The following is a 57,671-nucleotide window of genomic DNA, read 5'->3' as shown; positions in this document are numbered from 1 at the left end:
AATGGCTTGATAAGATGGACTGCAGGCTGGTTTTATCAAGAAATTGCCGTAATACAAAAGAAATTGCCATTACATCCACACGGCCCATTGGAATTGATGAAAATCGAATTAGGATGAGGCGGGAAAGCGCGGTTGGCGGTACCATAAAACCAAATTTGTTCTTTGCTGAAGACAAGTCGATTCTCAAAGAATATCTTTGCAGACTTATCCGTAAGTATATTTCAGCTGGATTAGCTGGGACAGATATAGTTGTTTTGTCCATGAAGCCTGAGGGAAAGTCCATTCTTACAGAGGATGATTTCCGTCTATCCGGGGGTTATATGCTAACAAAGGATAAAAATAGTAATGGCATATTGTTCACAACCGTTCGCAAATTCAAAGGTCTTGAGGCAATGGCAGTCATATGCATTGACATTGATAGCGAAACTTTTGAAAATGATAGAAAGCGAAATATTTTTTATGTAGGGACCTCTCGGGCTATGTCGTATCTCAACTTGATTACGACTGCCTCGCCAGAAGAACTTGCTGCAACTATTACCGGTAACGACAACTATCTTAAGCGTCCGCAAGCAATTAAAGCTATACGGGATTCGTTAAGAGTAAAAATAGCCTCCGAAAATGACCTTTAAGTCTAATTATATGCACTATTATGATCTCCTTATGTACAACCGGATAATAATTTGGAAAGTCTTGGCTGTTGGGTTCCGGCGAATAAATGCAGTAAAATATTTCGCTCTGCTATGCTAAACGGACACTTGGCTATGTTCGCTTTCTGAGGTTCATCATTGTCCATCATATGAAGCAAATGAAGCCCGCTTACCCCCGGTGACCGGTCCATGAAAGCAGATTACTCCAATGCTGTGTTCTGCTCCCAGCAGCACAGTACAGGAGTATTTATGCTGCGGTGGAGACGGCGGGCCATCTGGGCATCGCTCCTGACCGGGCGGTGAACTACCACTGCGACAGCGTGGGTACCCGCCTCAACTACGAGGTGGTGGGCCAGGCGGTGGCCGCTGTCCGGTGCAGCGCGCCCCTGGACAAGCACTGGAAGGATGCCATCGAGGAGGACTTCCGCAGGCGGCAGAAGAAGGGGCGGTGGTAATCGGCGGTCAAAATAAATGAGGGACAGAGGCCACGCCTCTGTCCCTCATTTCTGTCTCAGAGCAAATCAGCCGGTCATTTCAGCTTGACGCCGTCCCGGAAGGCGTTGCCCACCTTCTCGCCCAGCACCCGGTATGCGTTGTGGATGGGGTCAAAGGTGATGGGCCGCAGCTTGTCCGGGTCGATCTTCCCGTCAGCGCCCAAAACGGACTCGTCGGCGCACACGTTGACGATCTCGCCCACCAGACGGCAGCTCTCCGGGTCGTAGCTCACCAGGCGGCACTCCACCGCCATGGGCAGCTCATCGATGAGGGGCGCGTCCACAAACTCCGACTTGGTGGTGTGCCAGCCGGCCTTTGTCACCTTGTCCGCCACTTTATTGCCGGACTCAATGCCTACATAGTCGCAGGCCACTGTCTGCTCCGCTGTGGCCATGCTCACGGTGAACGCCTTGCGGGCCAGGATGTTGGCGGTGGTCTTATGCTCGGCGCTGATGCACATGCTCAGCTCCTTATCCTCGCTGATGCCGCCCCAGGCCGCGTTCATGGCGTCGGGGGTGCCGTCCTCATTGTAGGTGGCCAGAATAAAGACCGGCTGGGGATAAGTCCAGGGCTTGGCTCCAAAATTCTTGCGCATAGCGATTCCTCCTTATACATTTGTTTCTATTGTATACCTGGTACACCAAAACATAAAATGCCTGTTTCCTATGTGCGGCTATTTGCCGGGGGCATTGGGATCTTTGCATTCAAAGAAAGGAAGTGCGATGCGAAGCCATTCCTCCGGCAGATAGACGGACAGATAGCCGTGCCCGTATCCTTTTGCCTCGTAGATCCGGCAGGTGGGAAGCAGCCGCTGGAACATACGGGCGGAGTTCTTGACGCACTTCATCTCCTTTTCCCCGTACCAATACATGACCTGGGCATGGCTGTTTCTCACGCTTTCTTTCACGCGGTATTGCGCCATATAGGTCCGGTACATGGTGTATAAGGTTTTTCGCGGCGTTCTGGGCATGTCCCGCAGATAGTATTCCTGGATCTCCCGGGGATAGGTCATCTCTTTGGGCAGCAGCTTGGACATAAGCTTCAGCTGAAGGCGGCACGCCCATTCGCTGAACAGCATCCATCCAAACAGCCATACCGAGGCGATGCAGAACCGGGCCATCATGGGCTGCGGGTAACAAAGGCTGCCGTCAACGATGGCTTTTTCGGTAAGATCCGGCTTCCGCGCCAAAAGCTCTATCACGATCTGGCCGCCCAAGGAAACTCCGCACAGGGCGAAGAGGTGTCCGCCGCAATGCTGCTGGATATAGTCCATGAGCTGATCTGCGGTCCGCTCGGTGGAGACATAGGGCGTTTGATATGCCTCGCCATGGCCATCCAGCGTGGGCAGGATCACATGGTAGTGCTGGGCCAGGATGCGGGCCTGCCGCAGGTAGTTCCACCAAGCGTTTCCACCGCCGTGGATCAGCATGATGTGGGGGCGCGTATCATCTCCGAATTCATGAAAGGTCATATTGGATCTCCTCCCGAATGGGTAAAACAGGATGCCTGGGTCATTATACTGCAAGTCTGCGCAAACGGTTAAACTAAATTTTTTGTGGTGATTTGTAGCGCTTTCCAACGCTTTTCGTTCGCTATTGAATATTTTTTGACGCTCTTAAATCCGCTGTTTCCATGTGTTCCGGCCCTGACTGTGGTCAAATATGGGGTCAAAAACGCTTCCTGACCAGGGGCGGCAGGTGGCTGCCAATCCCGGCCCGGAAGCGTTTTTTCGTGAGAGAAGTTACTCGCTTTCCAGCAGTTGCTGGGCGGCATCCATGGCCGCCCGCTTATCCCGAATTCGGGAATCGTCATACGACTTTCTGCGGCACATCCAGCAGGAGCAGTGAATCTTCCCCTTGGACAGCCGTCCGGCGGCGCCGTGTTCCCACGCAAGGACATTCTCTTCTCCTCCAAGCTGGCGGAGGATCGTTTCCTTGCGATGGATGGCACGCATGCGCTGCTTACGATAGTAACTGCGGTCTCTGTTCAATTGTGCTCACTCCTTGACAGTTCAGGCCGTCTGCAAGAGTCGTCAAGGAAACATGCTCTCTTACAGGCAGCCTATCTGCCAAGAAGAAAAATGGTGATAACCCATTATTTTAATCCTTTCTGCGGTTTGGGCTATTGTACCTCTGCCTGGGCCGTTAAGCAAGTCTTTTCTGCGCGGCGGGCGTATCAATTTTTCACACACCTATTCAAAGAATAGGAACTTCCGAAAAGGAAAAAGGCAACAAGAAGCTTCTTGAATTTAGCCGCATTACAATGGAAGATTGATGCATTAAGAAAGTAACTGGGAACCACCATTTTAACAATTCTCAGTAGCGTTTTCTTTAATCCAATTCTCTGGAGTTTTATCTTACAATTGCCTTTTTAATCATTCGAAACAAGTAAAGAGAGAATACGTTCTTTAGTTTGCGGGAGATTTTTCTTCTTTAGTTCACATTCCCATATGCGCACAACGGTCCATCCTCTTTTCTCAAACATCAATGTTATCTCTTTATCATGTTGAATGTTGCGTTCGCGCTTTTTTGCCCAATACTCAGCATGGTCTGCTGGTCGTGTATTTCGACAATCATGCCCATGCCAAAAGCAGCCGTCAACAAAAATGGCAATTCTTTTGTTAAGAAACACAAAATCCGGATGTCCTTTTACATTGTAATTATGCCGCCAACCAGTAATGTGGTTTTCTTTAAAAAGTTTTATTAGGGCAAGTTCTGTACTTTTGGTGTTCTTGCTTTTAACTGAACGCATTATTTCTGATCGCGTCCTTTTATCAAATATATCACTCATAATAGTTATAAATTAGGATTGGCATGATGCCGAGCAATTGTATCAAACTTATATTCAATATACAACGAAACAGCTTTTTTAATCTGACTCCTTACCGAAGCATCAATCTTTAAAAAAGCGTCCGTTCGTTCAAGAAGAAACAAGTATGTCGGAGTTGGGTCATCCGCAATTATTTTGTTTGCTCGCTTTAAGCGGCTAACAATATCACTTACTACTCTATCAGAATAATTCGTCTTGTGGAGCCATGTTTCGAAACCAGAATAATCAGGGATTTCAACAACATATTGAGACATACAAGTTGCAACGAACTCTGCCAATTTGACAGGAACAGCATTTCCAATCATCTGTTCTATGTCAGTTTTACTTCCCGCCCATTTGTATCCAGCAGGAAATGTTTGAATCAAAGCGCGCTCTAATGTAGTTAAAGCTCTCACTGTTTCATCAACAGGATGGGGATCAAGAAGGTGACCAGGATACCCTTTAGGAACAGGACGGTTCACGCCTCGCATTGTCGGCGCAGGTTCATCTATGCTATATATTGCTCTGCGATTATAATTTCTGGGATGCCTATAATAATACTCAAATCCAAGTACATTACTCCCAAAATAATCTCTGATGGTTGTTTCCTTCTTGGTTTGGTGATTGTCTAACCATTCAGTTGCAAAACCATCGTTTCCTCCAAGGATACCTAAAACAAAAAATCTTTTTCTCTTTTGGGGAACACCACAATGAGATGCATCAAGTGTCGTTTCGGTAATTCCATACCCAGCATTCTTAAAAACACTCTTAGCGTAAGCATATGCGACAGAGTCTTTCGCTCTATCAACGTTTTCCATTACAAAGTAGCGAGGTTTTACAGCAGAAATAATTTCCGCAAAATTACCGGTTAGACCAGCCCGCTCAGTTTCTATGCGCTTGCCTGCATGACTAAAATCTTGACAAGGAGGCCCTCCTATTATCATATCAGGAGCTAAAGCATTGATCAAATTTACTGCTGTATCCACATCCGACAGATCTTGTTTATATATTGGGTGCTTAAAATTAAGTTTATAAGTTTCAAGTGCAATATCCCAAAATTCAAATGCACCCACAATTCTAAAACCGGCATTTTGAAAGCCAAGTGAAAGTCCTCCACACCCGGCAAACAAATCAACGACTCGCATATAGACAACCACTTTCTGTCATGTTATTATTTTATAAAGGATTTTAGCATACTTGTGCGACGGCGTCAAGAGATGACGTCATTATTTGAATTATTAGTGTAGTGGAGGTGCGTAGAATGCCTACTGGTTTGTATGGAATTGAGCACTCAAATAGGGATTCAAACGATCATTGGGGCAAGAATTGCTTTAATTCCAGTTTTCCCGCTGCTATGGCAAGCTATATGATGGAACATGATTTTCCCGCCATTTATATCAAACTGGAAGATGTTGATGGGGAATTGAAAACTGTTTCCGCAGAAATTTCTATAAGGGATGTATTTAACTGTGGCGTAAAGTCTGCTTCAGAGTTATCTTTCAATTTTGAAACTGTTTTTGAACCATACCAACAATATTCTTTTGATGCAATTGATGGTATTGACTTGGTTATTAAAGATTTGAATGGCAATTATTTGTCTCCGCTTGAAGTAAAGTTAACAGTACTTCCGACCGATTCTACAAGCCGGCAGACTGAAGATAAGTGGGGATGCGAATTAGTCGTAAGATCAGCGACCACATCTTATTGTGCATTGGGTATGTACGATACGGTTAAAAATGACGCAAGGGATGTGAGAGAGATTTTTGAAGATGCTTGTGCTGCGATTCAGATGTGGGACAATGATTATGAGATGACTCATAAGATGCCACGCATCAGCCAAAGCATAGATACATTTGAACGTAAATATCTCGATAAGCAGAAACCGTTGTTAATGCAAACGATTTGGAAAACGCAGGGTAAATCTCCCCTTCTGGCGGAGCAAGCTTTTGATATTGTCGTTTGGAGTGATTATGCATTCTCGCGATTGTTCGTTGATGCATCTTACGAAGTAGCGGCAACTATGAGTCGCCCAATGAGAGCCTCAGCCCGCCTTGCACGTTGTTTATGGGAATTGAGTAAGTCTGGTAAAATACGAGTGGTGGATATCTATCGTCAGATGGCGTTTGGGAACCAAACAGACAAGGAATTCGCTATCGGAGGTTCAAAGTGGCGTCAATACGTTACTGCAGAACGTATAACAAGACCGTTTCTTCATAAAAGTGTCGTGAATGAGATTATCCAACCAGGCTATATTGAGAAACTGAGTCCAGAACGTAGATTTGATCAAACATTGTATTTTACTGCAAGAGAGACATAGTCACATATGTAGGTTGTAATTATTTATACTAAAAGAGGGTGAAAAAATGTGTGCAAAACTGCTTGGCATTGAACACTCTAATCACTCAAATGAAGATTTGTGGAGTAAGAATGTATTTAACTCTACCTTCCCAGTTGCATTTGCTAATTATTTGTGGAAATGTGATTCGCCTCAGAAAGTCAAGTATGTAACTACCGATGCAAACTTTAATATCGTTATCGATGAAATAGGAGTCGATGAACTATTTAACTGTAACGGACTAACTGCAGAAGAGTTATATTTTTCATTTGAGGATGTATATACGCCGTATGAGAAATTTCTTGAGGGTGGATTCGGCAGCACAAAGCGGCTACGACGAGCGAAAAAAATTGACTTGGTAGTGAAACAGTTTGAAGAAGACAAGGCACCGGAAGATTATAAAAGTCTGCGTGCACTTGAAATTAAAATGACAGTTGTTCCGGATAATTCGACAATTAACACACCAGACAATCCTGGTAGTGAAATTGTAATTCGTCCTACAACTACTTTGTATGCTGCGCTGGGATTACTTGATCAATGTAAATTTTCGAGAGAATTTGCAAACATCAAAGAAACGCTTCATGATGTTTGGATTACTTTGAGCAATGAAAATGGTTGGGAACATAACGCAACGCTAACTGGGAATTCGCGACAAATGAAAGCCGCGATTGCACAGATTTGCAAAAAGTACCACAAAAAGCAAATCCCATTGTTACTGCAGCCTATTTGGAAGACAAATGCGCAAGATCATGAATTGGACAAAGAGCATGCACTTGACCTGATTGCTTGGAGCAATTTGGCATATGTTAAGCTGTTTTTAACCAAGGTTCCTGATACACAGACTGATGATCCTACGGCTTGTCGCGCGGCACGATGCTTATCAAAATTCATTCAATACTTATATATAGGGAGTGGCAGTAGTGATATTGATAGACGTATTAATTTGGGAGCCATTAAAGTCCCAGAGGGATATCAGACAGACAAAGAATTATCGGTAAATGGTGCTGGGACAAGAGAATTTATTACGGCACGTAAGAAACGTGGTGGTAAGAATGATACCTACTATAAGCCACGATTTCCACGCAAAATCCTACATTCTATCATCTTAAATGGCGGGGAAAAAAGGTTAAAACCAGAGCGTCGGTTTGATCAAAGTATATATATTATGGAAAAAACAGGGCTATATAATTCCGGTAATTTTTAATATGAGTAAACATATTTCCAGTTTTAATAAGTGAGTACTCCGGATGAAATCATTATCATTTAATGACTTAAAAATGATACGCTATATCAAAGAATACAAGGGACTGGCGGCGGCCAGTCCCTTTCTCTGTTTTGAAACAGGCCGCTGTCAGAGCAGCACCTTTGAGTTCTTCAGCCAATCCTCGAACTCCTCCGGGGTGATGACCTCCCGGTCGCATTTCTTTTTCATCTCTCTGGCCTGTTCGCTCCAGGCGTAGAACTGCTCGTCGGTGATACGGCCAGCCTTGATCCAGGCAAAGCGCTTCTTGTACTCCTTGCGGTAGGCCTTGAACACCGGATCGTCGGACTGCTTCTTGGTCCACTGCTGGAAGGCCCCGGCCTCCCGGCAGGTCTGCTGACCGGAGGCCACCGGGCGCTCACAGTATTCCGCGCTGACCCGGCCGGTCTGGGGGAACCAGCGTCCGCAGTTCTTACACCGCCGGACGGTGATTCCACGCTCCACACAGCTACGCAGGGAGTAGTCGATCATGTCCGAGATGTGGAGGGGATACAGGACCGGAGAGCACCGGCCCGGCTCCACCGGCTCAAAGCTGAGGGGGATAGGCCGGAAGGAGAACAGAGACGGGTCCTTGGGGGCATCGTAGAGATAGTGGGCCGATGCCTGCTGCTGGGGATCACGCCCCGCCTTGTCCACATCCAAAACGAGATCAAAGAAACGCTGTACCTGCTGCTGATATAGCGGAAGCTGTTTCGGAAGGTCCTGCAGTTCCTCCAGCATCTCCTGATCCTCCCTGCTTCCCCGGTCCTGGTTGATCCCCATGCGTCCAAATCGCTCAAACCAGCGCACATGCAGAAGATGCAGGTAGATGTGCTGGCTCCCAAGGTCACCCAAATCCATTAAAGTACGAACCCCAGCATCTCTATCATCCCTGTCAATCAGAAGGGACCAGTTTTCATAAGCCTGTCGTAACAGATGCTCCAGCTCTTTACAGTCTATCTCCAGAAAAGAGAGGAGGCTCTCCAGGAATGGGAGTTCCTTGTAGGTCGAGGGAACGCCCTGGACCCCGTAGCTATCGAATTGGAAAACCTCTTTTTTCTCAGAGAAGTACATCTTGGCATACCACATGTCGGCACCCTCCAAAATAGACAATCGTAAAAAATTTATAAAATAGTCTTGACAAGGGGGTAGGTTCACATGCTACAATACTCTCACAGGGGACTGTCAAAACAATCTTACAATAGTCTAACACCGGAAAATCCGATTGTCAACGGGAAACTGGTCCCAAACATTCGGAATGGCACCTTGAAAACCGAATATCCATCACCAGAGACGATACTCCCCAGAGAAGTAACGCCAGGACGTTGTCACAGAGCACCGACAATTGAGCGTACCAAGGGGAAGAAAACGCTGTATTGGTCAAACAAGGCCGCAGGGCAGGAACCGGTATGGTGCATGGCCAGACAGATCTAAAAAGACAGTTCCTGCAAAAAAGGCCGCCGAACTGCTGCAACAGTTCAGCGGCCTGCCGCGTTTCGGAAAACACAGCCTAATCTGTGTTTCAGTTTAACAGAGAGACCTCCGAAACGCAAGAAATATTTTCTCTGAATTTGAAACACCGGAGGTACTAAACATTGAAACTGTCTGTCTACAAATCCTACGACGACCTGCCCCTGTTCCTCAACGCCAAGATGGTGGCGCAGGTGCTGGGCGTGTCCATCTCCACCGCCTACGAGCTACTCAACGATCCCGGTTTCCCCACGCTGCGGGTGGGGAGCCGTATGGTAGTTCCAAAAGAAAAGTTCATCCAGTGGGCGGAGGGACAGTCGGGAGGTGTGAAATGAGAAAACAGCACTGGCCCAAGCGGGACCCTATCAAGAACTACTTCCCCCTCCCCAACGAGATCTTCTCCCTGGGACTGTCCGCCGGGGCAATTGCAGTCTACGGATTTCTCCTCCACCGGGAGGACCGGAGGACCTACCAGTGCGTGGCCAGCTACCGGACCATCGGAGAGGCGGTGGGGATGAGCGTCAACACGGTGCGCAAGTATGTGACCGAGCTGGAGGATCGCGGTCTAATCCGGACGGAGCGCACCACCGTCACCACCCGGGACGGCCGCACCCTCAACGGCTGTCTGCGTTACTACATCCTGCCCATCCAGATGTCCATCGAACAGTTCTATGAACGGCAGTTCCGCGCAGCTGACCTGGCTTTGGAACGACAGAGAGCGGAGCAGCACATGGCGGCGCTGGAGAGAAAGGAGTGTGCATCCGGATGCTGATGCAGCTGATCGACTGTATGATCAATCAGGACCCGTCTCTGTCAGCACGGCGCACCATAGACATGCGGCGGTACATTGTCAACCAGTGGAACCGTACACATGAGGAGTCTATCGACGAAGACGGGGTGGCCCTGTTCCTCTGCGATGAGAGCCGTGGAACCCTGACAGATGAACAAAGAATCTTTGCGAGGGAGTGCCGTGAGGAGATCAAGGCCTGCCATCGAAATGCGGTGTTCCAGATGTTTCAGTGCGGCGAGATGATGCGCCGGCATCTGGTGTCCGGCCCAGAGGAATACTTCGGGATCTTTTTGCCGCAGTACGCCGTCCCCTGCAGCAAGCAACTCTCCCCGTGTAACGGCCTGTGAGCCGTTATGTGCCCCCAAAGAGGGCTTTCAGGGCGGATTTGGCCCGATTTCGGGCAAGGCTTCAGGACAGGGCAAAATGGGGCCCCCGGCGAAACCCAGCGGAGCGGGTTCGCTGGGGAGAGGCGGAGCAGCGGAATGAGCGAGTTTTCACCCCTGCGGGGGCGGAAACGAGGGATATGGAGCTTGCGACGACGAGGAGCAGGAGAAAGCCCTGGCGCTTTTGTTGCGCCTGGGCGGTCACTTCCGCCCGCAGTGCGGGCGGTTTCAGGGGTTGGAGTTGGCGCTGTTCCGACCAACCCGATTTGAGATTGGCGCTGTTTTTTCTCAAAAGCCGCCTGAATCCCCGCTGTGACAGGCTTTCGGGCGGCGCTGATGCAATAAGGAGAGGATTTTGAATTTGAAAAAGGAAAATAAGAAACATTCCGTCTGGCTCAGTGAATCCGCCTGGACCGAGGTGGAATCGCGCTACCGGCGAGATAACTGCTCTACCAGAAATGAATTTATCGAAAAGGCCATCCGGTTCTACTCCGGTTACCTGGACACGGAATCTGCCGATGCTTACCTGCCCCGGGTCCTGGCCGATGTGCTGGAGGGCAAGCTGGGAGCTCTGGGCAAACGGATGGGTCACCTGCTGTTCAAGCTGTCGGTGGACCAAAACCTCATGGGGAATATCCTGGCCGCTGATATAGAGATTGACCCGGATCAGCTGCGAAAAGCCCGGGTACGGTGCGTCAAAGAGGTGAAGGAAACCAACGGTGAGATTAGTTTCGAAGACGCTGTCCGCTATCAACAGGAGGCTGAGTGATGCCGGGGTTGATCCAGAAGTCAGGCTACATCAAGCCGGGAAACGGCGGCGGACACTACGCCGAGTACATCGCCACCCGGGAGGGTGTGGAGCTCATCGAGGCTCCGCACCACGCACACGACGGCGGCGGCTACCTGGAATATATGGCCCAGCGTCCCCGCTCTCACGGCCTGTTCTCCGCCGGCGGTTCCGCTGATCTGGAGAAAACCATGGAGGAGATCAACGGGCACACCGGGCCGGTGTGGACCTTCGTCTACTCCCTGAAACGGGAGGACGCTCACCGGCTGGGCTATGAGAACAGCAAGAGCTGGCGCAGGTTATTGCTGGCTCATCAAGCAGAATTGGCGACAGCGATGAAAATACCGCCAAGCAGTTTTCGTTGGTGTGCCGCCTTCCACGATGAGAAACACCATCCCCACATCCACATGATGGTCTGGTCGGCGGACCCCAAGCAGGGGTATCTCACGGAAAAAGGGATCGAGAACATGCGCTCCCAGCTGTCCAATGAGATCTTTCGAGACGAGTTGTTGTCCCTGTATCAGCAGAAAGACCTGTCCTATCAACAGGTTCGGAACCAGGCGGCGGAGACCATGGGACGGCTCATCCGGGAGATGGAAACAGGTCTGTGCCACAGCCCGACCATTGCAGAGCAGATGGAGACGCTGGCCAAAATGCTGGAGGAGCACCAGGGCAAGAAGGTCTACGGCTATTTGAAAAAACCGGTAAAGGCGCGAGTGGATGCCATCGTGGATGAACTGGCCAAGGTACCGGAGGTGGCGGAGTGCTATGAACAGTGGAATCAACTCCGGGATGAACTGGAGCGTTACTACAAGGATTCGCCCAGAGAACACCTGCCCCTCTCCCAGCAGAAGGAGTTCAAAGCCATCAAGAACATGGTCATCCGGGAGGCGGAGCGGCTCCGGTTGGGCACGGTTACCTTCGAGGATGTCCGCGTGAGAGATGAAGCGGATGAGGACCAGGATGCGGTGTACTTCGCCTGGGACTCCGACTGGCAGATGACCGAGGCCTACCAGAGTGCCAAGGAGGTGCTGGAGGAGTACGAAAACCCAGAGAGCGAAAAAGCGGAGCAGGTACAGGTGCTGGAACAGTTCTGGCAGAGAGGGTTCTCCCTGGTCGCCTATCAGCTGGGCAAGTGCTGGCGGGACGGGCGGGGCGTTCTCCCCGATGACCATCAGGCGGAACTGTGGTTCCGGCGGGCGGCTGACGCGGGATATGACTTCGCCCAATACGCGCTGGGAAAACTCCTGCAAAGTCAGAAGAGAACGGATGAGGCGGTATCCTGGTATGGAAAAGCGGCGGCGCAGGGGAACTCCTGGGCTGCCTACCGCCTGGGAAAGCTGTATCTGGAGGGGGAAGATGTCCCGAAAGACGTGCCAAAAGCGGTGGCCTATCTCACCGACTCCGCCGAACACGGGAACCAGTATGCCCAGTACACTCTGGGAAAACTGTACTTCACCGGCCAGGATGTCAAACAGGATCGGGGGCGGGCCTGGGAATATTTCTGCCAATCGGCAGAACAGGGAAACGAGTACGCCGCCTTCTTTCTGGAACACTTCGACCGGGTGCGCAGGCCCAATGTATTCCTGTCGGCCACCCGGCTGCTCCACCACCTGGGCCAGATTTTTCGTGACAACTCGGTGCCGCCTGCCGCTCCGGTGGGACAGCGGGTGGACCGAAAGCTGCGGCGGAAAATCCAGGAAAAGAAAATCGCCATGGGCCACAAGCCGGACGACCATGAGGAGGCTCCCCGGCAGGACATGGGCGGCATGACCATGGGGTGGTAGGTATATCAGAAACTGCGCCGCAGAGTCAAAGATAAAAGCCCCCCGCAGATGATAACTTTCTGAAAATAGTTGCGGTTGGGGGTGGCTATTTTGATGCAGTTCGGGTATTGTGTGTTGCTGAAAAGGAGGCGGCACACATGAACGACTACATGAAGGCCCTGCACCAGCGGTTCTGTCAGGAGCCGGAGGGCACTGAGGAAGAGCGGGAAATGGACTAGGCGGAGCAGGCCCTGAAAGCCACACTGGACCGGGAGCAGTGGAAGCTCCTGCTGGCCCTGGTGAACGCCCAGTCCCTGTGGCAGGAGCGCACCTCCCTGGAGGGCTTCACCGCCGGTCTCCGTCTGGGGCTGAGCATCGCCGGGGAACTGGAGCCCTACTCCTTCGACACCGACCAAGAGGAACAGGCCAGGCGGAAGATAGAGGCAGAAGGATCTATCTGAGAAACCACAACATCATAAACAGAGAAAGCAGGTGAATCAATATGGGAAAGCGACGACCGTCCGGCGACGGCATGGTGAGAAAAAGAGAGGACGGCCGCTGGGAGGGCCGCATCGTGGTGGGCCACAAGCAAAACGGCGAGCCCATCTTCCGGTATGTCCTGGCCAAAACCCAGAAGGAACTGCTGGAGAAGCTCCACCGAGATCTGGAGGCCTTTCAGGATGTGGAGCTCACCGAGGACAGCCGCATGACCCTTGGCGAGTGGCTGGACCGGTGGATGGAGGACTACGGCGCTGCCACCCTGCGGCCCAACACCCTGCGCAGCTACGAGCAGTTCATCCGGTGCTACATCAAACCCTATCTGGGGGACAAGATCGTCTCCCGGGTGACCCGCATGGACATCCAGAAGCTGTACCGAAAGCTGAAACACGAGGGCCGCGTCCGTGAGCACCCGGAACACGGCCATGAATTGTCGGACACCATGGTGCTCCGCATCCACGCCATGCTCCACCGCTGCCTGAAGGATGCGGAGGCCGCCCATGTGATCGCCCGGAACCCCACCGACGGGGCCGTGGTGCCCAAGGCCAGCTATCGACCCAAGCAGATCCTCACGAAGGAGCAGATGGACACATTCTTGGCAGCGGTGGACCGCAACGAGATCTGGCGGGACTTCTTCTACACGGAACTGACCACCGGCCTGCGCCGGGGCGAGATCTGCGGCCTCATGTGGCAGGACTTCGACGAGAAGGCCGGGACGCTGAAGGTCCTCCGGTCGGTGAATGTCCCCAAGGCTGGGGAGCTGGAGATTGGCGAGACGAAGACCAGCCAGGGCCGGCGGACCATCCGTCTGCCGCCCAGCACCGTCCAGCGGCTGAAGGAGCGGAAGAAGCACGCCGTCAGCCAGTGGATCTTCCCGGAACCGCTGGCTCCGGAGAAGCCGGTGCGCCCCAGCGCCGCCTACTACTGGATGAAGCGGATCTTAAGAGAGGCCGACCTGCCTGCGATCCGATTCCACGATTTAAGGCACACGTTTGCTACCCACGCCCTCACCAGCGGCGTGGACGCCAAGACCCTGTCCGGCATTCTGGGCCACACCAACGCCAGCTTCACCCTAGACACCTACACCCACGTGACGCCGGACATGCAGCAGGAGGCCAGCCACATCGTAGGCGGCTTTCTGGAAGATCTTCTGGGGAGGGACCTGAAACCGTGGCAGAAAAACAGACCGGAAGGAGGTAGATGCCATGGGTAAGCGGCGGAAAAAGGGCGAGGGCTCCGTCCGCCAGCGCAAGGACGGCCGCTGGGAGGGCCGGGTGGTCGTCGGCTACGATGAGAAGGGCCTGCCCAAGACGAAGAATGTTTTGGCCAAGACGAAACGGGAGTGCCAGGAGAAGCTGAAGCAGCTCCGGGAGACGGTGACCGGCTCCAAAACGGAGAAGGTCCGGCCGGAGATGCTCTTCGGGGAGTGGCTGGACTTCTGGTATCAGAACTATGTGAAACCCCAGATCCGTCCCACCACCCAGGCCAACTACGAGGCGAAAATCTATCAGCACATCATCCCGGAGTTGGGAAAGATCTCCCTGAACCAGCTGGCCCAGAAGGATCTCCAGCAGTTCTATGCCCGGATGAAAACGGGCGGGCGGCTCATCCGCACGGAGCAGTTCGGCAGGGGGCTGTCCGACTCCATGGTGCGAGGTCTTCACGCTGCCTGCAGGTCCGCTCTGGAGAAGGCAGTGCAGGAGGAGCTGATCCGCACCAACCCGGCGGTAGGCTGCAAGCTGCCGCCCAAGCGGGGCCGGGAGATGCAGGTGCTGGGCCGGGAGGAGCTCCAGCGGTTTCTTATTCAGGCCCAGGCGGAGGGATACTTTGAGCTGTTCCTTCTGGACTTATGTACCGGCCTGCGGCGGGGCGAACTGCTGGCCCTCCAGTGGGACGACCTGGACTTCAAGACCGGGGCCCTGACCGTGAACAAGCAGGTCTACGAGGTGAAGGGACAGCTCCAGGTGAGTGTCCCGAAAACCCGCGCCTCCATCCGCAGACTGGTCCTGCCGCCCGGCGTGGTGGAGGTGCTGCGGCAGTATCAAGAGACGGTGGACTCCCGGTGGATGTTCCCCTCGCCGGTCAAAGAGGACATGCCCATGACGCCGGGCGCGGTGCGACGGCGGCTCCAGATCATTCTGGAGCGGGCCGGGTGTAAGAGAATCAGATTTCACGATCTGCGGCACACTTTCGCCACCCTGTCCCTGGAGAGCGGCATGGATGTGAAGACTCTCTCCGCCATGCTGGGCCATGTGTCAGCGGCCACCACCCTGGACATCTACACCCACGTCACCGGGGATATGCAGAGCGAGGCGGCGGCCAAGATCGACCGGGGGCTGGGCAACGAGGTGCGGGAGGAATCTGCTCAGATAGAGCAGGACTTGGCTGCGAACTTCCAGCCAGTGCTGAGAAAGACCCGGAAGCCCGGCACTGGGTGTATTACCCAGATCAATGACCACCTGTTTGAAGGGCGCTACTCCCCCACCTGGCCGGATGGCACCAAGCATTCCAAATGCGTCTACGCTCACACTCGGGAGGAATGCGAGGCGAAGCTGAAGGTGCTGATCCAGCAGATGAACACAGAGCGGCAGGCCTTGCGGGACCATGCACGGGGCATTACTCCGCCGGATAAGCTTACCAAAACCCAGAAGAAGATCTGGACGTACATGAAGTTTCGCCCCGATGTGACCAGCTACCGGGCCATCGCCAGAGGCGCCGGGGTGACCCGACATACGGCGGCGAAATGGTATGAGAAGATCCGTGGGATGCTGGGCCGGGCGGCGTGAAACACGGGAAGAGGATCGTATCATAACGTGATACGATCCTCTTCCCGTTGATACACACTTTCAAATCATAACATATTGGTCTGCGATGTCTACATATCTGTGATATACAAATTCGCTGTTGCAGCCCTTCACCAATCCTCCGCAGACATCACCACTTCTCCGTCAGCAGAAAATCCGCCAGAAGCACGATGCGGATACCGTTCTCGTTGCCCACATCCAGGCCGTTGGTGGTGACCACATACTTGGGATAGTGGTCCGGGATTTCCATAAGGTTGCCCACCTCCCGGTCCGAGTTCTCCGGTAGCTGGACGCAGACCTGGACATAGATCTTCTCGTCCCGGCGGATGCCGATGAAGTCAATCTCCTTGGCGGCGTTTTTCCCGACGTAGACCTCATAGCCCCGGCGCTTCAGCTCCAGGAACACGATGTTCTCCAGAGCCCCGTCCAGCATCTTCCGGTCATAACCCAGAAGGCAGTATTTCAGCGTGACATCGACCAGATAGTACTTCTCCTGAGTGGCCAGGACTGCCTTCCCCTGAATGTCATAGCGATGGCAGGGATAGATGATAAAGACCTGCTCCAGCCAGCGCAGGTAGTTGTAGATGGATTCCGCGGAGACGGTGCGATGCTCGCTGCGCAAAAACTTGGTGATGGAGCTGGCCGAGAAAGTCTTGCCCATGTTCTCCATCAGGTACTTCACCACCCGGTCAAACAGGTCCGGCTTATTGATCCGATTGCGTTTGAGAACATCCCGGGCAAGGATCGTGTGGTAGATGCCGTTGACGATCTGGTAGGCGCTCTGGGCGTCATAGCTGCCTAATGCGATGATAGGGAACCCGCCAAACCGGATGTAGTCCTCCAGCAGCTCCTTGGCCGGCCGGGAATCTCCTGCGTTGAAGTCCAGAAACTCCCGGAAGGACAGGGGGTAGACGGGGATGGACACATACCGGCCGGTGAGGTAGGTGGAGATCTCGCTGGACATCAGCTTGGAGTTGGAGCCGGTGATATAGATGTCCGCATCCGCCCCCTCCAGCAGGCTGTTGACCGCCTTCTCCCAGCCCTTCACCTCCTGGATCTCATCCAGTAGCAGATAACAGCGGCCCTTCCCATGGATCTGCGCTTTCAGCTCATCGTACATGTCCTTGGCAGAGATGTCCGCCGGAATGTCCATCTCTGTATAGCGTTTTTGGATGATATGGTCCTCCGGTATCCCCCGCCGGCGAAATTCATCAGCCAGCATCTCAAAGATGGTGGACTTCCCGCAGCGGCGCACGCCGGCCAAAATCTTCACCAGCGGCTGGTCCATAAACGGTCTGACAGCCTCAATGTAGGCAGGTCTTATGATCATAGGCTCGCCCCCTTTTTTATGATAGTATACCCGAATTAGCTGTAATATTCAAACACTTTTTCGTGTTAGACATGAAAAAGTGTTTTCTTTTGAGCTTGTTTGAGGTGGACGATGAGCCCAGGAGCATTCGTCCCAGATGATCGACTTCCGGCCAGTGCTGAGAAAGGCCCGGAAACCCGGAACCGGGTGCATCCCCCAGATCAATGACCACCTGTTTGAAGGCCGCTACTCCCCAGTAAGGCCGGGCGGTACGTGGCACAGCAAACAAGACCCGGAAGGAGTGCGAGAAGAAACTGAAAGCCCTCATCTAGGAGATGCAGGCGGAGCGGCAGGCGCTTCAGAACCAGGTGCGGGCATCACTCCGCTGGACAAGCTCACCAAACCTCAGGAGAAGATCTGGATGTACATGAAGGTCCCCCCGACGTGACCAACTACTGGGCCATCGTCCGCGGTGCCGGGGTGACCCGGCACACGGCGGCGAAATGGTATGAGATGATGCGGGGGATGCTGGGGCGAACACCGACCTAAAGAAGAAGGGCTGGTATATCCGTTATACCAGCCCTTTCGTTTCTGATTTAGGTCGTTTTTTCTGCTTGGCACACTTGGGACAGCCATGTCCTTTTGTTCGGCTGGCAATGACAGCTTCCCATTCGTGTCCGCACCGTGGGCACTTCCACCATGCCCTTTTCCCACTTCCGGGAAGCAACTGACGCGGATTCAAACCTACGTTTTTTTGAAAATTCCACTCCTCCATCAACCCTGGACACAAAGTTGCCAAGTCATTTACACCGCTTTTGGGGACCCTACCACTGCAACATGGGCATCCCACACCTCTCTTGCGATTATTAGGGCTTGCCTCCCACTCATAACCACATTGCGGACAAAGCCACCAAACCGTCTTAAAGTGTCCTGCCGAGATATCATCGGGGGATAATACTCCGTTTTTTGTCGGATGCCACTCTTTTGCTAAATCAGGCATTGTCTCAGCAAGAGAACCCACCCGTTTTGCAACTTGTTTTGTATATGTAGTTCCCCGTCGACTCTTGGAACATTCCGCACAGCCATATCTTCCTGGGCGTGTCATACTGTTAATGCTACATTGCCACTCATGTCCGCAGTCTGGACATTTCCACCACACGACTTGGTTGGAACTCACTGTAAACATACTGGGGACTAAATTCTTGTTCTTGGTAAAATCCCAGCACCTGACAACATCTGGACGAAGTTCCTCCAACGAGTTCTTGATTTCATTCAGATAGTTGAGAATGTCCGCTCTGTCTCTTTCCAAATCAACTGTGATAGCACTATGAAGATAGCGAGGATTTTTTCTTGTCCACATATTTGAATTCCGGTCAATGGAATCCAATATCGCCTGAATAACACCTTCCAACTCAGAATATGTCCGTACTTTGGGAATGTAATAGACTGCATCCGCAACATCATTCCATTCTTGGTCCGTGTTTTCTTTAACACGAATAAGGGTAATGTGATGCTTCTGGCAGATGGTGTACTTTTTCTTTTCTCGTTTCAACTGTGTTGCGGAGTTATGCCAGGCTGCACCATCAAACTCAATTCCTAATCGTATGGATGGAATATAAACATCCAATTCCATGGAATGTTCAAATATCTCTTTATATCTGTTGACTGCATCAGGATATAGTTTTTTAACGTAATAGAGGATTGCCTGCTCAGGGAATGAAGTCTGGTTCTTGGCATTGCAAATTGGGCATTGTGTATCATCGCTGTTTCTATCGTGAATCGTCGCCTGATATTCATGTCCCACCGGACACATCCACCACACTCTTTTCCCGCTTCCAGCGGTAACATCAAATGGAGTTAAATCAGCGTTTTTCGTGGGATGCCATTCTTTCGCCAAGCGAGGATTTACAGTTGCAAGATTATTGAATCCTCTAAGTGCTTTATGTCCGGAACAGTACGGGCAAGAGTATCCTCGGTTGGTTCGTTTGATAATGAACTGCTCGTAGGCATGTCCTTTTTCACACCGCCACCATACTTTTTTCCGACTACCGGCAGTTACATCACACGGCGTTAAATCAATGTTTTTATCATAGTTCCATTCTTTTGCCAAGTCTGGATTTGTCGTTGCCAAATCGTTTATACCTTTGAGTGCTCGATGCCCAGAACAATAGGGACAGCCATATCCTCTTTTTGTCCTCAGATTGACCACCATTAAATAGGAGTGCCCTTTGGGACACAGCCACCAAACTTCCTTGCTCGATCCAGATGTGATGTCTTCCGGATTTAAGTTCCTATTTTTTGTGGGGTGCCACTCTTTTGCCAACACGGGATTCACAGTAGCCAAATCATTCTCACCTTTTATCAATTTGACCATGATTACCTCCCTCTCGACAAGATAGTGGTTTGAATGTGTATTTTAGTAGAGCATAGGCCGCAAAGATAAAATAGATTTTCCTTTTACATTGCTGCATAGGCAGAGAATATTTTCATATAAGAGGGCTCTGTGTGCCATCATCAAAGGCGCAACGGCCAGTTAGCACCTGATGGCCAAGTGGTATGAGACAATGCGGAGATAGTGACTCCGGTTAATCTCCATAGCGCCACGCCTTACTGAAAACTTTTCGGATGTATCATGCTACTTTTCAATAGAAATCATACAACTGTTTGCGTATTCTGGCTAATAATTTGTGTGGAAGGTTTCTGTGCCCTAATAAGATACGGTTGTCCGTCTGAGGCCTTCTGATCTTGACGTTCTGGGCGATACCGCTACGGGATCACACCGTTTCTGAAAAACAGCTTTTACTCCTGTTGTCGTGCAATAAAGTTCGAGATGGCCTCCACCGTCTGGGCCTGCTGTTCCTCTGCTGAGATCGTGGCGGGCAGATCCCCTTTCTGGGGGCCGTAATTGCCGAACTGGGCGTGGTTGCCGCCCTCAATTTCCACCACATTCTCTTTATAGTCGATCTTGGCCTCCACGCTCTGGTTCAGGGAGCCGTAGATGGTGAGGGTGTCCTCCGGCGGATAGTCGCCGTAAAGGTAGGCCCCCAGTAGGATTAGACCGTCCACCTCGTCCGGGTGCTCCGAAGCGAACTGGGAGGCCATGGCCCCGCCCATGGAGTGACCGGCGATGTACCAGTGCCGAATGTCCGGGAACTGGGCCATCACATCCTCTGCCGCGTTCACGTCGAAGATAGCCAAATGGAAGGGCATCTCCACCAGGATGCAGGTGAGGCCGGTCTGCCGGAGCTGGTCCAGCAGGGGCAGGTAGGCGGCGGTTTCCACCTTGGCCCCGGGATAGAAGATGACGGCGGTGTCCGTAGGATAAGAGGGGGAGAGGGCCGTCAGATCATCCCGGACCTCAATATTATCCCCGGCGGAGAGCACCTCCAGGGCCACGTCCTCCGCCCGGTAGTAGTCGGACACATACCAGAAAAAGCCCCCCGCCGCCAGGACCAGCACCGCCAGCAAAATGCCGGCGGCGCTCTTCCACCGTTTGCGGCGGTGTTTCGTCACTGCTTGTTCCATTACGTCTCCCACTCCTTTAGTAGTTCGGTCATCCGCTCCAGCCCGGTCCCCAGGCCATCAAAGCCCGCACACCGGCTGGGGCGGGTGTTGACAGCGTGATCCAGCAGGGGCTGGGCCTGCCGGTCTGTGTCCAGGCACAGGTCCGATGTCAGCACATCTTCCCAGGCCCGGTTGAGAAAGGCCACCTCCCGGCGACCGTGGGTGCGGGTCACATCCATCGCTCCTGCCCGGCTCAGGTAATCTGCCACAAGCTCCTGAGAAAAGTCGGCGGCGGTGAGGCTGTCCAGAAGTCCCTCCCGGAACAGCGTCGGCAGATCCGCCCACTGGAGAGACACCACATCATAGCGGACGAAGGCGTACCGGCTGTGGCAGTGGACGGCCAGAAGGCTCCTGTTCCCCCGCAGGGTGATGACATGGAGGTCCCAGCAGAACCTCCGGTCCGGCTCGGTACCATAGGGAGGAGGCTTCTGTTTCAAAAACCGCTGGAGGGGAACCAGCTCCACCATGCCGCCTCGTGAGGGATGGTGACCTTCTCCACCCGCAGGGTCCCGTTTTCCACCTCCGCCATCATCATGGTGATCTCCTGATGGAACCGCCGGGGGCCACAGGAGCCGGGGTTCAGCCAGAGAAGGCCGTCCTTCTCCTCCTGGAAATACTTGTGAGAGTGGCCGAACACCACCGCGTTGATCCCGGGGAGGTCTGCCGGGACTTCTTTTTTGTTGTGCACCATGTAAAAGGACACCCCGCCCAGGGTGACGGTGAGGTGGTGGGGAATGTGCTCCGCCCACTCCTTGTCGTTGTTGCCCCGGACGATGTACAGCGGTGCGTACTGCCGAAGCTGGTCCACAATTTCCTGCTGGTTGATGTCCCCGGCGTGGAGGATGGCGTCGGCGGTCTTCAGGTATTCCACCACTTCCAGCCGCAGCAAACCGTGGGTATCAGAGAGAATGGCAATGTTCACAGGCTACGCCCCCTTATTTAAATGATGATGCCCTCGCAGTGGTCGATCTCATGCTGGATGATCTGGGCCGTCCAGCCAGTGAAGGTTTTTAACCGATCCTGGAACTTCTCATTCTGCCAGCGCACCTTGATGGTCTTCCAGCGCCGGGCCGGGCGGGTGCCAGTGAGGGAGAGACAGCCCTCCTCCGCCTGATAGGGCCCGGACTTTTTGACGATCTCCGGGTTGAACATGACCATATAGGTCCCCTCGTTGTCAAAGACGATGATGCGTTTGTTCACGCCGATCATGTTGGCCGCCATGCCCACACAGCCGTCTTTGTGGTGCTCCAGGGTCTCCAGCAGATCGGCCGCCACTTGCAGGTCCTCCGGCGTGGCGGGCTCCGCCTTCCGGGCCAGAAATGCTTCGTCTTTGCAAATGTCTCGAATCATAATTCGTTCTCCTTGTGTGCCTGAATGGCAGCAGCGATGGTCTCCGCCGCGATACGGGAGCCCAGCTCACTGGGATGGATGCCGTCGGCGGCATAAAGGTCCTGGGGATCGGACCACTTGTAAAACCGCTGGCCCACGTCAGCAATCAGGGCATTATTTTCCTGTGCCGCTTTGTGATAGGCCTCGGACAATGCCCGGGCCCTCTCGTCGTAATCCCAGCCTTTGTCGGTCAGCTTGGTTCCGCCCTTCTGGTAGGCCCAGGTGGCGAACAGAATGGGCACCGCTCCGTTTGCCCGGATCTGCCGGCAAAGCCGCTCCACGCTGGAGAAGAAGCTCTTGGGGGCGGTGATAGGGCCGTGGCTCATCTCCTGGAGCACCACGTAGTCCCATTTCTCCTTTTGGAGCGCCGCTTGGGTCTGACTGCCCAGCCTGGTATGGGGGTCCATCTGCTCTGACAGCCGCGCTCCGCCCCGGGTATGGTGGATCACCTCCGCCCCGGTCAGTTCAGCCAACATCTTCGGCATATTGTTGGTAGAGGTAAAGCTGTTGCCCAGCATGAGGATCCGCATGGCACTGCTCCTTACTCGTTTATTTCACTGCTTTCCACTGCCATTATACGCGGCCCAGTTGGGAGGAACAAGACCACAATGCGCGGCCAGGCCTATCAGATTTTGCGATGCAAGATTCAAAGATAAGGCTGCGGCAGCATGAACTGATTGTGAATGGGTGGTCATGCCCCACGTTCCAAAAATTGTGTAGTTTGCTTTTGCCTCTTTTCGAAACGAATCGTGGTGGAGATGGACAAGAAGCTATATCTACAACAAAAATTCAAAACAAATCCGAAAAAGTGCTTTGACCACATTTGAGGCTTTATTTATGCAAAACGCCAAACAAACTATTGCTCAAAAAGTTATAAAAACCGCCTCAAAACATCGGTTTTGAGGCGGTTTTTGGTCCGAGTGGGGAGACTCGAACTCCCGGCATCTTGCTCCCAAAGCAAGCGCGCTACCAACTGCGCTACACCCGGATATTCAGTTTTTCTGCATGATACCATGCGGAGAGGAAAAAAGCAAGTTTTTCGTGTCTGTGGGCGGCGCTGTGGTCAAGCCCGATTTTGCGGGAATTTTTCAACCGGGGAATTTTCGCCACAAGCTACTGTCCCAAGGACTTCCGGGATTTCGCTTTCAGGGGAATGGATAGGTCGTCTATCCTCCCAAATCAAGCGCAATACTACCTTCACTATATCCAGATATTCGATGTTTCATTTTACATTTGATACATACCAACAAACCGGCATATTGTTTGCTCACAGACTGACAATCAGCTAACAAAATATAGTATAGTATATTTTGAAAAAGATTGCAAGTATTCCTATCAATATGATAAGATATTTTTGTAACAAACCTGAGAGGTGACATCCCTATGAGAATGAGAAAAAAGCCCAATCTAATTCCCCGAATGGAGCGGTGTGCCCGTTTTTTAATTCGCGAACCGTCCTCCTACCGGGGACATTGGAGACAGTTAAAGCCGGACGCCAAGGAAATTAGGCTAGAGATCGGCTGTGGAAAGGGGCGGTTTTCTGCGGAGACCGCTCAACGGAACCCAGATGTCTTATATATCGCTTTGGAGCGGGTGCCTGACGCCATGGTCATTGCTATGGAGCGAAGCATGGAAAAGGGACTGGATAATATTTTTTTTATTGATGGTGACGCAGCCAAGCTCCGGGATTATTTTGCGCCAGGAGAGGTGGATCTGCTGTATATCAATTTTTGCGATCCATGGCCAGGGTTGAAACACGCCCGCCGCAGATTGACCCACGAGCAATTCCTGGTTCTGTATCGTGGGATCCTTAGAGAGGGGGGGCAGATCCACTTCAAGAGCGACAACCGGGATCTGTTTGAGTGGTCCCTTTTCCAATTTCCAAAGGCTGGATTCATACTATCTGAAGTTACTCGTGATCTCCACGGACAGGGTATCAACGGGGTAATGACGGATTATGAAGAAAAATTCTATCAAATGGGGACGCCTATCAACCGCTGCGTAGGAACGAAGGAAGCGATGAATCCGGAGCCGGAATATAAGCCCATCGTAGGACCTGACCAGAGCCGCAGGACAAAGACGGATGCGGAGACGGGATAGAAGGAGAGCGGTATCATGCGCTTTTACCGCCTAATGGGAAGCGACTTTCAGATTTTGGACGGAGAGAAAATCACGCATGTGCCCCTGCCGGGACCACTGGCGCCCGGCGTGTATGCCCACTTAGTGGGCGGAGAGCGCTATGCGGCCATAGGGAATTCCCGAGCCACTGCCGAAGGGCTGAGATATGTGCCTGAGGAGGCCCACGGCCTTTGGCTTTATGACCAGCAGGAAGGACAGCTACTCACGGTTCCCATCAAGGTTACAAAAGAGGACTGCTTTACCGCGGATTCGATTATGGGACCGGGGAATACGCTGTATTTTAGCGACGGGAATAGCTTTTGGCGTTGGAGATTGGGGGAGCGGCAGGGGGAGAAGCTGGTTCGCTTTCAACAGGCCAAAGGGGCCCCTATGGGACTGGGGATCAGTCCGGAGGGTCGGTACCTGTCTTACTATAAATACCGCTCCGGAAACAAGGTGCTGCACCTATATGATCTGGATACCGGAGAGGTTCGGGATACGAAATGCTCCATCTTTCATTACCATTGGCTGGATGAAACAAGCGTGGTATATACCAAGTCAAGTGGGGTGAAGGCACTGGATATAAAAACCGGCAGATGCACCACGATACTTCGAGGTTACAGAGATATCCTGCGGTGGGGAAGCGCCCCGGATATCCTGGCTCCCTTTGAGCGGGAGAAGGAGGTGTGGGAAGAGATGGACCTGCTGGGGATCAGCGGGGGGCGTCTGTGGTTTAGTCTGAGGCTGTGCTGCCCTCGGGAGGCAGCTTTAAGGTCTGGTTCTGAAAGAGAGCCCTTCCACCACGGGATATGGTCCTCGGCTGTGAATGGGAGCCAGCCTAGATTCCACTTTGAGTGCCCACAGATATCCAGCAGCTCCAGCGGGCCGGTGTGGACCGGAGACTGTTTGACCTGGTCGGACAGCGCTGGCGCTTATCTATATGATGGCCGCCAGCTGCGGGAATTTTTCGGCTGGAAGCCCCTGGTGGGGTATCCTGATTTCTGACATAAAAACGCCGCCTGGGAAAAACGAGGCGGCGTTTTTGAGCGTTTATGCTGTCGGAGGTGTCGGTTCTAGTCGAGAGTCCCGGCTATATAGGATCTTCAAAAAGATGGGGGTGATGATAGCAGACACCAAGATCAAGATGATAACACTGGTGAAGAACATGGAATTGAGAAGGCCCAGCAGTAGCCCCTTTTGGGCCACAATCAAGGCCACTTCGCCCCGGTTCATCATACCGACACCGATCTTGAGGGAGTCTCTGCCGGAGAAGTGGCATAGACGGGCCATTCCGCCGCAGCCGACCACTTTAGACAGCAGACCGACCACAAGGAAGGCGAGGGTAAACAGAAGGAGCTTAGGATTCATCTCGCCCACATCGGTACTTAAGCCGATGGAAGCAAAGAACAGGGGGCCAAAAATGATATACGAGTTAATGTCCATCTTGCGCTCGATATAGGGGGCGTCTTGCAGATTGGATAACACCAATCCGGCTACATAGGCGCCGGTGATATCGGCAATTCCAAAATACTCCTCGGCAATATAGGACATTGCCAAGCAGAAGGACAGAGCAAGGATGGGTAACCGCCTGGTCTGTGGGTGACGAGCATCCATTCGATCAAAGAACTGATAGATTAGATAACCTACCACGGCAGAGAAAAGGAAGAACATCAAAGTTCCCCAGGCTACCATGAACAAAGAGGAATCGGGATCTTTCAGGCCGCTGATGAGGGTCAAGACGATAATGCCGAGTACATCGTCAATGATAGCGGCTGACAGGATAGTGGTGCCGACCTGCTCTTTTAGATGGCCAAGCTCCCGCAGAGCCTGCACGGTAATAGATACAGAGGTTGCGGTCAGGATACAGCCAATGAACAGCGCTTCATAGAACAGATTTCTCTCTGAGTTGTCCCCGCCATAAAACAGCAGGAAAAGGCCCGTACCCGCAACTAGGGGGAGCAGAACGCCGGAAGTGGCGATAGCAAGGGCCTTGGGGCCGCTGCGCAGAAGTTCTTGGGTGTCAGACTCCAGACCGGCCGAGAACATGAGGAGCACAACGCCGATCTCGGCCATTTGGGTCAAGAAATCGGAGGGCTGGACCAGACCAAAGACACAGGGCCCAACCAAAAGACCAGCTACGATCTCACCTACCACACTGGGGACTTTCAGCCTTCGCGCGCACAGGCCGCAAAATTTGCCAGCCACCAGAATGATGGCGATATCTTTGAAAATTGTATAAGAGTCCATAAAATACCTCCTGTGCAAAGAGGCGGGCCACAACTATCATATCCGACGGACCGTCTTTACCGCCGTAAGGCCGTTACCTGTTTTGCAGACAAATCATAGGCTTAACTTTCGAAAAAGTCAAGGGAGCAAGCGTTCAGATTTCGTTCATTTTTTAATTTAAAAATTTTGATTATCCCGAAAAACCCTTGAAATACAAGCACATTCGCAGGATTTCAGATTGATTTTACTACCAATTTACTACTTTTAACGGATTGCGCCTTGATATGCCGGAACATCTTGCGAGCATGAAACAACCCAATACAAACGCGACGCACTGGCGGCGCGGCACGTCGGCAATCACACAATTTCATATAGCACCGCACTGGCGGCGTTACCTTATCCCAACCGGGAAACAAGGAACGCCGCTATTTTTTTACCCTCATGTTACGCAGTAGGGGCAAAAAGAGTCTTGCTACACAAGGCTTTGCGGGTACGGTTTTCACAGGGTAAGGGATTGATACCTAAACCCTTAAAATCGCTGTTCTACCGCGTAACAAATATGCAGCAAAGGAGTTGATGAAGCTATGGCAGTTTTCCGCGTGGAGAGAAACACAGGATATACGGTTATGAGCAACCACCATTTACGCAACAAAGAACTTTCCCTAAAGGCAAAAGGGCTGTTATCGCAAATGCTGTCCTTGCCGGAGGATTGGGACTATACCCTTGCGGGACTGTCCTATATCAACCGGGAAAAAATCGACGCTATCCGCGAAGCTGTCCGGGAGCTTGAAAGAGCCGGATATATTCAGCGTTCAAGGGAGCGCGACGAGAAAGGACGCTTGCGGGGAACTGATTACATCATCTATGAGCAGCCGCCTAACTTGGATTTACCTACATTGGAAAATCCAACATTGGGAAATCCAACATTGGAAAATCCTACGCAGGAAAAACCTACGTTGGAAAATCCAATGCAATTAAATAAAGATATACAAAAGACTGACTTACCAAAAAAAGAAAAATCAAATACGGATTTATCAAGTAACCATTCCATTCCTATCCTTTCCCCTAACCCCTCTCCTTTGAGGGAAGAAACGGCAGAGCCGGAACGGAAAGGAACGGAAGCGGCAGACGCATACAGCGTGTATGAGGAAATCATCAAGGACAATATCGAGTATGAGCATTTTATCAAGCATACCAACATTGACAGGGAACGCTTGGACGAGATTGTGTCCCTTATCCTTGAAACTGTCTGCACCAAACGAAAGACAATTCGTATCGCCGGGGACGATTATCCGGCAGAGCTTGTCAAAGCAAAGTTTATGAAGCTGAACAGCAGCCACATTGAATTTGTCTTTGACTGCATGAAAGAGAACACCACGAAAATCCGTAACATCAAGCAATATCTGAAAGCGGTACTTTTCAACGCGCCCAACACCATTGACAGCTATTACACCGCCCTTGTCAACCACGATATGTACGGCGGCTATTAAAAAACAGGAGGATTTTAATATGACACAGAAAACAGGAGCTTTGATTTTTGATGAAACGGCAGACCGTTACGACATTCGCTTTGACCTTAACGACTACTACGGAGGATTGCATTGTGGGGATTGCCTTGAAGTGTTTGTACGCGGCAAATGGAAGCCGACCCGCATGGAGTACGGGGACAACTGGTATCTTGTCGGTGTGAGGGCTTCGGATTTGAACGGGCTGCGGGTGCGTATCTAAAGGCGGCATGAAAAATGTACGCCTTATTTTTATGCCCCGAAGCGGCACACCACCCTAACCAAACTATGAAAGGAGGGATTTCATGCAAGATGAAGTCAATGAAAAAGTCGTGTCTTTAGCAATCAAAACATCTAAGCTGACCGCCGAAGTGCTGCAAAAGGCTATGAAAGCCCTGCTTGCCAAAGGCAAAGGGCAGCTAACCAAAGCCCCGCATGGGAAAATCACTATGCGGCAGCTTATGAAGCAGGGAGAAAAGGTTTCCAACATTGAGATTACCGACCAAAATATCAAAGCCTTTGACCCTATCGCAAGGAAAAGCGGGCTTGATTACAACGTCAAGAAGATTGAGAACGGCAAGCCGCCGACCTATCTTGTGTCTTTTAAGGGCAAGGATATTGACGTTATGACCGAAGCGTTCCGGGAATTTACCGCAAAGAAATTAGGCAGGGATAAAAAGCCCTCTATCCGCAAGCTGCTTTCCACTCTGAAAGACAAGGCGGCAGCTCTGAACGCACAGAAGGACAAAGTGAAGAAAAAGGACAGGGAGGCATCGCTATGAAGCCGGAACTTAAAAAGCTGCTTATCCTAAATGCCCCCTATCTGCTCTTTGTCTATCTCTTTGACAAAATCGGACAAGCGGTACGCCTTGCGCCGGGGGCTGACCTTTCCGGCAAGGTGCTTTCCCTTGCAGACGGCTTTTCCGCTGCCTTTGCAACCCCGCTTCCGAGCCTTGCCCCTATGGATTTGCTTATCGGTATTGTGGGGGCTGTCCTTATCCGGCTTATGGTGTACTTCAAAGGCAAGAACGCGAAGAAATACCGAAAAGGTATCGAATACGGTTCAGCCCGTTGGGGCAACGCCGAAGATATAAAGCCCTATACCGACCCGGTATTTCAAAATAACGTGCTTCTGACACAGACGGAACGGCTTACCATGAACAGCCGCCCGAAGCAGCCGAAGTATGCAAGGAATAAAAATATCCTTGTTATCGGGGGAAGCGGCAGCGGCAAGACGAGATTTTTTGTGAAGCCCAACTTAATGCAAATGCACTCAAGCTACGTTGTAACTGACCCGAAAGGTACGGTTTTAGTCGAGTGTGGGAAGCTCTTACAGCGCGGCGGGTATCGGATAAAGGTGCTGAACACGATAAATTTTAAGAAATCCATGCGTTATAATCCCTTTGCCTATATCCGCAGCGAAAAAGACATTTTGAAACTGGTAAATACCTTGATTGCCAACACCAAAGGGGACGGGGAAAAAGCCGGGGAGGATTTTTGGGTAAAATCGGAACGGCTCTTTTACTGCGCCCTTATCGGCTACATTTGGTACGAAGCCCCGGAGGAAGAAAAGAACTTCACGACGCTGCTTGAAATGATAAATGCCAGTGAAGCCCGCGAGGACGACCCGGAATTTCAGTCCCCCGTTGACCTCATGTTTGAACGGTTGGAGGAAAAAGACCCGGAACACTTTGCCGTCCGGCAGTACAAGAAATTCCTGTTATCTGCGGGAAAGACACGAAGCTCTATTCTCATTTCCTGCGGTGCGCGGCTTGCCCCTTTTGACATTAAGGAGCTGCGCGACCTTATGGAAACCGACGAAATGGAGCTTGACACCATAGGCGACCGCAAGACCGCCCTGTTTGTTATCATCAGCGACACCGACGATACTTTTAACTTTGTCGTGAGTATTCTTTACACGCAGCTTTTCAATCTGCTTTGCGACAAGGCAGATGATGAATACGGCGGCAGGCTGCCCGTCCATGTGCGCTGTCTGTTAGACGAGTTTGCAAATATCGGGCAGATACCGAAGTTTGAAAAGCTCATAGCCACCATACGAAGCCGGGAAATCTCCGCGTCGATTATCTTACAGTCGCAAAGCCAGTTAAAGGCAATCTATAAGGACAACGCCGATACCATAGTCGGCAACTGCGACACCACCCTTTTCTTGGGCGGCAAGGAGAAAACCACCCTCAAAGAAATGTCGGAAATCTTGGGGAAAGAAACCATTGACAGCTTCAACACTTCCGAGAACCGGGGGCGCGAGGTATCGCATGGGCTGAACTATCAGAAGTTAGGCAAGCAGCTTATGACGGAAGATGAAATAGCGGTTATGGACGGCGGGAAATGTATTTTACAGCTACGAGGGGTGCGCCCGTTCTTCTCTGATAAGTACGACATTACAAAGCACCCCAACTATAAATATCTTTCCGACTATGACAAGAAAAATACTTTTGATATGGAAAAGCATTTAAGGCGCAGACCCGCCCTTGTGAAGCCGGACGAAGTATTTGACTACTACGAAATCAGCGAAAGCGATTTGCAGGAGGACACCGACCATGAATAGACGTATCAGAAAGAAAAAGGACAAGAAAATCACAGAAGCCATAAACGGGCTTGTTTCGATTGCTGAACGACGGGAACAGCAGCGGCAGGCTGCTATCCGGCAGTTTGTGAAACGGTGTGAAGCCCTGTATGAGCAGCAGCGAAAAGAAAGGAGGAATTGACGCAGTAACAAAGAAAAAGACAACTTGCATGATACGCGCCCCTACAAAAATTCCTATCGCCCACACTGACAACTGAATACCGCCGCGCAGCAGACATTTAGGCAGCGCGGGGACTTATGACCGCGGCAGTTTGAAAACTGACCGCCGTTTTTTATGCCCTTTTACGGGCAAGCCGCATTTGCGGCAGAAAGGAGTTTTATGGAATTTTTCAACAGCGCAATCGGCGTATTACAGACTTTGGTTATCGCTCTTGGAGCAGGACTTGGCATTTGGGGCGTTATCAATCTCTTGGAGGGCTACGGAAATGATAATCCGGGCGCAAAATCACAGGGCATTAAGCAGCTCATGGCGGGCGGCGGCGTTGCCCTTATCGGCACTATCCTTGTACCTCTGCTTTCCGGCTTGTTCGGTTAAGCGCGGGTAGCTGCCTATGCAGAGCATACTTGACGCGATTAACGAATGGATAAAGGAAATCCTTATCGGAGCGATAAACGGTAATCTGTCAACTATGTTCGGGGACGTAAACGAAAAAGTCGGGACTATCGCAAACGAGGTAGGACAGACCCCGCAGGGTTGGAACGCAAATATTTTCAGCATGATACAGACCCTTTCTGAAAATGTAATCGTTCCGATTGCGGGGCTTGTCATTACCTATGTCCTATGCTACGAGCTAATCAGCATGGTAACGGAAAAGAACAATATGCACGACATAGAAACATTCATGTTCTTTAAGTGGATATTCAAAGCCTTTGTCGCGGTGTTTATCGTAACCAACACGTTCAACATCACAATGGCGGTCTTTGATATGGCGCAGCATATCGTTTCCGGCGCAGCGGGGGTTATCGGCGGCGATACGAATATCGACGTTGCCGAAGCCCTTGCCGCCATGCAGGAGGGGCTTGAAGATATGGAAATCCCCGAACTGCTCTTACTTGTGCTTGAAACAAGCCTTGTAAGCCTTTGCATGAAAATCATGTCCGTACTGATAACCGTTATCCTCTACGGCAGAATGATAGAGATTTACCTTTACTGTTCGGTATCGCCTATTCCATTTGCGACCATGACCAACAGAGAATGGGGACAGATTGGAAACAACTACCTAAAAGGGCTGTTCGCTCTTGGTTTTCAAGGCTTCCTCATTATGATATGTGTCGGTATTTACGCCGTACTGGTAAACGATATGATAATCGCAGACAATCTGCACAGCGCGGTATTTTCCCTTGCCGCCTATACGGTTATCCTCTGTTTTTCCCTGTTCAAATCCGGCACACTGGCAAAATCCATATTCAACGCCCACTAAGGGCAGAAAGGAGGTATTTTCTTGGCGTATGTACCTGTACCCAAAGACCTTTCCAAAGTCAAAACAAAAGTCGCTTTCAATCTGACAAAGCGGCAAATCGTTTGTTTTGCGGCGGCTCTCTTAATCGGACTGCCGCTGTTTTTTTTGCTCAAAGGCAGCGCAGGGACAAACCTTGCGGCTATGGCGATGATTGTCGTCATGCTCCCCTGTTTCCTGCTTGCCATGTATGAAAAACATGGGCAGCCCCTTGAAGTGGTGGTAAGAAATGTCGTTCAGACAAAGTTTACCCGCCCAAAGGAGCGACCTTACAGAACCGAAAACCTATACGCTGTCTTGGAAAAGCAGCGAAAACTTGAAAAGGAGGTATCAGCGATTGTCAAAAGGACAAACAAAAAAGACGCGGGAAGCCGCAGGAAACAGGCGTAAGCTGACCCGCGCCGAAAAGAAACAGATTGCCGAAGCTATCCGAAAGGCAAAGGGGGACGGCAAAGCCCGCACCGCACAGCAGACCATTCCTTACCTTGCCATGTACCCGGACGGTATCTGCAAGGTTACGGAAAAGAGATATTCAAAGTGCGTCGTGTTCGAGGACATCAATTATCAGCTTGCACAGGCAGACGATAAGACCGCCATTTTTGAAAACTGGTGCGATTTCCTCAACTACTTTGACGCGAGCGTGAGCGTGCAGCTTTCTTTCATCAATCAAGGGACGCAGCGGGAACAGGCAGAAAAAGCTATCACTATCCCGGCACAGGAGGACGCTTTTAACTCTATCCGCACCGAGTATTCGGATATGCTGAAAAATCAGCTTAGTAAAGGCAACAACGGGCTTGTGAAGCACAAATACATTACCTTTACCGTTGAAGCCGATAACAAGGCGGCTGCAAAATCAAGACTTTCCCGTATCGAAACCGACGTGTTTAACAATTTCAAGGTGCTTGGCGTAACCGCCCGCCCCTTATCCGGCTATGAACGCTTAAAGGTGCTGCATGGGGTATTCCACCCGGAGGGCGAGCCGTTCTCCTTTTCCTTTGACTGGCTTACCCCGTCGGGGCTGTCTACAAAGGATTTTATCGCCCCGTCCTCTTTCCGTTTTGGCGAGGGCAGATATTTCCGCATGGGGAAGAAAATCGGCGCGGCGAGCTTCCTTGAAATCCTTGCGCCGGAGCTTAACGACCGTATGCTTGCCGACATACTGGACTTGGAAACAGGGGTAATCGTCAATTTACATATCCGCAGTATCGACCAGTCGGAAGCAATCAAGACCATTAAGCGCAAAATCACAGACCTTGACAAGATGAAGATTGAGGAACAGAAAAAAGCGGTTAGAAGCGGCTATGACATGGATATAAGTGCGACTCGTTCCTGAACAAAGCCTTCGTGGTTGAAGGACAAAATCAGGCACTAACAAAAGAACGAAAATTTCAGATGTTAGGAGAACTAACAATCCAAGAGGTGGAATGATGGGGTAACGCCCTGAAACGCCCCCTTAATACTCCGACTGGCGGGTGTAAGTGAAAACTGACCTGTCAGAAGCTCGGTGAAGTCGGCTGAGAGTAGCCGTATGGATTGCTGGATACTTACCAGCCCCACGAAAGCTGTCCAGAGATGGACGGTGCTACCTATAGGCCGGAGGTCTACAAAATACCCAAGGTCAGAATGTTTGAAATATGACTGACGAAAACCGCGAATGTAAGGGTCTATACCATGACGGCATAGAAATGTGCTGGTAGCGTTCATCGCTAATCAGTGTGGTGGAGTAAAAATTGATGTTATGAAACACCATAGCACGTTACAGGCGTGTTCAAGCTGACAGGCTTAAAGCGGAGACCTAAAGGTATATGTAAAGATAGGATTGTTGGAACGAGGAAAGGCAGTAGGCTTCTACCATTAGGAAGTAAGCAGACGAATCATATAAGCTGCTGTACTACTGCTGAAAAGCAGAGGTCGAACTGATGATGTTTTCTGCGAAAAAGAGGAAAACGGAGGAATGGCCTCAAGTCAGTCAAACAGGCAACTTAGCACTTAGTCGCAATTAGGATTGCGAGTATGACAAAAAGAAGTCACTCGCCGTAAAGGAGAGTGATGCCTGATGCCAAATGAGAAGAAACCAAAAACCAAATGCGTGGAGTATCTCCGCCATGCTGAATACTACGATATGCAAAGTACCTTTGATGAACTGTATGCCAGAAGTCAGGCAGGAGAAATTTTCGAGAACCTGATGGATGTGATACTTTCAAGAGAAAATATCCTGCTGGCCTATCGGAACATCAAATCCAATACCGGGAGTATTACGCCGGGAACAGACAAGCTGAAGATTTCTGATATTGGTAAACTTACCGCTGATGAAGTCACAGCAAGGGTACGCAAAATCGTCAAGGGAGCTAAAAACGGCTACACCCCAAGAAGCGTAAGACGCAAAGACATCCCAAAACCAAACGGGAATACCAGGCCACTGGGAATCCCTTGTATCTGGGATAGATTGGTACAGCAATGTATCAAGCAGGTCATGGAACCTATCTGCGAAGCCAGGTTCAGCAACAATAGCTATGGATTCCGTCCAAATCGGTCGGTTGAAAATGCGATAGCGGCAATCTACAGGCTTATGCAAAAGTCAGGACTTCACTATGTAGTAGAGTTTGACATAAAAGGTTTCTTTGACAATGTAGACCATTCAAAACTGATAAAACAGTTATGGTCACTGAATATCCGGGATAAAGAACTGCTCTATGTAATCCGTAGGATTCTCAAAGCTCCAATCCTCATGCCGGACGGCAACACAGAACACCCAACAAAGGGAACGCCGCAAGGCGGAATTATTTCCCCACTATTGGCAAATGTGGTGCTGAATGAACTTGACCATTGGATAGAAAGCCAATGGCAGTGCAACCCGGTAACGGAAAACTACGCTTACAGAGAAAATGCGGCAGGCTGTCCGATACAAAGCCATGCGTACCGGGCAATGCGGAATACACGGCTGAAAGAAATGTATATCGTGAGATATGCAGACGATTTTCGGATTCTCTGTAGAACAAGGGAACAGGCAGACCGGACGCTGATTGCGGTCACGCAATGGCTGAAAGAACGCCTGCGCCTTGATGTTTCACCGGAGAAAACGAGAGTTGTTGACGTCAGACGGAGCTATTCTGAATTTCTCGGATTCAAAATCCGACTACGCAAAAAGGGGAAAAAGTACGTCGTTCAATCGCACATGTGCGATAAAGCATACAAAAAGGTTAAAGCCAGCCTGACTAAACAAGTCGGAAATATCAAATTTCCCAGAAAAGGACGTGGAGAAGCCGGGGAAGTACGGCTGTTCAACTCCATGGTTATGGGAATCCAGAATTACTACCAGTTAGCCACTGACATCAGCATAGACTGCGGTGATATTGGCAGAACTGTTAATACAGTTCTCAAAAACAGGCTGAAATCTGGAAAGACACACCGGCTGAAAAAGGAAGGCCGTGACCTGACAAAAACGGAAATCCAAAGATATGGGAAATCGGAGCAACTAAGATATATAGTACAATCCAAAGAACCGATTTATCCAATAAGCTATGTTCAATGTAAAAATCCAATGAGTCAGCGGCGAAAAGTGTGCGCTTACACAGCGGCAGGAAGAAGTGAAATCCATGACGATTTGCGGATAAACACTTTCTTACTGCTACAGCTAATGAGAGCGCCTACATACAGCCGCAGTACAGAGTATGCGGATAACCGTATCTCACTGTTCTCCGCTCAATGGGGAAAATGTGCGGTAACGGGAAAGAAATTTCAGTGTATATCAGAAATTCACTGCCATCACAAGAAGCCAAAAGGAATTGGAGGCAGAGATAAGTATGAAAATCTGGTATTGGTGCTTGCACCAGTACATGAACTGATACACGCAGTTGATGAGGACACTATTCGTTCTTATCTCACCGCTCTTAAATTGGATACTTCACAGCTCACAAAGCTGAACAAACTGCGAACATTGGCAAAAAGGAAACCCATTGATTTGGAGAAGCCAAATCTTACGAATAATTCTCATAATGGTATGACTAAGGAGACTAAGAAATCTGTTTGATTGATGGAACGCCGGATGCGGTGAAAGTCGCATGTCCGGTGTGAAGCGGGGGAAAAGCTGGAGATAACTTCAAAGGCTTACCTATCGCTATTTCCGTCCGACCTTGCCACCTACGGCGGGGAAGCAAAAAACCTACTCCGCGATTTGCAGAGCCGCAACGAAAGAATGTTTCTGCTTACGCTGCTTGTCTTAAACCTTGCAGATACCAAGCAGAAATTGGATAACGAAGTGTTCGGGGCGGCGGCAATCGCACAGAAATACAACTGCATTTTGACCCGCCTTGACTACCGGCAGGAACAGGGGCTTATGTCCTCTATCCCGTTGGGGGAAAACCTTATCCATATCCAGCGCGGCTTGACGACCAGCAGCACCGCCGTTTTCGTTCCCTTTACGGTGCAAGAGCTGTTCCAAAGCGGCGAAGCATTGTATTACGGCTTAAATGCCCTTTCCAACAACATGATTTTGTGCGACCGAAAGAAGCTGAAAAACCCCAACGGCTTGATACTCGGCACACCGGGCAGCGGCAAAAGTTTTTCTGCAAAACGTGAAATCACAAACGCTTTTCTTATCACGTCCGACGACATTATCATTTGCGACCCCGAAGCCGAATATTACCCCCTTGTCGGACGTTTGAAAGGACAGGTTATCAAGGTTTCGCAGAACAGCACGCAGTACATTAACCCTATGGATATTAACCTCAATTACAGCGAGGGCGACACGCCCATAGCCTTAAAGAGCGATTTTATCCTTTCCTTTTGTGAGTTGATTATGGGAGGTAAAAACGGGCTGGAAGCTGTCGAAAAGACCTTGATTGACCGCGCTGTTATCAGCGTGTACCGCAACTACCTTGCCGACCCGAAGCCCGAAAATATGCCGATTTTGGGCGACCTCTACGACGAGATCAAGAAGCAGCCGGAAAAGGAAGCGCAGCGTATCGCGGCGGCATTGGAACTCTATGTAAACGGCAGCTTGAACATTTTTAACCACAGGACAAACGTTGACATTCATAACCGCCTTGTCTGCTTTGATATTAAGGAACTCGGTACGCAGCTTAAAAAAGTCGGTATGCTTATCGTCCAAGACCAAGTATGGAACAGAGTAACGGTAAACCGCAGCGAGGGCAAGGCGACGCGGTATTACATCGACGAGTTTCATTTGCTGCTCAAAGAGGAACAGACCGCAGCATACAGCGTCGAGATTTGGAAGCGTTTTAGGAAGTGGGGCGGTATTCCGACAGGTATCACCCAAAACGTGAAAGATTTGTTGTCGTCCCGCGAGGTGGAGAACATCTTTGAAAACAGTGATTTTGTGTATATGCTCAACCAAGCCCAGGGCGACCGGGAAATCCTTGCCAAGCAGCTTAACATTTCACAGCAGCAAATGACCTATGTAACCCATTCCGAAGCGGGCGAGGGACTTATCTTCTATGGCAACGTGATTTTGCCCTTTATTGACCGTTTCCCAAAAGATACGGAACTCTACCGCGTGATGACGACCAAGCCCGGCGAGGTGTCAGCATGAAGATAGAAACGGATAAAATCTATTGCGGCGACAGCTTGCAGGTGCTTCAAACCTTGCCGGATAACTGTATGGATTGTTGCGTAACGTCCCCGCCCTACTATGCTTTGCGCGATTACGGCACAGACGGGCAGATCGGACGGGAAGCAACGCCGGAGGAATATGTTTCCCGCATTACAGCGGTTTTCCATGAGGTAAAGCGGGTGCTTACGCCGGAGGGTACTTGTTGGCTGAATATCGCGGACACTTATTGCGGCACAGGCAGCAAAGCCGACCACCAAGACCCGAAATATCCCAAAGGCAGGAACGGGCAGCAAGTGGCGGTAAACCACCGCGCCCCCGGCTGCAAGCCGAAAGACCTAATCGGTATTCCGTGGCTTGTAGCCCTTGCCTTGCGGGGCGACGGTTGGTATTTGCGCAGTTCTATCATTTGGCACAAGGGAAACGCCATGCCGGAAAGCACGCGGGACAGACCGACGCGCTGCTATGAATATGTGTTTCTGCTTACCAAGTCGAAGAAATATTACTACGATTGGCAAGCAGTAGCCGAGCCGATAGCCCCCACAACGGCGGTACGGCTGAAAAGCGGAGTTGGGAAAGGCAACAAATATGCCGCTACCGTTCCGGGGCAAAACCAGCCGCAGAAAATCAACCGTCCCCGCAGGAAAGGCGCATACACCGACGAAATGATTTCCCCCGTCCGCAGCCGCCGCAACGTTTGGCAGATCAACACAGCTTCCTATCGCGGCGGGCATTTTGCAGCGTTCCCGCCCAAACTTGCGGAAACGTGCATTTTGGCGGGCTGTCCTGTCGGCGGGATTGTGCTTGACCCGTTTTTAGGCAGCGGCACGACCGCAGCGGCGGCAAAAAGCCTTTCCCGCCGCTATGTGGGTATAGAGATCAACCCCGAATACTGCACCCTTGCAAAACAGCGTATTGGAGGTGATGAACATTGAGCAAGGAATTAAAAGCCCCCGACAAGGTAACGCAGAAAATGACCCGCGACGGGGCGGTTGCGGAAAACCTTACGACGGGCGAAACAACGAGTATCAGCGAAAGACCGCCGGAGGAAAACTATTCAGCCCCCGTAGCGGGAGCAGCGGAAAAAGCCACCCAACGTATTGGCACAGAGGTTAGCCGCCACTTTGAAAAGGGCGCGGAGAAAAAGACCCTTGACGCAGCACAGCTTAAAACCCATACGTCCCGCTTGCAGTTTTCCGAAGCGGAACGGGCAACGCCGGACCTGCAAAAGGCAATCAAAAAATCCGATACGGCGGCTGACCGTTTAGACAAAGCGCGGGCAGCTATCCCCAAACAGACCAAAATCACAAAAGAGCGCGTTTTTGACGAAGCCAAAGGCAAAGCAAAGACGCGCCTTGCTTTTGAAAAAACGGATAAGCCCCCAAACGGCAAGTTGCGTCATAACCCGTTATCCCGTCCGGCGCAGGAATTGGACGCCGCCGTACATGGAAAAATCTATGAGGTGGAGAAAGAAAACGTCGGTGTGGAAAGCGGACACAGGATAGAACTTGTGGGCGAGAAAGCGGGCGGCATGACGACGCGGGCAGTAAAACGCGGCATACGCAGCCATAAGCTGAAACCTTACCGGGCGGCGGCAGCAGCCGAGAAAAAGGCAGCAAAGGCAAACGCCGATTTCCTCTACCAAAAGGCGCTGCATGATAACCCCGCCCTTGCGCACTCCAACCCGATTTCCCGTTTTTGGCAAAAACAGCGCATTAAAAAGCAGTATGCAAAGGCGTTGAAAACGGGCGGCAAGGTGAAAAAGACCGCCGAAGCCACCGCAAAGGCGGCGAAGAAAACGGCGCAGGAAACCAAACGGGCGACGTTCTTTGTCGTCCGGCATTGGAAAGGCTGCTTGATTGTGGGCGGGATTGCCTTTATCGTGCTTCTGTTTTTCGGCGGCTTGTCCTCTTGTTCCCTGTTCGGCGGCAACAGCGGCAGCGGCTTGATTGCGTCGTCCTATCTCTCCGAGGACGCGGATATTACAGGCGCAGAAAGCGCGTATGTCGCTATGGAAGCCGAGTTACAGGATATGCTGGATAACATCGAAAGCGAATACCCCGGCTATGACGAATACCGGGTAACGGCTGACGAGATCGAGCATGACCCGTATGTGCTAATCTCTATCCTCTCCGCTTGGCATGAGGGCGTGTTTACTCTCGATGAAGCGCAAAGCACCCTTGAAATGCTCTTTGATAAACAGTATATCTTGACGGTTACGGAGGAAGTCGAGGTACGCTACCGCACCGAAACGCGGACGGACAGCGAGGGCAACGAATACGACGTTGAAGTAGCCTATAACTATTACATTCTCAATGTGGATTTGGAAAACTTCAACCTCTCCCATGTTCCCGTTTACATTATGGGCGAGGAACAGCTATCCATGTACGCTATGTATATGTCGTCGCTTGGGAACAGACCCGACCTTTTCCCGCAATCCGGCTATATTTCAAAATACTATGAAAACCCGCCAGCGGATTATGAAATCCCGCCCGCCTATCTGGAAGATGAACAGTTTGCGCGGCTCATTGAGGAAGCGGAAAAGTATGTCGGTTTTCCTTATGTGTGGGGCGGCAGCAGCCCGGAAACCTCTTTTGATTGCAGCGGTTTTGTTAGCTATGTGCTGACGAACAGCGGCTTATACAATACGGGCAGACTTGGGGCGCAGGGGCTTTACAACATTTCAACCCGCGTTTCCAACCCGCAGCCGGGGGATTTGGTTTTCTTTACGGGTACATATGACACACCGGGGGTATCTCATGTGGGTATCTACGTTGGCGAGGACGGGGACGGAAGCCCCGTCATGCTGCATTGTGGCGACCCGATACAATACGCAAAACTTGATACAAGCTATTGGCAATCCCATTTTTACGCCTATGGGCGGCTACATTACAACTGACTTTGAAAGGAGTTTATTTCTATGGCAAACACGAAACTTGACCGTATCGAACGGGATATTGAGAAAACGAGGGCGAAAATCCTTGAATACCAAAAAAGGCTGAAAGACCTTGAAGCGCAGAAAATCGAGGAAGAAAACGCGCAGATCGTTCAAATGGTGAAAGCGGTACACCTCGACGGGGCGCAGCTTGCCGCGTTCCTCTCCGCTTACGCCAGCGGCGAAATTGCCTTGCCGCAGCCGGACGCAGACTATACCGACGAACAGGAGGAAACCGAAGATGAAGCATAAAAAACTGTTTCGCAGCGTTACAGCTTTGCTTGCCGCCCTTGTACTCATGGGCGGCTTTTCTGTTACCGCTTTTGCGGGCGGCGGTGATGTGAGCGACGAGCCGCCTACCCCCGTAACCGAAACCGAGCCGGAAGAAACGACGGGCGGCTATGAGCCGCAGCCCTTAACGCCGGAGGGCAACATGAGCCTTGTGGACGACATAACGGGCGAAGCGTCCGGCGATAAACAATTTATTACCGTCGTTACGAAAAACGGAAACTATTTTTACATCATCATTGACCGCGCCGAGGACGGAGAAAACACCGTCCATTTCCTCAATCAAGTTGATGAAAAAGACCTTTTGCAGCTTATGGAGGACGAACAGACCGAAACCCCCGCTTGTAGCTGTACTGAAAAATGCGTTGCCGGAAGCGTCAACACCGATTGCCCCGTTTGCAGCGTCAACATGAGCGAGTGCGCGGGCAAGGAAGCCGAGCCGGAGCCGGAAGAAACCGAGCAGCCGGAGCCGGAGGAAGATAAAGGCGGCGGCATGGGCGGTGCTATTCTGCTTGTCGTGCTGCTTGTTGCCGCAGCGGGCGGCGGCGCGTTCTACTACTTTAAGATTTTGAAGTCCAAAAAGGACGCGGCGAAAGGCAGCAACAACCTTGACGACCTTGATTTTGACGAGGACGACGAGGAAACGGAAGAAGTCGAAACCGAACAGACCGAGCAGGAGGACGAAAATCTATGAAATTGGTAATTGCAGAAAAACCGAGCGTCGGGGCGGCGATTGCCGCCGTTATTGGCGCAAATGAAAAGTGCAGCGGATATTATGAGGGCGGCGGCTACCTTGTGTCGTGGTGTGTCGGGCATTTGATTAGCCTTGCAGACGCGGCGACCTACAACGAGCAGTACCGTAAATGGAAGTACGACGATCTCCCCATTGTCCCGCAGGAGTGGCGGTTTATCGTTGCCAGCGGCAAGGAGCAGCAGTTTTCTATTCTCAAAGACCTTATGCACCGCAGCGACGTTACCGAGATTGTCAATGCGTGCGACAGCGGGCGCGAGGGAGAACTCATTTTCCGTTTTGTCTATGACCAGGCGAATTGCAAAAAGCCCTTTTCCCGCCTTTGGATTAGCAGCATGGAAGAAAGCGCAATCCGCGAGGGCTTTTCAAACCTCAAAGACGGGCGCGGTTATGACAACCTGTATCAATCCGCGCTTTGCAGAGCAAAGGCCGATTGGCTCATTGGCATTAACGCGACCCGCCTTTTCTCTATCCTCTACCATAAAACATTGAATGTCGGCAGAGTGCAAACGCCCACCCTTGCAATGCTGGTAAACCGCGACTATGCAATCAGCAGCTTTAAGAAAGAGAAATATCATGTCGTCCGGCTGGACGTTGGCGGCGTTGCCGCCCTTTCCGAAAGGCAGGACGACGAAGCGGCGGCGCGGCAGATGAAAGCGGCTTGCGAGAAATCGCAGGCCGTTTGCACTTCTCTTAAAAAAGAGAAAAAGACCGCAGCCCCGCCGAAACTGTTTGACCTTACTTCTTTGCAGCGGGAAGCAAACCGCCTATTTGGATTTACGGCGAAACAGACCCTTGACTATGCGCAAGCCCTCTATGAAAAACGGCTTTTGACCTATCCCCGCACCGACAGTAAATATATCACTTCCGATATGGAGGGCAGCACAAAGGAACTCATTACCGGGCTTTGTTCGCTGCTTCCCTTTATGCGGGACGTGAAGCTGCAAGCAGACCTTACAAGGGTTTGCGACAACAGCAAAGTAACCGACCACCACGCTATTTTGCCGACAGCCGAGTTTTTGAAAACGGGCTTTTCTTCCCTTACCGACAGCGAAACAAAACTTATGACCCTTGTATGCGCGAAGCTGCTTTGCGCCGCAGCCGCGCCCTATGAATATGAAGCGGTTACGGCGGTTATCTCTTGCGGCGGTTATACCTTTACCGCAAAGGGAAAGACGACGCTTTGCGAGGGGTGGCGTGAGATTGAAAAGCTGTCCCGCGCCGCGTCCGAGGAACAGGACGAGGACGCAGAGCCGGAAACCGTTTTGCCGCCGCTTGCCGAGGGGCAGACCTTTGACAATCCGGCAGCGGAGATCTCCGAGTGTTACACGCAGCCCCCGAAAGCATATACCGAAGATACGCTTCTGTCCGCTATGGAGAACGCGGGCAAGGAAGAAACGCCGGAGGACGCAGAGCGCAAAGGGTTAGGCACTACCGCAACGCGGGCGGGTATCATTGAAAAACTCATTAGTGCGGGCTTTGCCGAGCGCAAGGGCAAAAAGCTAATCCCCACAAAGGACGGGTATAACCTTGCCGCTATCCTGCCCGAAGTCCTTACGTCCCCGCAGCTTACGGCAGAATGGGAAACCCGCCTTACCGGGATTGCCAAAGGCAGCGACAGCCCGGACGATTTCATGCGCAGCATTGAGGAAATGACAGCGGGGCTTGTCAAAACCTATTCCGCGATTTCCGAAGATAAAGCGAAGCTGTTTACCCCGCAGCGGGAAGCAATCGGCACTTGCCCCCGTTGCGGCGCGACGGTTTACGAGGGCAAGAAAAACTACTACTGTTCCGACAGGGCTTGCAGCTTTGTCATGTGGAAAAATGACTTGTTCTTTCAGCAGCGCAAAAAGACTTTCACAAAGGCGATTGCCGCCGCCCTTTTGAAAGACGGAAAGGTAAAAATCAAGGGTATGTACTCCACCAAAACGGGAAAGACCTTTGACGGGGTTGTGCTGCTTGCCGACACAGGCGGCAAGTATGTAAACTTCCGCGTCGAGCAGAACCGAAAATGATTAGGCTTGATGAAAAGCAGTATCGAGCCGTTAAGAAAATGACCCGCGCCGCGTGCGCCAACAACGATTGCGGGAACTGTCTGCTATTGGACGACGGGGAAACTTGCGTGTGTGTGCAGAGTATCAGCTATTCGCTGTTATGCCGTTATTTCCGCGAAGCGGTTTTACCCGCAGACAGGCAGCTTTGCGAACAGATCACCCGCAGCGGGGAAACCGATTTGAAGCGTTGCGCGGTATGCGGCAGCACGTTTGCGGCGGGCAGCAATCGGGCGAAATACTGTCCCGATTGTGCGGCAAAGATACGCCGCAGGCAGAAAGCGGAAAGTGAGAGAAACAGGCGTTTACGGATAAAAACAACTACATAGCAAGCACAGCAAACGAGTACCCGTTTGCGAGAAATGCCCGCGCTGCTCTTGGAACGGCGCGGGCATTTTGCTTGTTGGGATAGTCCCAAACCCTTATATGACCGAGAAAGGACGTGATGAAACAATATGCCGTACACCTCATACGACCATGACAAATTAGAAGCCGCCGAAACCATGCGGATAGAACGCCGGATATATTTTGAAGCAAAGGACGGAGATATTGCCCCTTATGCTTCCTTGCCGATTGCGCAGCTACTTTCCATGCGCAGCGAAAGCGCGGCGGCAGAACAGGCGATTTTTGACAGCTTAAAGGAGCAAGCCGCCGCATGGGAAGAACAGGCGGGGAAAACGCTTTTGCTGGATAAAGCACTTGAATATGTGAGAACGCCGCACGTCCAGCACACCGCTAATGAGTGGCAGAAAAATGAATATGACCGATATACCCGCAGCAACCGGGTATATCAGATGAATTACTACATTTACGAGAATACCCGCTATGACAAAGAAGCGCAGAAATCTATCCCGTATTCATGGACGCTTACATGGAGCGTGCGCACCAACAGCCCAAGCAGAACCCAAGCGAAGATTGCCGGACAAGATAGAAAGGTTTTCACCGATAAGGCGGCTATGGAAAAGTATCTGAATGGGCGTATCAAAGCGTATGACCGCTTGTTTACGGAAATCTCCCCGCCTATCCCGCAGGAGTACGCCGACTATTTCAAAGTAAACGGTATGCTCATGCCGGACTACACCATAGAGGGCGAAGAACCCCCGCAGCAGCAACAGGCGGCAGCTATCCCCGAAAATACCGGGCAGGAAAAGGAGCGTGAACACATGAGCGAACAGTTTTCTATTATGATAGGCAACCGCAGCCGCTTTGAAGCGGGCGACCCAAGCGGCTATTGGCTGGATATGCCTGCCACAAAGGAGCAGTTACACGAAGCTATGCGGAACGTAGGCATTACCGCAGACAACCCGCAGGATTTTTCCATTCGCGGCTATTCCGACGACCCGGAGAAACATATTGCTTTGCCTTATGAAATGGTATGCGCCGCCGACGTGGACGAACTCAATTTTCTTGCGGCGCAGCTCGAACAGCTTGACCCCGCCGAGGTTGGCAAGCTGAACGCAGCTTTGCAGCAGAAAAACGGGCTTGCAAATATCGGACAGGTAATTGACTTCACCTACAACGTGGATTTTTACGTCCATATCCCCGAAGTACATACCTACCGCGATTTGGGCGACTATTACTTATATCAATCCGGCATGGTACAAATGCCCGAAGAATGGAAAGGCGGCATTGACCTTACTACTTTCGGCAGGAACGCCGCCGCGCAGGAAAAAGGCGCGTTTACCGAATACGGCTATATCGTGGAAAGCGGCGACGAGTGGGAACGGCAGTTTGAGGGGCGCGAAGTGCCGGAGGAATACCGCATTATGAGTTACCCGCAGCGGTCGCGCGGCGAACAGGACAAAGCCTATATGGACGCAGCCGAAACGCAGCAAGCAGCCGTACAGGCCGCAGAGCCGCAGCAGCCCCGCCCCGTCGTCCCCATTATCCTTACTTCCGAAAAGCCCGCCGAAAAGGTAAAGGAGATCACCGCCCGTTTGGAACAGGGCGTACAAGCGATTTTTGACAGCGACCGCTACAAAGAGTTTCTAACCGCTATGTCGAAGTTCCATGATTATAGTTTGAATAACACTATCCTAATTGCTATGCAGGGCGGCAATTTAGTAATGGGCTTCCGTCAATGGGAAAAGGAGTTTGACCGCCATGTAAAGAAAGGCGAGAAAGGCATTAAAATCTTTGCCCCCGCACCCTACAAGGTGAAAAAGCTGGTTGATAAAATCGACCCCGAAACGAGAAAGCCCATGCTTGACCGCGAGGGAAAAGTGGTAAAGGAAGAAACGGAAATCACCGTCCCCGCCTTTAAGGTTATAACCGTCTTTGATATTTCGCAGACCGAGGGCAAGGAGTTTCCCGACCTTTCCGTTAAACCGCTGCTTGCCGATGTGGAGCAGTACGAGGATTTTTTCGCCGCCCTTGAAAAAGCGTCCCCCGTCCCGATTACTTTTGAACAGATTACAAACGGCGCAAACGGGTATTTCAGTCTAACCGACAAGCGCATTGCAATCAAAGAGGGCGTGAGTGAATTACAGGCGGTAAAGACCGCCATTCACGAAATCGCCCATGCGAAGCTGCACGACGTGGACTTGAACGCCCCGCCGGAAGAACAAAACCGCGTTGACCGCCATACCCGCGAGGTAGAAGCGGAAAGCGTCGCTTACACCGTCTGCCAGCACTTTGGGCTTGATACGTCCGATTATTCTTTCGGCTATGTGGCGGGTTGGAGCAGCGGCAAGGAAATGACCGAGTTAAAAGCGTCCCTTGAAACGATACAGGCCACCGCAAAGGAACTCATTACCGAGATTGAGGGGCATTTTACCGAGTTGCAGCAGCAACGGCAAGCCGAGCAGGAACAGCAAACCCCCGTATTTGACAAGCTGCCGCCCGAACAGCAGCAAGCCTTGTCCGACACCGTAAAAAACACCTTGCAAATGCTGGTTGACGCAGATAAGCGGATTTATGGCGACGTTACAGGCAAGACCCTTGAAGCAATCGCGGCGCAAGGATATTCCTACAAGGACGGGCAGCTTGAAAAGCAGCAGCCGGAAGCGACCCCCGAAAGCCTTTTGACGGGTGAAACCGTTAGAACGCCGAGGGGCAATTTTCATATTACCGATATGAGCCGGGAACAGATCGAAGCGTCGGGCTTTGGTTTTCACCATGCGTCGGAGGACGGGAAGTATCTCATTATGGGGAACGGCACACAGGCTTACGCCATAGCCGCCGAGCAGCCGCAGCGGGATAATCCCTTAAAGCACGTCGAGGACACCATAGAGCAGAACGACAACAATTTTGACGGGATTATCAATAACACGCCGCAAACGCCCACCGTCGCAGATTTGGAGCAGCGGGCAAAGGCGGGCGAAGCAATTTCCGTTACCGACCTTGCGAAAGCGGTAAAAGCCGAGAAACGGGAGCAGCCGCAGAAAAAGCCCTCTATTCTGAAAAAGCTGGACGAGTATAAGAAACAGGCGGCGCAGCAGCCGAAAGATAAACAGAAAGAGCATAAAAAGGATTTGGAGGTTTGATAGCATGAATATCTGCTTTACCATAGAGGAAGAAAACATTGTTGCGATCTACGCCGAGGACAGCCGAGAAACAACGCTTGAAAATATCCTTGCCGCCATGCCCTACATGGACGAGGATATGCGTCAGCTTGCCGCCGCAACGGTAAACAAGCTGCAAGCCATGACGGACAGCGAGTTTTCTGAACGGGAGTTTATCTTGACCGACGAGGAATAGTCCATAGAAAACAGGGGCGCGGTTGCCGATTTCCGGCGCCGCGCCCCTGTTCTTTTTTGTCCTTGCGTGGACAATTAGAAAGCCGTTTTTGCGGGTTTGAATATAAAGTATCGTCTACGCCGTTTCCCCGCGCTGGAAGCCGCAGAAATACAGGCGTTTTCAGCCCTTAACATTCCACTTGTTACCCTTGCTTTTCTAAATTAACCGAGCAACAATTTTGAATTTGCATGGGTGATAGTAAAACCCATTTTCTTTAATCCATGTCTTTTCATATTTCTTGGTAGAATGAAACAGTTGGATATGGTATAATAAAAAAGCACATTGTGCTTTTTAGAACTCTAAATTCAATAAATGAGGTGCAAAGGAATGAGGAAACTTCTATGTGCCATTTCGATGGCAGCTTTATTGGTAAGTATGACGGCCTGCAATTCATCGCAGGATAATTTTACGCCTGATTATGAATCGGCGATAGGGGCAATTTTTATAAACAATGAGCAAGAGTTGCCGGAAAATACAAAGGTCTATGCGGATTTTGCAGATAATAGCTACTCATTTGATTTGGACGCTGCTTGCGTATATTATTTCTCTGCCAGTGCAGATGTTGCTTATGCTGGAGATCAGAACTTTACCAGTATGACGTTTGGGGCAAACTTGGACAATGATTCCGTGGGTGCTGAAGGCGCGATAGCATATCTTCCGCAAGAGGAATCCGAAAACTCTGTTACAGCTTACTATCTGTATCATGATGAAGAAGGGGTATATTTTGATACAGAAACTTATTTTGACCGCATGGAAATCACTGATCAATGTGCCATGACAGGAATTGATTATTCCTGCCAAGTTACATTTGAAATTCAACAACCGACAACATCTTTTTCCATGATATATTATGATGAAAACCATTCGGAAATCTCCAAAACAGATTACACCCCAGAGGAAGTTACTGACTATCAAACCTTTGAATTAGGGAGTGAAGTTGGTTCGGTGGAAATCATTTGTTATGACGCTAATGGTTCAGAATTAGAAACAATGACAATTACTCCGGATAATCCCAGTACGGTGATTTGTTTTGATGATGGAGGGCAGATTCTTGCCAGCCGGTATCTCCGCTTTACTTGGGAAAAGTAATCTTGAGTTATCAAGCAGTACCAGTAAGGACAGCCGAGTAAATCGACTGTCCTTTTTATTTATGTTTGGTTTATCGCTCCTGCTCCCGCGCCTTGCTTTGGGACGGGTAAAGAATACTATCGACGTTCTTTTTGACAATGCCGTACTCCTGCATTTGCTTTTTCGCTTGGCGGTAATCCTCATACAATTTGCTTTTCCTGTCGTTTAAGCTGCTATACTCCTTGCGCAGCGCGGCGAGATCGGGCAGCTTCTTTATCTGCATTTCCCGGAGTGCCTTTGCCGCAGCTTCAAACAGGATAATTTCGCTTTCATGCCCCCGCAGATACTTTTCCTTGTCCCGCGACTTCTTGTATTCCTCGTAAATCGGTTTTAACTGTCGGTATGTGGTGGTGTGCTTGATAAGCAGCGACAAATCAGACATACGCTGTTCTACCTCTTTAACCGCCCTTGCCGCCGCGTCATGGGCGGTCATAATATCCGCAATTTTGCTTTCAAGGTCGCTGTAATACTCAATCTTGTTTTCGGTTAGGAAGTTCATGCTTTTAGCAGCCTGTTTCAGATTATGGATTTTCGCCCACCGTTCATAGCCCGCCGACTGTTGGGCTTTGATACTGTTTTCAAGATCGACGACAAGCCGGATTTTCTTATCTTCCCGCAGCGTTTTTGTTTTGGCAACATACACGCCCTTGATACGCTCCTTTATCGCTTCTTCCGTATAGGCCGCGCCGAGCGTCTTTGTGCGGGTAAACCGTTCCTGTCCGGCAGCGCGAAAGGAAATGTATTTGCCCTGTTTGATTTCATACCCCATTTCCTGCAAGCGGCGCAGCAGTTCGTCAAAATCTTTCACTTGGGGAATGAGAGTATCTATCGCCGTTTTCAGCTTTGCTTTGTAGCTTGTCCCTTGCTTTTCGGCGGTGTATTCTGCATAGCTTTTTCCCTTGTCCTGTCCCGGTACGACGACGGATAGCCCATGCTCTTTACATATCCTGTCGCTGGTGCGCCGGATAAAGTGATAGCTTTGCTTGTTGGAATGGTACTTTTTGTAGTCAACGAAGCTAACCGCGTTGAAAATCAAGTGATTATGCAGATGGTCTTTATCGACGTGAGTTGTCAAAACAAACTCATACTTGCCGCCTAATACCGCCCCGGCAAGTTCCATGCCGATTTTGTGCGCTTCTTCCGGTGTGGTTTCTCCCACCGCAAAGGATTGTATCAAGTGCCGCCCTAAATGTGTGCCGCGATCTCCGGCAGCTTCCCGCGTCCATGCAAACTCAATATCGGCGGTTTCCAGCCCGCAGCCGAAAGAGGACGCAAGCAGCTTCCCGTCTGTCTTTTCGGGATTTAAGATATAGTCTATCGCAGCCTTTAAGGTTGATTTAATAGGGTGCGTCTTTGTAACCGCCATATCTCGTCCACCGCCTTTTTAATGTCCTCTATATCCTGCCTGTAAACCGTCCCCGTCGCATTGGCGCGTTTTGCAATTTGGTTGATGTTCCGGCTCACCGCTTGCAGTTCCCGGATATATGCTTTTGTGTCGCTTCGGTCAACGACAAGAATATACCCGTCTATCGCCATTTTACGGAAGTATGCCCCATACTGCTTTATGGGAAGCTGCTTCATCTTCTCGTCGATCAGCCGCTTTTCTTCTTCCGTAACGTAAAACTTCATCTGTATATTTCTCTTTCGGTTTTCCATTTCCGCACCGCCTTTCGGTATAAGGGTTTGGGATTATCCCAACAAGCATTTTCCGCAAACGGGTACTCGTTTGCTGTGCTTGCTATCTACTCCATACCCCCACCGAAAGGCGGTATTTGTTGCGCGTTCCTTTGATTTTGGACGCAAAAAAAGATTGCAGCCGCCATGCGCTGCAATCTCCCGATTTCTCATATTGTGAGGTTAATCCTCTGCTTTTTCGACTTCCGTTATCTCCCTTGCTGTTGCGGTTACAATCCGTATGCCTTTATCGCTCATACCGTCCAGCAGCGCGTCAAGCTGCCGCCGCCCGGTGGATTTCTCCGCATTGCTGTTCGGGAAGAAAAATTGATCTACCGAAATATGATACCGGGTTACAAGGTCATAGAATACCTGTAAACTCGGCTGTTGTCCCTTGTTCTCGATATTCGCAAGGTAGCGCGGGGAAATATATAACTCGTCGCTTACCTTTTTGCGGCTCTCGCCGTATTCATTTCTCGCGGCTTTTATAGCTGCCCCGAAAGCCTTAAAGTCGTACAATGGTACGGGTCTTTTTGCCATTTTCATTCACCCTGTTACATTTTACAGTTCACCTTTCTTTTTGGATATGTCCACACAATTCATATCATTAGGTTAAATACTTCCTGTTGTGTATTGACAGTAGACTGATTTTCTGATAAAATAAAATTTATGTAAAAGGAGGCGGCGTTTATGTTGCATAGCATGCGTATTAGATAAGCATTGAAAAAAAGGATTTTCCCATTTTCAACATGGGCTTTTTTGTCATGCTTATTTTGCGGATGCTATACAAAAAACTAACGACGTATAGATATAGTATAGACATAGTGCAAGCTATGCCTTAGTTTTGTTGTACTGCTCTGTGCATTATAAATGCAGGTCAATGCTCATGTTGAGGATTGACCTGCATTTTTTTGTGTAAAAAGGACGAGTGAAATATAATGCTTAAAAAATATTGGATAAAATGTCCGATTTGTAACGGAAAGACGAGAGTTCAAGTATTTCATAATACTGTATTAAAAGATTTTCCTCTTTTCTGCCCTAAATGCAAATTGACGCATATCATTGATGTAGAAAAATTAGAGATTGTAATCAAAAATACAGAAAAACAAACTTTTATTATTTAGAAGAAAGGATATAAAAATGAAACGTTTACCTAAATATACGCCTGCGGAAGTACGGAATGATCCATACGGATTTACTTACAAAGAAATGTCGGAAGTTATTGGCGAGAATGAAGCAAAAGCCTTATATGAAGAATTATATAAGCAATTACCACGCAAAAAAAATCTATCAATGTTGGTAAAAAATATTTGCAAAAGCAGTGATACTGAAAAGTATGTTTACGAACTGAAAGACAACAAATACATTGAAACGGTTTTTATCAAGCGGCGAGATGGTGGAACTGTTTGCGTGAGCACACAAGTCGGTTGTCCTGTTGGTTGTATTTTTTGTGAGTCCGGGCGAAATGGCTTTGTTCGTAATCTAACATCGTCAGAAATCGTACAACAGATTATATTGTTGCGTCGAAAAGTAAACCGTATCGTTTTTATGGGTATGGGAGAGCCTTTATTCAATTATGACAACTTGATAAAAGCAATCCATATTCTCCGAGATAGATATGGGCTCAACTTTCCAACCGACGGCATTACCATATCAACAGTTGGTCCGGTCGATCAATTAAAAAAATTGCGCGAGGAACATCTTAAAATTCAGTTGACAATATCTTTACACGCAGCAACACAATCTGCAAGAAATCGTATTATTCCTCACATGCGCATATATGCTATTGAAGATGTTGTTAAGCAAGCCTTATCCTATTCTGAAAGGCATAATCGCAAAATTGTCTTTGCGTATTTGCTTTTACCGGGTATAAATGACCGGCCCTCAGATGTAAGACAACTTGCAAAATGGTTTCGGGGCAAAAAAGTTATGATTAACGTGTTACAATACAACCCAACAAGCAATTCAAGAATTAAAGCACCACAGAAACGGGAAATAGTTGCATTCAAACATCAATTAGAGCAAGCAGGACTTGAAGTTACTATGAGAGTTTCTCATGGCAGAGAGATTAACGCGGCTTGTGGACAGTTAGCTAACACATATAATAAATTCAAAAAAAAATGATTAAAAGTGCCAGACGCATAGACGCAGAGCCGATAACGCATTAGGTCAAAAAACCTATGTGTTATCGGCTTTTTTATTTAATATTGCGCAAAAGCCGCTGTTCCCTATTATAGAATGGATTGCGGGTAGTGTATTAAAGTCGCCCTTTTTTAAGGATACGGCGGTATCGGGGAGGTATCGCCGTGTCCATTTTTATTTACTGTAACCCGCCTAATGCTTTGCGGTCAAAAAAAGCTATGCTCCGCAAGCGGGATATTCCGGCTATGAATGTGAACTGTCAATACATTTAGCTACTGCTTACATTTCCTTTGCGCCCGTCCGCGTCTTGCGGACGGGCGCATTTTGCTTTTTTCAACTTTTTTCTGAAAAGCGCACTCAAGAGCCATCTCCCGAACGGGTACGGAGCGAAAGGGGCAGAGAGGACAAGCCCTTAACTCCCGTCCTCTACTCCACGCGGGAAGGAGGTGAACTCTATGGAGCTATCTTCTTCCGACAAGGAAAGAATACAACATCAGTACGACGCATTAGCAAAGAAAACTTTGGTCGGCGAAGCGAAAAGCCACCGCCGCACTCTTGCGAAACGCGCAGCACGCGAAGTTACTTTTTCGGATTTGAGCGAAAGCGAACTCGCGCAGCTTTTCACAACGGACGAATACGAAAGCGATTATTTCCGTTTTCAAGTGTCCGGCTTTGATGTACTCGTCAAAAATGAACTGCTTGCCGAAGCCCTTAACGCTTTGCCCGAAAGGAAACGCGACATTATCCTTTTGTCCTACTTCTTGGATATGAGCGACGCGGAAATTGGCGAACTGCTGAATGTTGTACGCACGACGGTTTTCCGGCACAGGAAATCCGCGCTTGCGAAAATCAAACAGTATTTGGAGGGAAAAGCAGATGATGAATACCGTTAGGAAATCTGAAAATCTGTTGCCGTTCCCTGTCATTTCCGCAGCGGCAAACGGCGACACAACCGCCATGTGCGCGATCTTGAAGCATTACGAGGGTTACATAGCGAAACTTTGTACCCGCACGCTGAAAGACGACGCGGGCAATACCTATTCCTATGTGGACGAGGAAATGCGTAACAGGCTGCAAGTGCGCCTTATTACCCGCACCCTTGCTTTTCATGTAGGATAATCTTTTAGCCCATGCGGGGAGCGTGTCCCCTTTCCACGATTCCCGTTATGGGCTATTTGTCGTTCCGCAAAAGCATATCCGCTGTTGATGTGCTTTTGCAGGCCGACAAAGCCTATTGTAACTTGACAAAGAAAGCGACCTTTGGTGCGCAGCATAACAGGCAACGGGTACATTCCGTCTGTATCGAGCCAGTCGGCGGGTACGCCATGACAGCTTTTCCCCTACGGGGAAAAGTCGAGCGACAACTACCGCGCCGTAAAACAGGTTTAGCAGCTTGTGGGCGACGACATACAAGGCGGCACAATGATACTCCCGCGTTGAACACCCTCAAAGTATTGCGCGGCGCACCCATAAGCATGGGCCGGGGTGAAACTCCCGTGAGGTTGCAGCTAACAACCGCCCGTTTCAGCCTTATTTCTCATATCGTACAAGCCGGAGCGCATATTCTGTACTATGCCGCTAACCGGGAGGGAAAGAAGATGATTACCAAGTTACAACTTCAACAAATGAGAAATGTTGATATTACACAGGTTGACCGCAGCACTTTGGTTGATATTCGTAATATCCATATTGACAGTTCTTTGCCAGCAGCAAAGAAAATGCAAAGCTACTTTGAGCAGATTGTAAATCCATACTGTTTTCTTTGTGGTGATACACCCGTAAGAATACGGTTTGTCGCAGAGGATAGAACGCTAAAGCAATCATTGTGTGATTACTTTTTAAGTCTGAAATAACCGCCGACTTTCCCTAACTCTACGGGTAAAGACCTTGTGATTACGGGGCGAAAATGGTATAATTAACTCGTAATTATAGGGGGAAAGGAGGTATAATGCCCCGCATACGCAAAGACAAAATGGCACGCAGTTATGCAGAGCCGTTTTGGAAAATTGGGCTATACATTCGACTATCCAGAGAGGACGACAACGAGGACGAAAGCGAGAGTGTTATCAACCAAGAAAAGATACTCCGCGACTTTGTAGACAGCTATTTTGAGCCGGGAACCTATGTGATTGTAGACGTGTTTGCCGACGACGGATTGACAGGCACCGACACAGCGCGACCAAACTTCAAACGGCTTGAGGGCTGCATTGTCCGCAAAGAAGTAAACTGCATGATTATCAAATCCCTTGCACGCGGTTTCCGCAACCTTGCCGATCAACAAAAGTTTTTGGAGGAGTTCATACCCATTCACGGCGCAAGGTTTATTTGCACAGGCACGCCATTTATTGACACTTACGCTAACCCCCATTCTGCAAGCGGTCTTGAAGTACCTATTAGGGGAATGTTCAATGAGCAGTTTGCCGCGACCACTTCCGAAGAAATCCGCAAAACATTCAAGATGAAACGGGAGCGCGGCGAGTTCATAGGCGCGTTTGCCCCTTATGGCTACAAGAAAGACCCAAACGACAAAAACAGCTTGATTGTAGATGAAGAAGCAGCGGAAGTTGTCAAAAGCATTTACCATTGGTTTGTCAATGAGGGGTACAGTAAAATGGGGATTGCAAAGCGGCTTAACCAAATGGGAGAGCCGAACCCCGAAGCCTATAAGAAGAAAAAAGGCTTTAAGTATAACAACCCTAATTCCGACAAAAACGATGGTTTGTGGTCTGCCAGCACGATTGCAAGGATATTGCAAAATGAAGTTTATACGGGCGTAATGGTGCAAGGCCGTAACCGCGTAATAAGCTACAAAGTACACAAGCAGATCAACGTCCCCGAAGAAGAATGGTTTGTCGTCCCCAACACACACGAAGCGATTATTGACAGGGAAACATTCGAGAAAGCGCAAGCCCTACATAAGCGCGACACAAGGACAGCCCCCGGCAAACAGGAAGTCTATCTCATGTCCGGCTTTGTCCGTTGCGCGGATTGCAAAAAGGCCATGCGGCGCAAAACCGCCCGTGATATTGCCTACTACTCTTGCCGTAGCTACACCGATAAGAAGATTTGCAGCAAACATTCTATCCGGCAAGACAAGTTGGAAAACGCGGTATTGGCAGCGTTGCAAATGCAAATTGCCCTTGTAGATCGGCTTGCAGAAGAAATTGAACGGATTAACAACGCGCCTGTTATCAACCGGGAAAGCAAGAGATTATCCCATTCCTTGAAACAGGCAGAAAAGCAGCTAAAACAGTACAATGACGCTTCCGACAGCTTGTACCTTGATTGGAAAAGCGGTGAGATTACCAAAGAGGAATATCGCCGCTTGAAAGGCAAGATTGCAGAACAGATACAACAGCTTGAAGCGAACATCTCCTATCTGAAAGAGGAAATGCAGGTAATGGCTGATGGTATCGGAACCGACGACCCGTATCTAACCGCCTTTCTGAAATACAAAAACATTCAGAGCCTTAACCGCGGGATTATGGTTGAACTCGTAAAAGCGGTTTGGGTGCATGAGAACGGGGAAATAACGGTTGACTTCAATTTTGCCGACGAGTACCAGCGAATTATTGATTACATTGAGAATAACCACAACGTTATCCGAGTGATTGAGAACAAGGCAATCTAACGGCTTGCCTACTCAACACAAAGGAAAATCTAATGTTGTGCATAAATACACGGCTCTACTGGTCCTGCCGGCCCTGCCGGCGCAACTGGTGCCGCCGGAGCCACAGGCGCGGAAGGTCCTACCGGGCCCACTGGACCGGCTGGAGCAGCCCCCGCGCTGAACGCGCTCTACGCCACCAATGTGGGGTCCCAGACCCTGGCAACCACCGGCGATGACGCCAGCTTCGACACCAATCAGGTGGAGGAGGGAACCGCCGTCACCCATACCACGAGCACGGCCACCTTCACCCTGGGAGAAACCGGTATCTACCGGGTCTCTTACTCGGTGGTGGCGACCAATACAAGCTCTACCGGTACTGTGGGCGTGGAGCTGGAGAACAACTCTACCCCTGTCCCTGGGAGCGAGAGCCAGGCCACCATTTCCACTACCAATGATCTGGCCACTCTGGCGGCCAGTGTCCTGGTGAACGTCACCGGGACGGCTACCATTACCCTGACCTCCACAGAGAACAACGTGACTCTGACCGAGGCCGGGATCGTAATCCAGAAGCTGAACTGACCGAAAGACCCCAATGGGGCCTAAACAGGGCGGGCGGCACACCGTGCCGCCCGCCCTGTTCCTTATCTGAAAGAGGAGGGCGAGCGCCGTGAAAGTGGTGGTATATGCCATCTGTAAAAATGAGGCTCAATTCGTAGACCGCTGGATGGACTCTATGGGAGAGGCGGACCAGGTAGTGGTGCTGGACACCGGCTCCGAGGACGACACTGTGGAGCGGCTGCGAGCCAGGGGGGCTCTGGCTGAGGTAGAGGTCATCTCCCCCTGGAGGTTCGATGTGGCCCGCAACCGGTCCATGGAGCTGGTGCCGGAAGACGCGGATATCTGCGTATGTACAGATCTGGATGAGGTATTTCATCCCGGCTGGCGGGCCCGGTTGGAGGAGGCGTGGCTGCCAGAGGCGGGCCAGGCTACATACCGCTATACCTGGTCCTTTAACCCGGACGGCAGCGAGGGGGTTACCTTCTGGTATGAAAAGGCCCATGCACGCCACGGCTATCAGTGGGTTCATCCGGTGCATGAGGTGCTGAAGTGGATGGGGACTGGAAGGCCAGGCCCCACAGTGGTGGCGGAGGGAGTCCAGCTGGACCACCACCCCGACCCTTCAAAGTCTAGAGGGCAGTATCTTCCGCTGCTGGAGCTGTCGGTACAGGAGGACCCTGAGGATGACCGGAATGTCCACTATTTAGGCCGGGAATATATGTACAGGGGCCGCTGGGACGACTGCATCCGTACCCTGAAAAGGCATCTTACCATGCCGAGCGCCACCTGGCGGGATGAGAGGGCGGCCTCCATGCGGTACATCGCCAAGTCCTATCTGAACAAGGGGGAGCGGGTACAGGCCCGGGACTGGTACCTGAGGGCCATCGCTGAGGCACCCCATCTGCGGGAGCCCTATATGGACCTGGCGCTTGCCCTGTATGAGCAGGGGGAGTGGGACGGGGTGCTCTACTTTACTGGCTGCGCCCTGGCCATCACCTACCGGCCCAGGTCTTATATCTGTGAGGCTGCCT

Annotated in this window: 58 protein-coding genes, 1 tRNA gene and 2 pseudogenes (1 of these 61 running past the window's edge); 43 read left to right on the top strand and 18 right to left on the bottom strand. The window is 50.6% G+C overall.

Features of this window, described 5'->3' with window-relative positions:
* Positions 1–629 carry the final stretch of a nuclease-related domain-containing DEAD/DEAH box helicase gene (locus OCV64_RS09460; protein WP_262669879.1) on the top strand. 1,141 nt of this gene lie to the left of the window's left edge, so only the last 629 of its 1,770 coding nucleotides appear in the window; its start codon lies off the left edge, out of view; its stop codon occupies positions 627–629.
* Between the two features lie 275 nt (positions 630–904).
* Complete coding sequence (locus OCV64_RS09455) at positions 905–1,102, top strand: hypothetical protein (protein ID WP_394803828.1); 198 nt, start codon at positions 905–907, stop codon at positions 1,100–1,102.
* Between the two features lie 74 nt (positions 1,103–1,176).
* Here OCV64_RS09455 and OCV64_RS09450 read toward each other — a convergent pair whose 3' ends face one another.
* The 5 genes from OCV64_RS09450 to OCV64_RS09430 form a co-directional block, all read right to left on the bottom strand.
* Complete coding sequence (locus OCV64_RS09450) at positions 1,177–1,737, bottom strand: flavin reductase family protein (protein WP_262669878.1); 561 nt, start codon at positions 1,735–1,737, stop codon at positions 1,177–1,179.
* Between the two features lie 78 nt (positions 1,738–1,815).
* On the bottom strand, positions 1,816–2,613 hold the full coding sequence (locus OCV64_RS09445) for an alpha/beta fold hydrolase (RefSeq protein WP_262669877.1): 798 nt from the start codon (positions 2,611–2,613) through the stop codon (positions 1,816–1,818).
* A gap of 270 nt (positions 2,614–2,883) precedes the next feature.
* Complete coding sequence (locus OCV64_RS09440) at positions 2,884–3,132, bottom strand: hypothetical protein (protein ID WP_262669876.1); 249 nt, start codon at positions 3,130–3,132, stop codon at positions 2,884–2,886.
* A gap of 380 nt (positions 3,133–3,512) precedes the next feature.
* Positions 3,513–3,932, bottom strand: coding sequence for a very short patch repair endonuclease (locus tag OCV64_RS09435; RefSeq protein WP_087287388.1), 420 nt, complete (start codon positions 3,930–3,932; stop codon positions 3,513–3,515).
* Between the two features lie 5 nt (positions 3,933–3,937).
* Positions 3,938–5,095: a DNA cytosine methyltransferase gene (locus OCV64_RS09430; protein ID WP_262669875.1), complete on the bottom strand. Its 1,158-nt coding sequence runs from the start codon at positions 5,093–5,095 to the stop codon at positions 3,938–3,940.
* Between the two features lie 116 nt (positions 5,096–5,211).
* On the opposite strand from OCV64_RS09430, the gene OCV64_RS09425 reads away from it, so the two are divergent.
* A complete protein-coding gene (locus tag OCV64_RS09425; protein WP_262669874.1) occupies positions 5,212–6,267 on the top strand; it encodes a HindVP family restriction endonuclease in 1,056 nt (351 codons plus the stop codon).
* Between the two features lie 46 nt (positions 6,268–6,313).
* Positions 6,314–7,489 carry a HindVP family restriction endonuclease gene (locus tag OCV64_RS09420; RefSeq protein ID WP_262669873.1) on the top strand — a complete coding sequence of 392 codons (1,176 nt, stop codon included), beginning with the start codon at positions 6,314–6,316 and terminating at the stop codon, positions 7,487–7,489.
* A 147-nt stretch (positions 7,490–7,636) separates the two neighbouring features.
* On the opposite strand, the gene OCV64_RS09415 is transcribed toward OCV64_RS09420, so the two are convergent.
* Positions 7,637–8,614, bottom strand: coding sequence for a DUF6076 domain-containing protein (locus OCV64_RS09415; protein WP_262669872.1), 978 nt, complete (start codon positions 8,612–8,614; stop codon positions 7,637–7,639).
* 506 nt (positions 8,615–9,120) lie between these two features.
* Between OCV64_RS09415 and OCV64_RS09410 the strand changes: the two genes are divergently transcribed.
* From OCV64_RS09410 to OCV64_RS09375, 8 genes are all read left to right on the top strand, one after another.
* A complete protein-coding gene (locus tag OCV64_RS09410) occupies positions 9,121–9,330 on the top strand; it encodes a helix-turn-helix domain-containing protein (RefSeq protein WP_262669871.1) in 210 nt (69 codons plus the stop codon).
* The gene (locus OCV64_RS09405; protein WP_262669870.1) at positions 9,327–9,767 is read left to right on the top strand and encodes a helix-turn-helix domain-containing protein; all 441 of its coding nucleotides are present in this window, start codon (positions 9,327–9,329) and stop codon (positions 9,765–9,767) included. The genes OCV64_RS09410 and OCV64_RS09405 overlap by 4 nt, the downstream gene beginning before the upstream one ends.
* Positions 9,761–10,132: a hypothetical protein gene (locus tag OCV64_RS09400; protein ID WP_262669869.1), complete on the top strand. Its 372-nt coding sequence runs from the start codon at positions 9,761–9,763 to the stop codon at positions 10,130–10,132. The genes OCV64_RS09405 and OCV64_RS09400 overlap by 7 nt, the downstream gene beginning before the upstream one ends.
* Positions 10,133–10,523: 391 nt before the next feature.
* Positions 10,524–10,937, top strand: a complete 414-nt coding sequence (locus OCV64_RS09395; RefSeq protein WP_262669868.1) for a hypothetical protein — start codon at positions 10,524–10,526, stop codon at positions 10,935–10,937.
* A complete protein-coding gene (mobP3, locus tag OCV64_RS09390) occupies positions 10,937–12,742 on the top strand; it encodes a MobP3 family relaxase (protein WP_262669867.1) in 1,806 nt (601 codons plus the stop codon). Before OCV64_RS09395 ends, mobP3 begins: the two co-directional genes overlap by 1 nt.
* A gap of 278 nt (positions 12,743–13,020) precedes the next feature.
* Complete coding sequence (locus OCV64_RS09385; RefSeq protein WP_262669866.1) at positions 13,021–13,182, top strand: hypothetical protein; 162 nt, start codon at positions 13,021–13,023, stop codon at positions 13,180–13,182.
* Positions 13,183–13,223: 41 nt separating this feature from the next.
* Positions 13,224–14,432: a tyrosine-type recombinase/integrase gene (locus OCV64_RS09380; protein WP_262669865.1), complete on the top strand. Its 1,209-nt coding sequence runs from the start codon at positions 13,224–13,226 to the stop codon at positions 14,430–14,432.
* A complete protein-coding gene (locus tag OCV64_RS09375) occupies positions 14,425–16,005 on the top strand; it encodes a tyrosine-type recombinase/integrase (protein WP_262669864.1) in 1,581 nt (526 codons plus the stop codon). The genes OCV64_RS09380 and OCV64_RS09375 overlap by 8 nt, the downstream gene beginning before the upstream one ends.
* 148 nt (positions 16,006–16,153) lie before the next feature.
* Here OCV64_RS09375 and OCV64_RS09370 read toward each other — a convergent pair whose 3' ends face one another.
* Entirely contained in the window at positions 16,154–17,353 is a 1,200-nt protein-coding gene (locus OCV64_RS09370) for an ATP-binding protein (protein WP_262669863.1), read from the bottom strand.
* Positions 17,354–17,489: 136 nt separating this feature from the next.
* Here OCV64_RS09370 and OCV64_RS09365 point away from each other — a divergent pair, with 136 nt between their 5' ends.
* Complete coding sequence (locus OCV64_RS09365; RefSeq protein WP_262669862.1) at positions 17,490–17,780, top strand: hypothetical protein; 291 nt, start codon at positions 17,490–17,492, stop codon at positions 17,778–17,780.
* A gap of 123 nt (positions 17,781–17,903) precedes the next feature.
* Here the strand turns inward: OCV64_RS09365 and OCV64_RS09360 are convergent, their stop codons facing one another.
* From OCV64_RS09360 to OCV64_RS09330, 7 genes are all read right to left on the bottom strand, one after another.
* On the bottom strand, positions 17,904–19,706 hold the full coding sequence (locus tag OCV64_RS09360; RefSeq protein WP_262669860.1) for a zinc-ribbon domain-containing protein: 1,803 nt from the start codon (positions 19,704–19,706) through the stop codon (positions 17,904–17,906).
* 425 nt (positions 19,707–20,131) lie between these two features.
* Entirely contained in the window at positions 20,132–20,857 is a 726-nt protein-coding gene (locus OCV64_RS09355; RefSeq protein WP_262669859.1) for an alpha/beta hydrolase, read from the bottom strand.
* Positions 20,857–21,363: a DUF6933 domain-containing protein gene (locus OCV64_RS09350; RefSeq protein WP_262669858.1), complete on the bottom strand. Its 507-nt coding sequence runs from the start codon at positions 21,361–21,363 to the stop codon at positions 20,857–20,859. The genes OCV64_RS09355 and OCV64_RS09350 overlap by 1 nt, the downstream gene beginning before the upstream one ends.
* A complete protein-coding gene (locus tag OCV64_RS09345; RefSeq protein ID WP_262669857.1) occupies positions 21,330–21,818 on the bottom strand; it encodes a metallophosphoesterase family protein in 489 nt (162 codons plus the stop codon). The genes OCV64_RS09350 and OCV64_RS09345 overlap by 34 nt, the downstream gene beginning before the upstream one ends.
* A 17-nt stretch (positions 21,819–21,835) precedes the next feature.
* Complete coding sequence (locus OCV64_RS09340; RefSeq protein ID WP_262669856.1) at positions 21,836–22,246, bottom strand: peptide deformylase; 411 nt, start codon at positions 22,244–22,246, stop codon at positions 21,836–21,838.
* Entirely contained in the window at positions 22,243–22,815 is a 573-nt protein-coding gene (locus tag OCV64_RS09335) for an SGNH/GDSL hydrolase family protein (RefSeq protein WP_262669855.1), read from the bottom strand. The genes OCV64_RS09340 and OCV64_RS09335 overlap by 4 nt, the downstream gene beginning before the upstream one ends.
* Positions 22,816–23,197: 382 nt before the next feature.
* Positions 23,198–23,273, bottom strand: a tRNA-Pro gene (locus OCV64_RS09330).
* 395 nt (positions 23,274–23,668) lie between these two features.
* Here OCV64_RS09330 and trmB point away from each other — a divergent pair.
* Complete coding sequence (gene trmB, locus OCV64_RS09325) at positions 23,669–24,385, top strand: tRNA (guanosine(46)-N7)-methyltransferase TrmB (RefSeq protein WP_240287901.1); 717 nt, start codon at positions 23,669–23,671, stop codon at positions 24,383–24,385.
* Between the two features lie 15 nt (positions 24,386–24,400).
* Complete coding sequence (locus OCV64_RS09320; protein ID WP_186853006.1) at positions 24,401–25,408, top strand: TolB-like translocation protein; 1,008 nt, start codon at positions 24,401–24,403, stop codon at positions 25,406–25,408.
* Between the two features lie 45 nt (positions 25,409–25,453).
* Here the strand turns inward: OCV64_RS09320 and OCV64_RS09315 are convergent, their stop codons facing one another.
* Positions 25,454–26,650: a cation:proton antiporter gene (locus tag OCV64_RS09315; protein WP_186853005.1), complete on the bottom strand. Its 1,197-nt coding sequence runs from the start codon at positions 26,648–26,650 to the stop codon at positions 25,454–25,456.
* A 563-nt stretch (positions 26,651–27,213) separates the two neighbouring features.
* Between OCV64_RS09315 and OCV64_RS09310 the strand changes: the two genes are divergently transcribed.
* The 20 genes and pseudogenes from OCV64_RS09310 (at position 27,214) to OCV64_RS09215 (ending at position 48,617) form a co-directional block, all read left to right on the top strand.
* Entirely contained in the window at positions 27,214–28,119 is a 906-nt protein-coding gene (locus tag OCV64_RS09310) for a DUF6017 domain-containing protein (protein WP_003529199.1), read from the top strand.
* A 19-nt stretch (positions 28,120–28,138) separates the two neighbouring features.
* The gene (locus tag OCV64_RS09305) at positions 28,139–28,357 is read left to right on the top strand and encodes a DUF5348 domain-containing protein (protein ID WP_002610290.1); all 219 of its coding nucleotides are present in this window, start codon (positions 28,139–28,141) and stop codon (positions 28,355–28,357) included.
* Positions 28,358–28,439: 82 nt separating this feature from the next.
* A complete protein-coding gene (locus tag OCV64_RS09300) occupies positions 28,440–28,916 on the top strand; it encodes a PcfB family protein (protein WP_055153213.1) in 477 nt (158 codons plus the stop codon).
* The gene (locus OCV64_RS09295) at positions 28,913–30,700 is read left to right on the top strand and encodes a VirD4-like conjugal transfer protein, CD1115 family (RefSeq protein WP_003529196.1); all 1,788 of its coding nucleotides are present in this window, start codon (positions 28,913–28,915) and stop codon (positions 30,698–30,700) included. The genes OCV64_RS09300 and OCV64_RS09295 overlap by 4 nt, the downstream gene beginning before the upstream one ends.
* Positions 30,693–30,860: a hypothetical protein gene (locus tag OCV64_RS09290; protein ID WP_002610319.1), complete on the top strand. Its 168-nt coding sequence runs from the start codon at positions 30,693–30,695 to the stop codon at positions 30,858–30,860. Before OCV64_RS09295 ends, OCV64_RS09290 begins: the two co-directional genes overlap by 8 nt.
* A gap of 198 nt (positions 30,861–31,058) precedes the next feature.
* A complete protein-coding gene (locus OCV64_RS09285; RefSeq protein ID WP_002610321.1) occupies positions 31,059–31,274 on the top strand; it encodes a Maff2 family mobile element protein in 216 nt (71 codons plus the stop codon).
* Between the two features lie 16 nt (positions 31,275–31,290).
* Positions 31,291–32,160 carry a VirB6/TrbL-like conjugal transfer protein, CD1112 family gene (locus tag OCV64_RS09280; protein WP_002610323.1) on the top strand — a complete coding sequence of 290 codons (870 nt, stop codon included), beginning with the start codon at positions 31,291–31,293 and terminating at the stop codon, positions 32,158–32,160.
* Positions 32,161–32,181: 21 nt separating this feature from the next.
* Positions 32,182–32,586 carry a PrgI family protein gene (locus OCV64_RS09275; protein WP_003529188.1) on the top strand — a complete coding sequence of 135 codons (405 nt, stop codon included), beginning with the start codon at positions 32,182–32,184 and terminating at the stop codon, positions 32,584–32,586.
* Positions 32,534–33,511 (top strand): annotated as a pseudogene (locus OCV64_RS09270) (VirB4-like conjugal transfer ATPase, CD1110 family); the annotation flags it as partial. The gene OCV64_RS09275 and the pseudogene OCV64_RS09270, both read left to right, overlap by 53 nt.
* A 741-nt stretch (positions 33,512–34,252) precedes the next feature.
* Complete coding sequence (gene ltrA / locus OCV64_RS09265; RefSeq protein ID WP_055221925.1) at positions 34,253–36,226, top strand: group II intron reverse transcriptase/maturase; 1,974 nt, start codon at positions 34,253–34,255, stop codon at positions 36,224–36,226.
* Between the two features lie 81 nt (positions 36,227–36,307).
* Positions 36,308–37,747, top strand: a pseudogene (locus OCV64_RS09260) (VirB4-like conjugal transfer ATPase, CD1110 family); the annotation flags it as partial.
* The gene (locus tag OCV64_RS09255) at positions 37,744–38,700 is read left to right on the top strand and encodes a DNA-methyltransferase (RefSeq protein WP_007709580.1); all 957 of its coding nucleotides are present in this window, start codon (positions 37,744–37,746) and stop codon (positions 38,698–38,700) included. The pseudogene OCV64_RS09260 and the gene OCV64_RS09255, both read left to right, overlap by 4 nt.
* Before the next feature lie 38 nt (positions 38,701–38,738).
* Positions 38,739–40,664, top strand: a complete 1,926-nt coding sequence (locus tag OCV64_RS09250) for a C40 family peptidase (protein ID WP_432432396.1) — start codon at positions 38,739–38,741, stop codon at positions 40,662–40,664.
* 21 nt (positions 40,665–40,685) lie between these two features.
* Positions 40,686–40,952, top strand: coding sequence for a DUF4315 family protein (locus OCV64_RS09245; protein WP_003508256.1), 267 nt, complete (start codon positions 40,686–40,688; stop codon positions 40,950–40,952).
* Entirely contained in the window at positions 40,942–41,682 is a 741-nt protein-coding gene (locus OCV64_RS09240) for a DUF4366 domain-containing protein (protein WP_007860202.1), read from the top strand. Before OCV64_RS09245 ends, OCV64_RS09240 begins: the two co-directional genes overlap by 11 nt.
* Complete coding sequence (locus tag OCV64_RS09235) at positions 41,679–43,754, top strand: type IA DNA topoisomerase (protein ID WP_007860201.1); 2,076 nt, start codon at positions 41,679–41,681, stop codon at positions 43,752–43,754. Before OCV64_RS09240 ends, OCV64_RS09235 begins: the two co-directional genes overlap by 4 nt.
* Positions 43,751–44,119: a cysteine-rich VLP domain-containing protein gene (locus tag OCV64_RS09230; RefSeq protein WP_007860200.1), complete on the top strand. Its 369-nt coding sequence runs from the start codon at positions 43,751–43,753 to the stop codon at positions 44,117–44,119. Before OCV64_RS09235 ends, OCV64_RS09230 begins: the two co-directional genes overlap by 4 nt.
* 126 nt (positions 44,120–44,245) lie before the next feature.
* Positions 44,246–47,275, top strand: a complete 3,030-nt coding sequence (locus tag OCV64_RS09225) for an antirestriction protein ArdA (RefSeq protein WP_007860198.1) — start codon at positions 44,246–44,248, stop codon at positions 47,273–47,275.
* Between the two features lie 4 nt (positions 47,276–47,279).
* On the top strand, positions 47,280–47,489 hold the full coding sequence (locus OCV64_RS09220) for a transposon-transfer assisting family protein (protein ID WP_007860197.1): 210 nt from the start codon (positions 47,280–47,282) through the stop codon (positions 47,487–47,489).
* Positions 47,490–47,855: 366 nt separating this feature from the next.
* On the top strand, positions 47,856–48,617 hold the full coding sequence (locus OCV64_RS09215) for a hypothetical protein (RefSeq protein WP_007860195.1): 762 nt from the start codon (positions 47,856–47,858) through the stop codon (positions 48,615–48,617).
* 70 nt (positions 48,618–48,687) lie between these two features.
* Here the strand turns inward: OCV64_RS09215 and OCV64_RS09210 are convergent, their stop codons facing one another.
* The 3 genes from OCV64_RS09210 to OCV64_RS09200 form a co-directional block, all read right to left on the bottom strand.
* Positions 48,688–50,022 (bottom strand): relaxase/mobilization nuclease domain-containing protein, encoded by a 1,335-nt coding sequence (locus OCV64_RS09210; protein ID WP_007860193.1) that lies wholly within the window; start codon positions 50,020–50,022, stop codon positions 48,688–48,690.
* The gene (locus tag OCV64_RS09205; protein WP_002584958.1) at positions 49,983–50,312 is read right to left on the bottom strand and encodes a plasmid mobilization protein; all 330 of its coding nucleotides are present in this window, start codon (positions 50,310–50,312) and stop codon (positions 49,983–49,985) included. Before OCV64_RS09205 ends, OCV64_RS09210 begins: the two co-directional genes overlap by 40 nt.
* 201 nt (positions 50,313–50,513) lie before the next feature.
* The gene (locus OCV64_RS09200) at positions 50,514–50,870 is read right to left on the bottom strand and encodes a helix-turn-helix transcriptional regulator (RefSeq protein ID WP_002584957.1); all 357 of its coding nucleotides are present in this window, start codon (positions 50,868–50,870) and stop codon (positions 50,514–50,516) included.
* A gap of 398 nt (positions 50,871–51,268) precedes the next feature.
* Here OCV64_RS09200 and OCV64_RS09195 point away from each other — a divergent pair, with 398 nt between their 5' ends.
* The 8 genes from OCV64_RS09195 to OCV64_RS09160 all read left to right on the top strand — a co-directional run.
* The gene (locus OCV64_RS09195; RefSeq protein WP_003431289.1) at positions 51,269–51,454 is read left to right on the top strand and encodes a cysteine-rich KTR domain-containing protein; all 186 of its coding nucleotides are present in this window, start codon (positions 51,269–51,271) and stop codon (positions 51,452–51,454) included.
* A gap of 16 nt (positions 51,455–51,470) precedes the next feature.
* A complete protein-coding gene (gene rlmN / locus OCV64_RS09190; protein WP_002584956.1) occupies positions 51,471–52,454 on the top strand; it encodes a 23S rRNA (adenine(2503)-C(2))-methyltransferase RlmN in 984 nt (327 codons plus the stop codon).
* A gap of 473 nt (positions 52,455–52,927) precedes the next feature.
* Positions 52,928–53,365 carry a sigma-70 family RNA polymerase sigma factor gene (locus OCV64_RS09185; RefSeq protein WP_002604474.1) on the top strand — a complete coding sequence of 146 codons (438 nt, stop codon included), beginning with the start codon at positions 52,928–52,930 and terminating at the stop codon, positions 53,363–53,365.
* Positions 53,349–53,591: a helix-turn-helix domain-containing protein gene (locus OCV64_RS09180; protein WP_002604473.1), complete on the top strand. Its 243-nt coding sequence runs from the start codon at positions 53,349–53,351 to the stop codon at positions 53,589–53,591. The genes OCV64_RS09185 and OCV64_RS09180 overlap by 17 nt, the downstream gene beginning before the upstream one ends.
* Before the next feature lie 47 nt (positions 53,592–53,638).
* Positions 53,639–54,325, top strand: a complete 687-nt coding sequence (locus OCV64_RS09175) for a DUF6870 family protein (protein ID WP_205123935.1) — start codon at positions 53,639–53,641, stop codon at positions 54,323–54,325.
* A gap of 95 nt (positions 54,326–54,420) precedes the next feature.
* Positions 54,421–56,103, top strand: coding sequence for a recombinase family protein (locus tag OCV64_RS09170; RefSeq protein WP_007860184.1), 1,683 nt, complete (start codon positions 54,421–54,423; stop codon positions 56,101–56,103).
* Positions 56,104–56,283: 180 nt separating this feature from the next.
* Positions 56,284–56,661 carry a BclA C-terminal domain-containing protein gene (locus OCV64_RS09165; protein ID WP_262669852.1) on the top strand — a complete coding sequence of 126 codons (378 nt, stop codon included), beginning with the start codon at positions 56,284–56,286 and terminating at the stop codon, positions 56,659–56,661.
* A gap of 88 nt (positions 56,662–56,749) precedes the next feature.
* On the top strand, positions 56,750–57,671 hold a 922-nt coding region (locus tag OCV64_RS09160), incomplete at its 3' end, for a glycosyl transferase family 2 (protein WP_262669851.1).

Source organism: Muriventricola aceti, assembly GCF_025567565.1.
GTDB lineage: Bacteria > Bacillota > Clostridia > Oscillospirales > Oscillospiraceae > Lawsonibacter > Lawsonibacter aceti.
The sequence above is the reverse complement of the archived record's forward strand: the minus strand, read 5'-3'. Positions and strand labels throughout refer to the sequence as shown.

Excerpts from the sequence above, each read along its gene's own strand:
- OCV64_RS09420 (WP_262669873.1), top strand. The coding sequence starts at position 6,314 with ATGTGTGCAAAACTGCTTGGCATTGAACACTCTAATCACTCAAATGAA.
- OCV64_RS09350 (WP_262669858.1), bottom strand. The coding sequence starts at position 21,363 with ATGGTGGAGCTGGTTCCCCTCCAGCGGTTTTTGAAACAGAAGCCTCCT.
- OCV64_RS09405 (WP_262669870.1), top strand. The coding sequence starts at position 9,327 with ATGAGAAAACAGCACTGGCCCAAGCGGGACCCTATCAAGAACTACTTC.
- OCV64_RS09250 (WP_432432396.1), top strand. The coding sequence starts at position 38,739 with ATGACCCGCGACGGGGCGGTTGCGGAAAACCTTACGACGGGCGAAACA.
- OCV64_RS09435 (WP_087287388.1), bottom strand. The coding sequence starts at position 3,932 with ATGAGTGATATATTTGATAAAAGGACGCGATCAGAAATAATGCGTTCA.
- OCV64_RS09225 (WP_007860198.1), top strand. The coding sequence starts at position 44,246 with ATGCCGTACACCTCATACGACCATGACAAATTAGAAGCCGCCGAAACC.
- OCV64_RS09375 (WP_262669864.1), top strand. The coding sequence starts at position 14,425 with ATGGGTAAGCGGCGGAAAAAGGGCGAGGGCTCCGTCCGCCAGCGCAAG.
- OCV64_RS09210 (WP_007860193.1), bottom strand. The coding sequence starts at position 50,022 with ATGGCGGTTACAAAGACGCACCCTATTAAATCAACCTTAAAGGCTGCG.
- OCV64_RS09240 (WP_007860202.1), top strand. The coding sequence starts at position 40,942 with ATGAAGCATAAAAAACTGTTTCGCAGCGTTACAGCTTTGCTTGCCGCC.
- OCV64_RS09280 (WP_002610323.1), top strand. The coding sequence starts at position 31,291 with ATGCAGAGCATACTTGACGCGATTAACGAATGGATAAAGGAAATCCTT.
- OCV64_RS09310 (WP_003529199.1), top strand. The coding sequence starts at position 27,214 with ATGGCAGTTTTCCGCGTGGAGAGAAACACAGGATATACGGTTATGAGC.
- OCV64_RS09450 (WP_262669878.1), bottom strand. The coding sequence starts at position 1,737 with ATGCGCAAGAATTTTGGAGCCAAGCCCTGGACTTATCCCCAGCCGGTC.
- OCV64_RS09205 (WP_002584958.1), bottom strand. The coding sequence starts at position 50,312 with ATGGAAAACCGAAAGAGAAATATACAGATGAAGTTTTACGTTACGGAA.
- OCV64_RS09300 (WP_055153213.1), top strand. The coding sequence starts at position 28,440 with ATGCAAGATGAAGTCAATGAAAAAGTCGTGTCTTTAGCAATCAAAACA.
- OCV64_RS09360 (WP_262669860.1), bottom strand. The coding sequence starts at position 19,706 with ATGGTCAAATTGATAAAAGGTGAGAATGATTTGGCTACTGTGAATCCC.
- OCV64_RS09195 (WP_003431289.1), top strand. The coding sequence starts at position 51,269 with ATGCTTAAAAAATATTGGATAAAATGTCCGATTTGTAACGGAAAGACG.
- OCV64_RS09180 (WP_002604473.1), top strand. The coding sequence starts at position 53,349 with ATGATGAATACCGTTAGGAAATCTGAAAATCTGTTGCCGTTCCCTGTC.
- OCV64_RS09255 (WP_007709580.1), top strand. The coding sequence starts at position 37,744 with ATGAAGATAGAAACGGATAAAATCTATTGCGGCGACAGCTTGCAGGTG.
- OCV64_RS09235 (WP_007860201.1), top strand. The coding sequence starts at position 41,679 with ATGAAATTGGTAATTGCAGAAAAACCGAGCGTCGGGGCGGCGATTGCC.
- OCV64_RS09355 (WP_262669859.1), bottom strand. The coding sequence starts at position 20,857 with ATGGAACAAGCAGTGACGAAACACCGCCGCAAACGGTGGAAGAGCGCC.
- OCV64_RS09305 (WP_002610290.1), top strand. The coding sequence starts at position 28,139 with ATGACACAGAAAACAGGAGCTTTGATTTTTGATGAAACGGCAGACCGT.
- OCV64_RS09425 (WP_262669874.1), top strand. The coding sequence starts at position 5,212 with ATGCCTACTGGTTTGTATGGAATTGAGCACTCAAATAGGGATTCAAAC.
- OCV64_RS09295 (WP_003529196.1), top strand. The coding sequence starts at position 28,913 with ATGAAGCCGGAACTTAAAAAGCTGCTTATCCTAAATGCCCCCTATCTG.
- rlmN (WP_002584956.1), top strand. The coding sequence starts at position 51,471 with ATGAAACGTTTACCTAAATATACGCCTGCGGAAGTACGGAATGATCCA.
- OCV64_RS09445 (WP_262669877.1), bottom strand. The coding sequence starts at position 2,613 with ATGACCTTTCATGAATTCGGAGATGATACGCGCCCCCACATCATGCTG.
- OCV64_RS09230 (WP_007860200.1), top strand. The coding sequence starts at position 43,751 with ATGATTAGGCTTGATGAAAAGCAGTATCGAGCCGTTAAGAAAATGACC.
- OCV64_RS09185 (WP_002604474.1), top strand. The coding sequence starts at position 52,928 with ATGGAGCTATCTTCTTCCGACAAGGAAAGAATACAACATCAGTACGAC.
- OCV64_RS09415 (WP_262669872.1), bottom strand. The coding sequence starts at position 8,614 with ATGTGGTATGCCAAGATGTACTTCTCTGAGAAAAAAGAGGTTTTCCAA.
- OCV64_RS09370 (WP_262669863.1), bottom strand. The coding sequence starts at position 17,353 with ATGATCATAAGACCTGCCTACATTGAGGCTGTCAGACCGTTTATGGAC.
- OCV64_RS09430 (WP_262669875.1), bottom strand. The coding sequence starts at position 5,095 with ATGCGAGTCGTTGATTTGTTTGCCGGGTGTGGAGGACTTTCACTTGGC.
- OCV64_RS09320 (WP_186853006.1), top strand. The coding sequence starts at position 24,401 with ATGCGCTTTTACCGCCTAATGGGAAGCGACTTTCAGATTTTGGACGGA.
- OCV64_RS09175 (WP_205123935.1), top strand. The coding sequence starts at position 53,639 with ATGGGCTATTTGTCGTTCCGCAAAAGCATATCCGCTGTTGATGTGCTT.
- OCV64_RS09245 (WP_003508256.1), top strand. The coding sequence starts at position 40,686 with ATGGCAAACACGAAACTTGACCGTATCGAACGGGATATTGAGAAAACG.
- OCV64_RS09220 (WP_007860197.1), top strand. The coding sequence starts at position 47,280 with ATGAATATCTGCTTTACCATAGAGGAAGAAAACATTGTTGCGATCTAC.
- OCV64_RS09340 (WP_262669856.1), bottom strand. The coding sequence starts at position 22,246 with ATGATTCGAGACATTTGCAAAGACGAAGCATTTCTGGCCCGGAAGGCG.
- mobP3 (WP_262669867.1), top strand. The coding sequence starts at position 10,937 with ATGCCGGGGTTGATCCAGAAGTCAGGCTACATCAAGCCGGGAAACGGC.
- trmB (WP_240287901.1), top strand. The coding sequence starts at position 23,669 with ATGAGAATGAGAAAAAAGCCCAATCTAATTCCCCGAATGGAGCGGTGT.
- OCV64_RS09290 (WP_002610319.1), top strand. The coding sequence starts at position 30,693 with ATGAATAGACGTATCAGAAAGAAAAAGGACAAGAAAATCACAGAAGCC.
- OCV64_RS09215 (WP_007860195.1), top strand. The coding sequence starts at position 47,856 with ATGAGGAAACTTCTATGTGCCATTTCGATGGCAGCTTTATTGGTAAGT.
- OCV64_RS09365 (WP_262669862.1), top strand. The coding sequence starts at position 17,490 with ATGATCGACTTCCGGCCAGTGCTGAGAAAGGCCCGGAAACCCGGAACC.
- OCV64_RS09335 (WP_262669855.1), bottom strand. The coding sequence starts at position 22,815 with ATGCGGATCCTCATGCTGGGCAACAGCTTTACCTCTACCAACAATATG.
- OCV64_RS09200 (WP_002584957.1), bottom strand. The coding sequence starts at position 50,870 with ATGGCAAAAAGACCCGTACCATTGTACGACTTTAAGGCTTTCGGGGCA.
- OCV64_RS09400 (WP_262669869.1), top strand. The coding sequence starts at position 9,761 with ATGCTGATGCAGCTGATCGACTGTATGATCAATCAGGACCCGTCTCTG.
- OCV64_RS09285 (WP_002610321.1), top strand. The coding sequence starts at position 31,059 with ATGGAATTTTTCAACAGCGCAATCGGCGTATTACAGACTTTGGTTATC.
- OCV64_RS09380 (WP_262669865.1), top strand. The coding sequence starts at position 13,224 with ATGGGAAAGCGACGACCGTCCGGCGACGGCATGGTGAGAAAAAGAGAG.
- OCV64_RS09315 (WP_186853005.1), bottom strand. The coding sequence starts at position 26,650 with ATGGACTCTTATACAATTTTCAAAGATATCGCCATCATTCTGGTGGCT.
- ltrA (WP_055221925.1), top strand. The coding sequence starts at position 34,253 with ATGCCAAATGAGAAGAAACCAAAAACCAAATGCGTGGAGTATCTCCGC.
- OCV64_RS09170 (WP_007860184.1), top strand. The coding sequence starts at position 54,421 with ATGCCCCGCATACGCAAAGACAAAATGGCACGCAGTTATGCAGAGCCG.